Annotated in this window: 42 protein-coding genes and 1 pseudogene (2 of these 43 cut by a window edge); 32 read left to right on the top strand and 11 right to left on the bottom strand. The window is 70.9% G+C overall.

From position 1 onward, the window contains the following. The 7 genes from ACZ69M_RS28735 to ACZ69M_RS28765 all read left to right on the top strand — a co-directional run. Positions 1–1,123, top strand: partial view of a gamma-aminobutyraldehyde dehydrogenase gene (locus ACZ69M_RS28735; protein WP_470054234.1) — the 3' portion only. Its footprint begins 317 nt before the window's first position; the window shows 1,123 of its 1,440 coding nt (coding positions 318–1,440); its start codon lies off the left edge, out of view; it ends in the stop codon at positions 1,121–1,123. A 284-nt stretch (positions 1,124–1,407) separates the two neighbouring features. Continuing rightward, entirely contained in the window at positions 1,408–2,598 is a 1,191-nt protein-coding gene (locus ACZ69M_RS28740) for an ABC transporter substrate-binding protein (protein ID WP_470054236.1), read from the top strand. A 112-nt stretch (positions 2,599–2,710) separates the two neighbouring features. Next, positions 2,711–3,112: a sortase-dependent protein gene (locus ACZ69M_RS28745; protein WP_470054238.1), complete on the top strand. Its 402-nt coding sequence runs from the start codon at positions 2,711–2,713 to the stop codon at positions 3,110–3,112. Next, complete coding sequence (locus tag ACZ69M_RS28750; RefSeq protein WP_470054239.1) at positions 3,109–3,720, top strand: class F sortase; 612 nt, start codon at positions 3,109–3,111, stop codon at positions 3,718–3,720. The genes ACZ69M_RS28745 and ACZ69M_RS28750 overlap by 4 nt, the downstream gene beginning before the upstream one ends. Before the next feature lie 94 nt (positions 3,721–3,814). Further along, positions 3,815–4,306: an RNA polymerase sigma factor gene (locus ACZ69M_RS28755; RefSeq protein WP_054235333.1), complete on the top strand. Its 492-nt coding sequence runs from the start codon at positions 3,815–3,817 to the stop codon at positions 4,304–4,306. Further along, positions 4,290–4,814 carry a hypothetical protein gene (locus ACZ69M_RS28760; protein WP_470054241.1) on the top strand — a complete coding sequence of 175 codons (525 nt, stop codon included), beginning with the start codon at positions 4,290–4,292 and terminating at the stop codon, positions 4,812–4,814. The genes ACZ69M_RS28755 and ACZ69M_RS28760 overlap by 17 nt, the downstream gene beginning before the upstream one ends. A gap of 64 nt (positions 4,815–4,878) precedes the next feature. Beyond that, positions 4,879–5,460 carry a PadR family transcriptional regulator gene (locus ACZ69M_RS28765; protein ID WP_470054243.1) on the top strand — a complete coding sequence of 194 codons (582 nt, stop codon included), beginning with the start codon at positions 4,879–4,881 and terminating at the stop codon, positions 5,458–5,460. A gap of 48 nt (positions 5,461–5,508) precedes the next feature. Here the strand turns inward: ACZ69M_RS28765 and ACZ69M_RS28770 are convergent, their stop codons facing one another. Both ACZ69M_RS28770 and ACZ69M_RS28775 read right to left on the bottom strand, forming a co-directional pair. Continuing rightward, entirely contained in the window at positions 5,509–6,507 is a 999-nt protein-coding gene (locus tag ACZ69M_RS28770; RefSeq protein WP_470054245.1) for an Lrp/AsnC family transcriptional regulator, read from the bottom strand. A 156-nt stretch (positions 6,508–6,663) separates the two neighbouring features. Then, positions 6,664–8,283: an MFS transporter gene (locus ACZ69M_RS28775; protein ID WP_470054247.1), complete on the bottom strand. Its 1,620-nt coding sequence runs from the start codon at positions 8,281–8,283 to the stop codon at positions 6,664–6,666. A gap of 209 nt (positions 8,284–8,492) precedes the next feature. On the opposite strand from ACZ69M_RS28775, the gene ACZ69M_RS28780 reads away from it, so the two are divergent. Continuing rightward, on the top strand, positions 8,493–9,362 hold the full coding sequence (locus ACZ69M_RS28780; RefSeq protein WP_470054248.1) for a class I SAM-dependent methyltransferase: 870 nt from the start codon (positions 8,493–8,495) through the stop codon (positions 9,360–9,362). Here ACZ69M_RS28780 and ACZ69M_RS28785 read toward each other — a convergent pair. Next, positions 9,352–10,515, bottom strand: coding sequence for a serine hydrolase domain-containing protein (locus ACZ69M_RS28785; RefSeq protein WP_470054250.1), 1,164 nt, complete (start codon positions 10,513–10,515; stop codon positions 9,352–9,354). The two genes, ACZ69M_RS28780 and ACZ69M_RS28785, sit on opposite strands and share 11 nt — an antisense overlap. A 357-nt stretch (positions 10,516–10,872) precedes the next feature. On the opposite strand from ACZ69M_RS28785, the gene ACZ69M_RS28790 reads away from it, so the two are divergent. Further along, positions 10,873–12,588, top strand: a complete 1,716-nt coding sequence (locus ACZ69M_RS28790; protein WP_470054252.1) for an RNA polymerase sigma factor — start codon at positions 10,873–10,875, stop codon at positions 12,586–12,588. A gap of 21 nt (positions 12,589–12,609) precedes the next feature. On the opposite strand, the gene ACZ69M_RS28795 is transcribed toward ACZ69M_RS28790, so the two are convergent. Both ACZ69M_RS28795 and ACZ69M_RS28800 read right to left on the bottom strand, forming a co-directional pair. Continuing rightward, positions 12,610–13,293, bottom strand: coding sequence for a glycerophosphodiester phosphodiesterase (locus tag ACZ69M_RS28795; RefSeq protein WP_470054254.1), 684 nt, complete (start codon positions 13,291–13,293; stop codon positions 12,610–12,612). Between the two features lie 20 nt (positions 13,294–13,313). Beyond that, a pseudogene (locus tag ACZ69M_RS28800) lies at positions 13,314–14,443 on the bottom strand (adenosine deaminase). Positions 14,444–14,530: 87 nt separating this feature from the next. Between ACZ69M_RS28800 and ACZ69M_RS28805 the strand changes: the two are divergent. Further along, positions 14,531–15,418 (top strand): DUF4190 domain-containing protein, encoded by an 888-nt coding sequence (locus ACZ69M_RS28805; RefSeq protein WP_470054256.1) that lies wholly within the window; start codon positions 14,531–14,533, stop codon positions 15,416–15,418. 212 nt (positions 15,419–15,630) lie between these two features. Here ACZ69M_RS28805 and ACZ69M_RS28810 read toward each other — a convergent pair whose 3' ends face one another. Beyond that, a complete protein-coding gene (locus tag ACZ69M_RS28810; protein WP_470054257.1) occupies positions 15,631–16,221 on the bottom strand; it encodes an NADAR family protein in 591 nt (196 codons plus the stop codon). A 178-nt stretch (positions 16,222–16,399) separates the two neighbouring features. Between ACZ69M_RS28810 and ACZ69M_RS28815 the strand changes: the two genes are divergently transcribed. The 8 genes from ACZ69M_RS28815 (at position 16,400) to ACZ69M_RS28850 (ending at position 26,342) form a co-directional block, all read left to right on the top strand. After that, entirely contained in the window at positions 16,400–17,923 is a 1,524-nt protein-coding gene (locus ACZ69M_RS28815) for a gamma-aminobutyraldehyde dehydrogenase (RefSeq protein ID WP_470054259.1), read from the top strand. 100 nt (positions 17,924–18,023) lie between these two features. Further along, positions 18,024–19,271: a polyamine ABC transporter substrate-binding protein gene (locus tag ACZ69M_RS28820; RefSeq protein WP_470054261.1), complete on the top strand. Its 1,248-nt coding sequence runs from the start codon at positions 18,024–18,026 to the stop codon at positions 19,269–19,271. Positions 19,272–19,436: 165 nt separating this feature from the next. Further along, the gene (locus ACZ69M_RS28825; protein WP_470054263.1) at positions 19,437–20,606 is read left to right on the top strand and encodes an ABC transporter ATP-binding protein; all 1,170 of its coding nucleotides are present in this window, start codon (positions 19,437–19,439) and stop codon (positions 20,604–20,606) included. Beyond that, positions 20,606–21,529 (top strand): ABC transporter permease, encoded by a 924-nt coding sequence (locus ACZ69M_RS28830; RefSeq protein WP_470054265.1) that lies wholly within the window; start codon positions 20,606–20,608, stop codon positions 21,527–21,529. Before ACZ69M_RS28825 ends, ACZ69M_RS28830 begins: the two co-directional genes overlap by 1 nt. After that, a complete protein-coding gene (locus tag ACZ69M_RS28835; protein WP_470054267.1) occupies positions 21,530–22,330 on the top strand; it encodes an ABC transporter permease in 801 nt (266 codons plus the stop codon). It abuts the gene before it with no gap. Positions 22,331–22,378: 48 nt separating this feature from the next. Beyond that, positions 22,379–23,797 carry an NAD(P)/FAD-dependent oxidoreductase gene (locus ACZ69M_RS28840; protein WP_099943578.1) on the top strand — a complete coding sequence of 473 codons (1,419 nt, stop codon included), beginning with the start codon at positions 22,379–22,381 and terminating at the stop codon, positions 23,795–23,797. A gap of 173 nt (positions 23,798–23,970) precedes the next feature. Further along, a complete protein-coding gene (locus ACZ69M_RS28845) occupies positions 23,971–24,447 on the top strand; it encodes a bifunctional DNA primase/polymerase (protein WP_470054270.1) in 477 nt (158 codons plus the stop codon). Between the two features lie 86 nt (positions 24,448–24,533). Further along, complete coding sequence (locus tag ACZ69M_RS28850) at positions 24,534–26,342, top strand: chitinase (RefSeq protein ID WP_470054272.1); 1,809 nt, start codon at positions 24,534–24,536, stop codon at positions 26,340–26,342. On the opposite strand, the gene ACZ69M_RS28855 is transcribed toward ACZ69M_RS28850, so the two are convergent. Continuing rightward, positions 26,281–27,132 (bottom strand): phosphatase PAP2 family protein, encoded by an 852-nt coding sequence (locus ACZ69M_RS28855; protein WP_470054273.1) that lies wholly within the window; start codon positions 27,130–27,132, stop codon positions 26,281–26,283. The genes ACZ69M_RS28850 and ACZ69M_RS28855 overlap by 62 nt on opposite strands. Positions 27,133–27,332: 200 nt before the next feature. After that, positions 27,333–28,667 carry a 4-aminobutyrate--2-oxoglutarate transaminase gene (gabT, locus tag ACZ69M_RS28860; RefSeq protein ID WP_329363749.1) on the bottom strand — a complete coding sequence of 445 codons (1,335 nt, stop codon included), beginning with the start codon at positions 28,665–28,667 and terminating at the stop codon, positions 27,333–27,335. A gap of 343 nt (positions 28,668–29,010) precedes the next feature. On the opposite strand from gabT, the gene ACZ69M_RS28865 reads away from it, so the two are divergent. The 3 genes from ACZ69M_RS28865 to ACZ69M_RS28875 all read left to right on the top strand — a co-directional run bounded on the left by ACZ69M_RS28865 (position 29,011) and on the right by ACZ69M_RS28875 (position 35,298). Further along, positions 29,011–31,464, top strand: a complete 2,454-nt coding sequence (locus tag ACZ69M_RS28865) for an ATP/GTP-binding protein (RefSeq protein ID WP_470054275.1) — start codon at positions 29,011–29,013, stop codon at positions 31,462–31,464. Between the two features lie 129 nt (positions 31,465–31,593). Then, positions 31,594–33,255, top strand: coding sequence for a PucR family transcriptional regulator (locus ACZ69M_RS28870; RefSeq protein ID WP_095852321.1), 1,662 nt, complete (start codon positions 31,594–31,596; stop codon positions 33,253–33,255). A gap of 597 nt (positions 33,256–33,852) precedes the next feature. Then, entirely contained in the window at positions 33,853–35,298 is a 1,446-nt protein-coding gene (locus ACZ69M_RS28875) for an aldehyde dehydrogenase family protein (protein WP_470054277.1), read from the top strand. Between the two features lie 121 nt (positions 35,299–35,419). On the opposite strand, the gene ACZ69M_RS28880 is transcribed toward ACZ69M_RS28875, so the two are convergent. Beyond that, complete coding sequence (locus tag ACZ69M_RS28880; protein WP_470054279.1) at positions 35,420–38,275, bottom strand: glycoside hydrolase family 3 C-terminal domain-containing protein; 2,856 nt, start codon at positions 38,273–38,275, stop codon at positions 35,420–35,422. Positions 38,276–38,650: 375 nt separating this feature from the next. On the opposite strand from ACZ69M_RS28880, the gene ACZ69M_RS28885 reads away from it, so the two are divergent. From ACZ69M_RS28885 to ACZ69M_RS28915, 7 genes are all read left to right on the top strand, one after another. Beyond that, on the top strand, positions 38,651–40,348 hold the full coding sequence (locus ACZ69M_RS28885) for an extracellular solute-binding protein (RefSeq protein ID WP_470054281.1): 1,698 nt from the start codon (positions 38,651–38,653) through the stop codon (positions 40,346–40,348). 27 nt (positions 40,349–40,375) lie between these two features. Further along, positions 40,376–41,410 (top strand): ABC transporter permease, encoded by a 1,035-nt coding sequence (locus ACZ69M_RS28890; RefSeq protein WP_470054283.1) that lies wholly within the window; start codon positions 40,376–40,378, stop codon positions 41,408–41,410. Beyond that, positions 41,407–42,342 (top strand): carbohydrate ABC transporter permease, encoded by a 936-nt coding sequence (locus tag ACZ69M_RS28895; protein ID WP_470054285.1) that lies wholly within the window; start codon positions 41,407–41,409, stop codon positions 42,340–42,342. The genes ACZ69M_RS28890 and ACZ69M_RS28895 overlap by 4 nt, the downstream gene beginning before the upstream one ends. A 72-nt stretch (positions 42,343–42,414) precedes the next feature. Then, complete coding sequence (locus ACZ69M_RS28900) at positions 42,415–44,619, top strand: 1,4-beta-glucanase (RefSeq protein WP_470054286.1); 2,205 nt, start codon at positions 42,415–42,417, stop codon at positions 44,617–44,619. Next, positions 44,619–46,634: a beta-galactosidase gene (locus ACZ69M_RS28905; RefSeq protein ID WP_470054288.1), complete on the top strand. Its 2,016-nt coding sequence runs from the start codon at positions 44,619–44,621 to the stop codon at positions 46,632–46,634. Before ACZ69M_RS28900 ends, ACZ69M_RS28905 begins: the two co-directional genes overlap by 1 nt. Beyond that, positions 46,631–48,844 carry a glycosyl hydrolase family 95 catalytic domain-containing protein gene (locus ACZ69M_RS28910; protein WP_470054290.1) on the top strand — a complete coding sequence of 738 codons (2,214 nt, stop codon included), beginning with the start codon at positions 46,631–46,633 and terminating at the stop codon, positions 48,842–48,844. The genes ACZ69M_RS28905 and ACZ69M_RS28910 overlap by 4 nt, the downstream gene beginning before the upstream one ends. A gap of 34 nt (positions 48,845–48,878) precedes the next feature. After that, positions 48,879–49,592 carry a glycoside hydrolase family 12 protein gene (locus ACZ69M_RS28915; RefSeq protein WP_099920399.1) on the top strand — a complete coding sequence of 238 codons (714 nt, stop codon included), beginning with the start codon at positions 48,879–48,881 and terminating at the stop codon, positions 49,590–49,592. 56 nt (positions 49,593–49,648) lie between these two features. On the opposite strand, the gene ACZ69M_RS28920 is transcribed toward ACZ69M_RS28915, so the two are convergent. Beyond that, positions 49,649–51,700 (bottom strand): glycoside hydrolase family 31 protein, encoded by a 2,052-nt coding sequence (locus ACZ69M_RS28920; RefSeq protein ID WP_470054292.1) that lies wholly within the window; start codon positions 51,698–51,700, stop codon positions 49,649–49,651. A gap of 177 nt (positions 51,701–51,877) precedes the next feature. Beyond that, complete coding sequence (locus tag ACZ69M_RS28925) at positions 51,878–52,891, bottom strand: LacI family DNA-binding transcriptional regulator (RefSeq protein WP_060901179.1); 1,014 nt, start codon at positions 52,889–52,891, stop codon at positions 51,878–51,880. Between the two features lie 318 nt (positions 52,892–53,209). Between ACZ69M_RS28925 and ACZ69M_RS28930 the strand changes: the two genes are divergently transcribed. From ACZ69M_RS28930 to secA, 4 genes are all read left to right on the top strand, one after another. Further along, complete coding sequence (locus tag ACZ69M_RS28930) at positions 53,210–54,016, top strand: GH12 family glycosyl hydrolase domain-containing protein (protein WP_470054294.1); 807 nt, start codon at positions 53,210–53,212, stop codon at positions 54,014–54,016. Between the two features lie 159 nt (positions 54,017–54,175). Further along, complete coding sequence (locus tag ACZ69M_RS28935; RefSeq protein ID WP_470054296.1) at positions 54,176–56,107, top strand: acyl-CoA dehydrogenase family protein; 1,932 nt, start codon at positions 54,176–54,178, stop codon at positions 56,105–56,107. A 103-nt stretch (positions 56,108–56,210) separates the two neighbouring features. Next, positions 56,211–56,696, top strand: coding sequence for a hypothetical protein (locus tag ACZ69M_RS28940; protein WP_470054298.1), 486 nt, complete (start codon positions 56,211–56,213; stop codon positions 56,694–56,696). Between the two features lie 16 nt (positions 56,697–56,712). After that, positions 56,713–57,671 carry the start of a preprotein translocase subunit SecA gene (gene secA, locus ACZ69M_RS28945; protein WP_470054300.1) on the top strand. Its footprint extends 1,801 nt past the window's final position, so the window shows 959 of its 2,760 coding nt (coding positions 1–959); it begins with the start codon at positions 56,713–56,715; its stop codon lies beyond the right edge, outside the window.

The raw sequence follows: 57,671 nt of genomic DNA on the forward strand, positions 1-57,671 counted from the left end.
AATCCCGCCCATGGTCGACCAGATCCGCTTCTTCGCGGGCGCGGCTCGGATGCTCGAGGGCCGCTCGGCCGGCGAGTACATGGAGGGGATGACCTCCATCATCCGCCGCGAGCCGATCGGCGTCTGCGCGCAGGTCGCGCCGTGGAACTACCCGATGATGATGGCGGTGTGGAAGTTCGCCCCGGCGCTCGCGGCCGGCAACACGGTCGTCCTGAAGCCCTCGGACACCACCCCCGCCTCCACCGTCCTGATCGCCGACATCATCGGCGGCATCCTGCCCAAGGGTGTCTTCAACGTCATCTGCGGCGACCGGGAGACCGGCCGCGCGATGGTCGAGCACCCGACCCCGGCGATGGCCTCCATCACCGGCTCCGTCCGCGCGGGCATGTCCGTCGCGGAGTCGGCGTCCAAGGACCTCAAGCGGGTCCACCTGGAGCTGGGCGGCAAGGCCCCCGTCGTGGTCTTCGAGGACACCGACATCGCCAAGGCCGTCGAGGACATCTCGGTCGCGGGCTTCTTCAACGCGGGCCAGGACTGTACGGCCGCCACCCGCGTCCTCGTCCAGGAGTCCATCCACGACGAGTTCGTCGCCGCGCTCGCCAAGGCCGCCGCCGAGACGAAGACCGGTCAGCCGGACGACGAGGACGTGCTCTACGGCCCGCTGAACAACCCGAACCAGCTCAAGCAGGTCGCCGGGTTCATCGAGCGGCTGCCCGCGCACGCCAAGGTCGAGGCGGGCGGCCAGCAGGTCGGCGACAAGGGCTACTTCTACGCCGCGACCGTCGTCTCCGGTCTCAAGCAGGACGACGAGATCATCCAGAACGAGGTCTTCGGGCCGGTCATCACCGTCCAGTCCTTCACGGACGAGGCCCAGGCCATCGAGTGGGCCAACGGCGTCGACTACGCCCTCGCCTCCTCGGTCTGGACGAAGGACCACGGCCGCGCGATGCGTCTGTCGAAGTCCCTCGACTTCGGCTGCGTGTGGATCAACACCCACATCCCGCTGGTCGCCGAGATGCCGCACGGCGGTTTCAAGAAGTCCGGCTACGGCAAGGACCTGTCGGGGTACGGCTTCGACGACTACACGCGGATCAAGCACGTGATGACGTCGCTGGACGCGTAGTGCGTACGGTGTGAACCGCGCGGCCCCGGACGGGAGTTGATCCCGTCCGGGGCCGCGGTGTTTCCCCCTCGTGGTGGTCGGTTCCGGGCTCGATGCGCAGGGACGTGCCCGTGCCCGTTCCCTTGCCCGGCTCGGGCGGCGGCAAGTCGCGGCGTGCGGCGGCTTGATGGCGGCGCGAGGTGACCGCCGGGAAACGAGGCGATCGACAGGGTGTCGGGTGGGCGCGCGACCGCTCGACGCAGCGTCCATTGTTCGCGTCGAGTCGCAGCAGGCATGCTGCCGGGGTGCCAGAGATTCGGAAGACCTCGCCCCGCTCCCGCCGGTCCCTGCTGCGTGCCCTGGGCGGGGGTGCGGCGCTCGGGGCCCTCGCGGGCTGCGGGGTGCCCGCCGCGTACGTGTCACCCGGTGACCGCGCCGGAGCCGACCTCTCGGCCCGCGACAAGAAACTGACCTGGGCGAACTGGCCGCTCTACATAGACACCGACGACAAGGACCACACGAAGCGGCCCACGCTGGACGCGTTCCGCAAGCGCACCGGGATCTCCGTCGACTACATCGAGGAGATCAACGACAACGACGAGTTCTTCGGCAAGATCAGCCCGTCCCTGATGAACCATCAGCAGACCGGCCGCGACCTGATCGTCATCAGCGACTGGATGTGCGCGCGCTTCGTCCGGCTCGGCTGGGTGCAGGAGATGGACCGCGCCAGGCAGCCGAACGTCGCCAAGTACCTCGACCCGCTGCTGAGTCGGCCCGCGTTCGACCCGGGCCGCAAGTCCACCGTGCCGTGGCAGTCGGGTATCACCGGCATCGCGTACAACCACCGCAAGCTCGGCCGCGAGATCAACCACGTCGCGGACCTGTGGGCCCCCGACCTCAAGGGCAGGGTCACCCTGCTCTCCGGCCTCGACGAGGCGTTCGCGCTGCTCATGCAGGGCAACGGCGTCGACATCACCCGCTGGAAGGCCGACGACTTCCACACGATCTGCGACCAGGTCGAGAAGTACGTGCACAGCGGCCAGATCCGCCGCTTCACGGGCAACGACTACACCAAGGACCTGGTCAGCGGTGACGTACTGGCCTGTCAGGCGTACTCGGGCGACGTGATCCAGCTCCAGGCGGACAACCCGGACATCCGCTTCGTCGTCCCCGAGGAGGGCGCCGAGCTGTGGTCCGACTCGCTGATGATCCCCAACCTGGCCCGCCACAAGGCCAACGCCGAGAAGCTCGTCGACTACTACTACGAGCCCGAGGTCGCCGCCGAACTGGCGTCCTGGGTCAATTACGTCTGCCCGGTCCCGGCCGCCCAGCACGTCCTCGCCTCCTCCAAGGACGAGGACACCGCCGCCCTCGCCGAGAACCCGCTGATCTTCCCCGACGCCACCATGCGGAAGCGGCTGGCGATCGCGCGCGACATCACGTCCACGGAACGCACGGAGTTCGCCAAGCGCTGGAACGCGATCGCGGGACTCTGACGACTTTGCCAGCTCTTTACAACCCGGTCTCCCGCTGCCTCGTCTCTTCGCACGATCCGTAACTCAGCCCGCCGGGTCACCGGGCGGGCGGACCGACGAAAGAGAGCGATTCATGCGCCGAACTGTCCTCAGCACCATGGCACTCGCGTGTACCGCCGTGCTGGCGAGCACGGTGCCCGCCTTCGCCAGTGGGGCGAGCCCGGTCCCGACGGTCCGTCCGACCGCCACCGCCGCCCCGTCCCAGGCGCCGACCGCCACCCCGAGCGCCGCCACGAGCACGGTGCCTTCCACCCGCGCCGACTCCGGCGCCCCGTCCCCGGTTCCGAGCGTCGGCACGCCGTCCCGGGGCCAGGTCGCCGTAGTGCCGAAGGGAGCGGCCGACACCGGTGTGGCGCCGACGGCGTCGAAGTCCGGAGGCCAGGGCGGGCTGATCGGCGGGGGTGCCGCCGCGGCGTTCGTCATGGGTGGCGCGGCGGTCTTCGTCGTACGTCGCCGGCGGGCGACCGGGGAATGACCTCGCTCTCCAGGCGCGCGTTCGTCACCGCGGCGATGGCCTCGCTGCTCGTGAGCTGCGGCGGCCACGGGACCGACTCGACCGCACCCGAACACCCCGGGAGCACTCCGGTGCCCTCGCGGACCTCCGCGAAGGCCGCGCACGGCCTCGGGCGTTCGGTCCCGGTCGGCTTGCGGATCCCGGCCATCGGGGTCGACACCCCGGTCATGCAGCTGGGGCTGGCCACGGACGGCAGCGTCCAGGTGCCCCCGATCACGGCGCACGACCGGGCGGGCTGGTACCGGAACTCGCCGACGCCGGGTCAGACCGGTCCGTCGGTGATCCTCGGCCATGTCACGGTCGGCGCTTACGGGGACGGGGTCTTCCGCCGTCTCGCGCAGTTGCGGAAGGGCGACCGGATCGTGGCGCGCCTGGAGAACGGCAGGACGGCGGAGTTCACGGTCGACGCCGTACGCACGGTCGCCAAGGCCGACTTCCCGTCGGACGAGGTGTACGGGGACGTGGACCGTCCCGAGCTACGGCTCATCACGTGCGGAGGGGCCCGTACCGGTACGGGCTACCTCGACAACGTGATCGTCTTCGCCACGCTGAGCTCGGCGACGCCCTGACCCGCCGGGACCGGTCCCGGGCCGGTGGAACGTACGCCGCCGGCCCGGGCTCTTCCCCACGAGTGCCCGCACGACGTCACGACCATGGAGAGCTTTGAAACGGTCCCGCGAGAAGGCCGCGTCCGAGCTGTTCGCCGCCCTCTATCCGCGCCTCGCCGGCTGGTGCCGCCGTCTCGTCGACGACGACGAGACGGCCCACGAGATCGCCTCGGAGGCGTTCACCCGGCTCTGGGCCCGCTGGACCTCCGTGGCGGAGCCCCGGGGCTTCCTCTACGTCACCGCGGCCAACCTCGTCCGGGACCACTGGCGCAAGCTGGAGCGCGAACGCAGAGCCGTACACCGTGCCACCGCCGAGGCCGCCGTCCGTCCGCACACCGAACAGTCCGACCCGTCCGTACGCCTGCTCGTGCAGTCGCTGCCGGAACGACTGCGCGTCCCGATCCTCCTGCACTACTACGCTGACATGCCGATCCGGGAGGTGTCCGTGCTGACCGGACGCAAGGAAGGAACCATCAAGGCCGACCTCCACGCGGCCCGCGAACTGCTCCGCGCCCACCTGAGGAGAAGCCTTGATCACACACTCTGACGAGGGTCCGGACTTCGAACCCGACGACCCGCTCGCCGTCATCCTGCGGCCCGCCTCCGACTACCTCGGCCCACCCCCAGGCCACTACGAGGCGATCCGCCGCGGCGCGGCCCGCCGCCGGCTGCTGCGTGCCGCGGTCGGGGTCGGGTCGGTGTGCGCCGTCGCCGCCCTCGTCGCGCTGCCGATCAGCCTGTCGACGTCCCAGGCACCCGCGTCCCCGGCGGTCCCGCTCGCCCCGCCGCCCTCCGAGGGCCGTCCTTCGTCCGTGCCCCCCAGCCCGTCGGCGTCCCCCGTGCCCGTCAGCCCCAGTCGCACCCCGGGGAGCCGGACGGCCAGTCCCACCCCCGGGAGCCGGACGTCCGTCCCCACCCAGGCGGACCGGACGACCAGCCGCGTCACGACCCAACCGGCCGTCCCCACCCCGGCGCGGTCGTCGACGCCGTCGGCGACACCGAGCACGCCCGTCGCCCAGCCGTCGATCGCGCCGAGCGGCTCTCCCCGCGGCTGACCGGACGGCCTTCACTCCGTTGACTAATCAATGGGGTGTCGATACAGGGTGTTAATTTGGGGAAATGGCTCTGCGCAACGCGGTGATGGCCGCGCTTCTGGAGGGCGAGGCGTCCGGATACGACCTCGCGAAGGGGTTCGAGGCCTCGGTCGCCAACTTCTGGATGGCCACCCCTCAGCAGATCTACCGCGAGCTGGAGCGCATGGAGGGCGAAGGGCTCGTCTCCGCCCGCGTCGTGCAGCAGGAGCGCCGGCCCAACAAGCGGCTCTTCTCGCTCACCGAGGCCGGACTCGACGCGATGCGCGCCTACACGGCCGAAGTCCCCAGCAAGCCGACGGCGATCCGGGACGAGCTGATGGTCAAGGTGAGTTGCATCGACATCGGGGACGCCGAAGCCGTACGGGCCGGGGTCGTCGAGCGTGTGGAGCGGGCCGGCGCCAAACTGGCCCGTTACCGGCGCGCGCAGGAACGCATGCTGGCCGGCCGCGGCGAGGAGGAGTACCTCGCCACCGTCGAACGCGTGGGCCCCTACCTCACCCTGCTCGGCGGCATGGCCCTGGAGCAGGCGAACCTCCAGTGGGGCGAGACGGTCCTGAGGAGGCTCGACCAGCGGGCCGAGGCCCTCGGCGCCACGGCTCGCGGCTGACGGCCGGCGGCTGACGCTCCAGCTGCCCCGTGCCCGTCCTGGGCGGGGTCAGCGGCCCGGGTCGTAGGCGAGTTGCTTGACCAGGCGCAGCGTCAGGGCGGTCTCGACGGCCTGGACGCCGTCGAGGGCGCCGATCCTCTCGCTCAGATACGTGTACAGCTCCCCGCTGTTGCGGTAGACGCTCGAGGCGACGATGCCGGCCTGACCGGTGATCGCCGCGGCGAAACGCACCTCGGGATGCGCGGCCAGTGCCCGTCCGACGTCGGCGAGGGCCGCCGGGGCCACGGTGAGCCACAGCATGGCCTCCACCTCGTGGCCGAGGGGTTCCTGGTCGAACTGGATGTCGAAGTAGAGCACCCCGGTGGCCCGCATGCGCTCCACACGCCGCTTGACCACGGACTCCGACTGGCCGGTGGCCGCCTGGAGTTCGGTGAGCGTGGCGCGCCCGTCCCGGACGAGTACGGCCAGCAGCGCCTCGTCGGCCGCCTCCAGCGTGAGGGGGTCGGTGACGGGCTCGACCGCCGGTGGGCGCAGGGCCGCCTGCTGGTCGGGGGCGAGCCCGTCGGCCTTGTTGAGCCAGTCCAGCCGTCCGCCGTAGAACGAGTGCAGCACGCAGTGGGCGCTGACCGAGACGACACGGGGGGTGCGCTGCAACCGCTCGAAGAGCAGTTCGTCCCGGGCCTGCCGGCTGCGCGGCTTCATCGCGCACATCACCTCGGCGCCGCCGGACATCAGCGAGACGTACGAGGTGTCGGGGCGCCGGGCGAGCGCGCCCGCCAGCTGTTCGGCCACGTCCGGGGTGCAGCGCAGCCGGACGATCCAGTTGGTGCGGCCGAGCCGGCCCTCGTCGATTACGCCGAGCACCCGCAGCCGTGCCGTGGTGCGCAACCGCCGCAGGCGCCGGGCGACGGTCTGGTCGGAGACCCCGAGCACCTCCGCGATCCGGGAGAGCGGCGCTCGTCCGTCGATCTGGAGGCACTGGAGCAGTCGCAGGTCGAGTGCGTCGAGCGCGCGGGACGGCATCGGCTCCGCCTCCTCTCGCTCCATGTGGACTCCTGAGGTCAATGATCGAGCATGACGGTGAGGCCCGGGACCAGTGTGGTCCCGGGCCTCGTACGGGCGCCCGTTCCGTCCCCACGAAAGGGCGCCCCCAGGGCTTGTCCGGCGGATCATGCCGCAGACAGACGCGCCCTGGTGCCGGGGTCAGGCGCGCTGCCCCAGCCGGGGCTCCGCCGCCCCGGTCTCCCGCGGTGCCGCCGGGGCGGCGCCGGATCCGGCCACCGGCCCGGCGGCCGGCCGGCGCGGGCTGCGCAGCAGGACGGCACCGACCGCCGCGGCGACCAGGGTCAGTGCCGCGGCGATGATCAGGCACAGGTGGAGGCCGTCGAGGAAGGCCTCGGACAGGGCGCCCAGGGCACGGCCCCGGTCGGCGCCCAGGTTCATGCCCGCGACCGCGCCCAGACCGTTCGCGTCCACCACGGAGGTGACGCTCCGTACTGTCGACGCCGGAAGCCCGACGTCGGTGAGGTGGCCCGGCAGCGTGTGCACGGCCTTGGTGGTCAGCACGGCGCCGAGGACGGCCGGGCCGAGCGCGCCGCCGACCTGCCGGAACGCGCTGTTCCCGGCGGCCGCCATACCGGCCTGGCGCAGCGGTACGGAGGCGACGGCCGCGGCCGTCATCGGCGTGATGACGAAGCCCAGGCCGAGGCCCAGCAGGGCCAGCCGCCAGGCCAGCGAACCGAAGGACGTACCGGCGTCGATGGACGTCAGCGACAGCAGCGAGGCCGCGGTCACCAGCAGCCCGCCGGTGATCAGGACGCGGGGCGAGACCTTGTGCATCAGCCGTCCGGCCGGTGCCCCGACGAGGATGCACATCAGCGTGACCGTCAGCATCCGGGCCGCCGCCTCCAGGGTGCTGAGCTGTTGCACCATGCCGAAGTAGAGGCTGAGGGCGAAGAAGAAGCCGATCAGGCCCAGGAAGCTGATCATGGCGACGAGCGTCGTGGCGGTGAAGGCGGGGCTGCGGAAGAGCGTCAGGTCCAGCATCGGGCTGTCACTGCGCCGCTCCGCCAGGACGAACGCGACGGCCGCGACCGCCGCCGCCCCCAGGGCCACGATCACCTTCCCGTCGGTGAAGGAGCCGGCGCCGCCCTCGATGACGCCGTAGACCAGCGCGGTGATCGCCACCGCGGCGGTGATCTGGCCGGGCCAGTCCAGACGTCGTGAGCCGGGGGCGCGCGAGTCGGTCACCAGCCTGGCCGCGAAGGCCATCGCGAGGAGCGAGGCGGGGACGGGCAGCAGGTATATCCAGCGCCAGGAGAAGTGCTCCAGGATCAGTCCCGCGATCACCGGGCCGACGGCCAGCGCCGCCATCAGGGCCGTGGCCCACAGCCCGACGAACTTGCCGCGCTCGCGGTGGTCGGGCACGGCGTGGCTGATCAGCGCCAGCGTCGTGGGCAGCAGCGCGGCGGCGCCCAGACCGGCGAAGGCCTGGCCCACCCACAAGGCCTCGATGGACCGCGCGCACAGCGCGATCGCCGCTCCGACCGCGCTGAACGCGAGGCCCGCCTGGAAGACCTTCTTGCGGCCGTGGACCTCGCCGAAGACACCCGCGGTCAGGATCAGCGCGGCCATGGGCAGCACGAACGCGTCCGAGACCCACGACAGTTGGGCGGTCGACGCGTTCAGCGCCCGCTGGATGGCCGGCAGGCTCACCGAAACGGTGGTCACCGGTAGATACGCGACGAACACGCCCACGCAGGCCATGACGAGCGTGGCCGCCCGCCGTTCCCGCGGCTCGTGCGCCGTTGTCGTGACGTTCACGGAACTCCCTCTCCCCCCGCGGCGCACCGCACCGCGATCGCTTGATACGGCGCTCACCTTCGGGGCCGCCTGCGGGCCGGGGCCAGCCACGGCGGGGGAAACCTGGATATTCGACATTCCGGACCCGGTTTCCCGGGATTTCCGTGATGGCTGTCAGGAGGTGTGAGGCCGCCGGTCCGGCGACTCGCGCGGCGGATAGGTTCGCGGGTATGACGACGACATCGCAAGAAGCCTTCCTGCGGGCCTTCCACGCCGAGCGGCCCGCGGTGACGACGGACGCGTTCGCCGGTGGCCGCGCCGCGGACGGCCGTTCCAGCTACGAGATCCTGCGCGACCGGGTCGCCGGACACGGGCGGGTACTGGATCTCGGCTGCGGCGACGGCCTGTTGCTCGAACTGCTCGCCCGGACCGAGGGACGCCGGCTGGCCGGGGTGGACCTCTCCCCGCAGGCTCTGGCGCTGGCGCGACGCCGACCGCTGCCCGCCGGGACGACGCTGTCGGAGAGCCGGGCCCAGCATCTTCCCTTCGCCGACGACACCTTCGACGCCTGTGTCTCCCACATGGCGCTGATGCTGATGGGCGACGTGGAACAAGTGGCCGCGGAAGTGGCCCGGGTGCTGCGCCCCGGAGGCATGCTGGCGGGCGTGATCGGCGGCGGAGCCGTGGGCGGTGAGGCGTACGAGCTGTTCATCGGGCTGTTGCGGAACGCGGTCGAGACGGCCCCCGCCGGGCAGCGCATCCCCGCACTCGGGGACCGGAGGACCCGCAGCCGTGCGGGGCTCGACAGCGTCCTCGCACCGGCGGGATTCGCGCCGGTCGACTGGGAGACCGTCCCCATCGACCTGAGCGGACCGGTCGAGCAGGTGTGGGACGCCCTGGCGGGCGTCTATGACGTCGGCCCGCTCGACGCGGCCACCGTGGAGTCCCTGCGTGCGGCCTTCCTCGCCGGGGCGAGGAAGCTCACGGCGCCGAACGGGGTCGTGCCGTGCGGGATGAACGTGCATCTCGTGACGACGAACCTGACGGTGAATCCGGAGACGTGTCCGAGCGGTCCGGCGGCCGAAACCGCTACTGCTTGAGCGCCGCCATCGCGATGCGCAGGGCGACCGGGTTCATCTCCTCGCCCTTCGCGTCCGTGGCGTTGACCGAGTAGACGAGCGTGCGGGAGAGATCGCGGGTGGCCGCCATGACCGCCGTGTATCCGTACCGCGCACCCGACTTGAGCCAGTAGACCCGCCCGCCGTACTCGAAGCGCTCGAGCCCGGCGCTCATGGTGGCCCCGTCGATGCCCGACGGAACCGTGAACATCTCCTTCAGCTGCGGCTGCGGGACCAGCTCGCCGCGGAAGAGGTGGAGGGTCAGCCGCTCCAGGTCCGCGGTCGTGGAGATCATGTCGCCCGCCGCCCAGCGGTCCGCCTGGTTCCACTCGGTGACGTCGACGAACTGTGTCGTGCCGTCCGCCCGCTTCACCGCCTGGTAGCCGAGGTTGTGCGGGCCCCGGATACGCGGATCGGTACCGGGGAAGTACGTGTGCAGCATTCCGGCGGGCCGCAGCACGCGCCGGGTGGCCTCGGAGGCGTACGAGTGCCCCGTGACCTTCTCGATCAGCATGCCGAGGATCGTGTAGTTGATGTTCAGGTAGTGCTGCCGCTCGCCGGGGCGGAACTCCGGCCCCTTCGCCACCGCGGAGGCGACGACCTGCCGGGGTGTGAGGGTGTCGAAGCGGTGCGCGTACGCGTCCTCGAAGGAGTCGCCGAAGCCGTCACCCTCCTGGATCCCGCTGGTGTGGTTCAGCAACCGGCGCAAGGAGACGGGCTTGAAGGCGGGCGACAGGAGCCCGGGGAGATAGCGCTGTACGGGCGCGCCCAGATCGACCTTGCCCTCGGCCGCGAGCTGCAGCACGACCGCCGCCGTGACCACCTTCGTCGTCGAACCGGCCCGGAAGAGCGCGTCCGGGTCCGCCGCGCGGCCGCTCGTCAGATCGTGCACTCCGCCGCTCCCGAGCCAGCGGCCGTCGGTGCCCCCGACCCGTACGAGCGCCGCCGTCGCGTCGGCGTCCGGCAGTCCCGCGAGCGCGGCGCGCAGGGCGGCGGCGTCCGGCCCGGTCGTGACCGTGGCCGTCCGTGGCGCGGCGAAGGACGCGGCGACGGCGGGCACGGTCAGCGGGCCGGCCGCCAGGCCCAGCACGAGGGTGGCGACGACGGCGGTGACGGTTCGGGTACGGGCGGGCATCTGCGGCTCCTGGTGTGGACGGGACGGTGAGACCATCCTGTGGTGGCCCGCCCGCTCGCGGATCCTCCCCGAGGACGGCCCGGCCCCCGACACCGACCCGGATCAACTGCCCTTCCGCATAAGGGTGTTGTGGGGGAACGCCCTTAGGTGGCAGGCGGCGAAAGTTTCGAAGGCCGGGAAGGGCAAAAAAACTGTTATCGCGGAGGGCGGCCCTCCGTCTCCTGTGTGGCAGGACCCGCCGAACGGCTGTGATCCGCGACATAGCGCGCGGACAGGCTCGCCGGGGTGGGGGATCCTGCACTCCCGCCCGTGTGTGCCCAGTGGCACGGGCGTCACCGTGGCATCGGAGGGACGTACGTGGACGGGCGGCAATGGCGCTCCATCATCGGGGCCGCGCAGGCCGGCGACCGGCGTGCCCTCGACGAACTCGTCGCCGGCTGGCTCCCCCTCGTCTACAACATCGTCGGCCGCGCCCTGAACGGCCACGCGGACGTCGACGACGTCGTGCAGGAGACCATGCTGCGCGCCGTCGACAACCTCGGCTCGCTGCGCGACCCGGACAGCTTCCGGTCCTGGCTGGTCGCCATCACGATGCGGCAGATACGGGAGCGCTCGCGCCGCCGGACGGCCGAGCCGCTGGCCGACGGCGCCGCTGAGCAGGCCGCCGACTTCGCCGAACTGACCGTGCTGCGGCTCCAGTTGGAGGGGCAGCGGCGAGAGGTCGCGGAGGCGGTGCGCTGGCTCGACGACGAGGACCGCCAGTTGCTCTCGTTGTGGTGGCTGGAGGTCGCGGGCGAACTCACCCGGCGCGAGCTGGCGGCGGCGGTCGGGATCAGCAGACAGCACGCGGCGGTGCGGGTGCAGCGGATGAAGCAACGGCTGGAGATCGCACGGGACATCGTGCGGGCGCTCGACGGCCACCACCCCGGCGCGGGCAACTCCCCCTGCCCCGACCTGCGGTTGGTGACCGCCCGCTGGGACGGGCGGCCCGACTCGGTGTGGCGCAAGCGGCTGGCCCGGCACATCCGGGGCTGCGCGTACTGTTCTGGCGCCCGCGAGGCCGTCGTACCGGCCGAACGCCTCCTCGTCGGCATCGCCCTCGTTCCGCTGCCGGTCGGCTTCACGCTGTCACTCGCGCTCGGCGGCAAGACGGCGGTCGCCGCCACCTCCGTGGGCTGGTCCGCCAAGGTCCTCGGCCTGCTCACCAAGCCCGCCGTCGCCGTCACGGCCGGCGCCACCCTCGCCGCGGGCGGCCTGTACGTCGTCACCCGGGCGCCCGACGACCCGCCCCCTGCCCTCGCCGCGCCCACGGCGGCGAGCACCGCACGCCCACCGTCGGGACGTACGGGGGAGCCGTCCGCCTCCGCCACCACCTCACCTTCCCCCTCCGCCTCCCTGTCGCCCTCGCTCTCGCCCTCGCCCGCGAAGACCCGCGTCCAGCTGTACGGCACCGTCGTCGACGCCGTCGACAGCGCGCCCGTCGCGAGCGCGCTTCCGGCGGCGCTGCCCCGGCGCGCCGAGAAGGGCGTCACCGCCACCGGGGCGCCCGCCACCGGCCTCACCCACCGCGGGGAGACGGTCACCCTCAGCGGGCAGGGCTACTTCCGGGTCCGCTGGCAGGTCCTGCCGCAGCAGCGCACCGGGGCCCTGGTCATGCCGACCTGGACCGGGCTGAGCGGCAAGCTCTTCCACGTCGCCTCGGGCGGCGGCCACCGCATGGACGACGTGCAGTCGGGTTCGACGGACGGCACGACCTGGATGGGCGGCCCGTCCGTGGGCTACGCCGTCCTGCCCTCCGGCACCCAACAGATGTGGCAGAACGAGTACTTCTGGATCGACGGCACCGTCACCCTCCACCAGAACGAGGGACCCGCCGACTACAACCTCTTCGTCCAGACCTCCACCTGGGACAAGGTGACCGAGGACGTCCGCACCGGTCCCGCCCAGGGTGTGATCCGCTACGGCCTCGTCCGCGACAACGGCGCGGACACCGCCCCGGTGCCGCAGTACCTGACCCGCTCGACCCCCGCCGACCCGGCGACGGTGAGCCCGCGCTCGCAGGTCACCTCCTGACGGTGCCGCCCGCGTTTCCCCTCAGGCCTTGCGCAGCGCGCACAGCGCGTCGATGCGGTTCGTGGTGATCGAATCCACCCCCATGTCCAGCAGCCGGCGCATGGAACGGCGGGTGTCGGGAGTCCAGACGGAGAGCAGGTGGCCGCCGCGGTGGACGCGGGCCGTGAGGGCACGGTCGACCAGACTGAAGCGGTAGTTGAGCCAGCGCGGCCGTACGGCGTCGAGGACGGCCGGGCGCGGCGGTGCGAGGCTCGTCCAGGTCAGCGCGATCTCGGCGGTGGGGTCGGCGGCGCGCACCGCCAGCATGGCCGGGGCGCCCGCGCAGTAGTACACCCGGTCCTGGGCCCCGCACTCACGGATGACCTCGACGATCCGGCGTACGGCCGCGCCGTCGGGCTCTCCCGGCAGATCGACCATGATCCGGCTGTCCTTGGTCGCCTCGAGGGCCTCCGCGAGCGTCGGCACCCCGCCGCCCGTGAGACCGCGGACCTCGTCCGAGGAGAGCGACCTGAGCGGCCGCTCCAGCTCCCACAGCCGTTTCAGCGTGTCATCGTGCAGCAGCACGGGCACCTTGTCGCGGGTGAGCCGTACGTCGATCTCGACCGCGTCCGCGCCCAGTTGGAGCGCGGAACGCAGCGAGTCGATGGTGTTCTCGCGGACGCGATAGGGGTCGCCGCGGTGGGCCACGGCAGTCACGGTGCGCATGGGCCCATTGTGCTGGTCGCTCAGGGCGTGAGCCACGCCGAGGCGTAGGTGTCGATCTCCCCGGCGAGGCGCGTCTTGCCGGCCGGGTCGAGGAAGGACGCCTCCACCGCGTTCTTGGCGAGCGCGGCGAGGCCGAGTTCGTCGAGGTCGAGGAGACGGGCGGCGACCGCGTACTCGTTGTTGAGGTCGGTGCCGAACATCGGCGGGTCGTCGGAGTTGATCGTGACGAGGACCCCGGCCCGGGTGAACTCCTTTATGGGGTGCTCGTCGAGGGTGCGGACCGCCCGGGTGGCGATGTTGGAGGTCGGGCAGACCTCCAGCGCGATACGGTTCTCGGCGAGGTGGGCGAGCAGCTTCGGGTCCTGCGCGGAGCTGGTGCCGTGCCCGATGCGCTCGGCGCGCAGCTCGTTCAGCGCGTCCCAGACGGTCCCCGGCCCGGTCGTCTCACCCGCGTGCGGCACCGAGCGCAGTCCGGCCGCGATCGCCTGGTCGAAGTACGGCTTGAACTGCGGCCGCGGTACGCCGATTTCGGGCCCGCCGAGTCCGAAGGACACCAGACCCTCCGGCCGCAGCCGGTCGTCGGTCGCGAGCCGCAGGGTCTCCTCGGCCGCCTCGAGTCCCGCCTCGCCGGGAATGTCGAAGCACCAGCGCAGCACGACGCCGAACTCGGCCTCCGCCGCCTTGCGGGCGTCCTCGATGGCGTCCATGAAGGCGCGCTCGTCGATGCCGCGGCGGGTGGAGGACCACGGGGTGATGGTCAGCTCGGCGTAGCGGACCTGCTGCCGGGCCATGTCCCGGGCGACCTCGTACGTCAGCAGCCGTACGTCCTCGGGGGTGCGGATCAGGTCGACGACGGACAGATAGACCTGGATGAAGTGGGCGAAATCGGTGAACGTGAAGTAGTCCGCGAGGGCCTCGGCGTCCGTCGGCACCTGGGAGTCGGGGTGGCGGGCGGCGAGGGTGGAGACGATACGGGGGGAGGCGGATCCGACGTGGTGCACGTGCAGTTCGGCCTTGGGCAGTCCGGCGATGAAGGCGTGCAGGTCGCGGACGCCCTCGCGGGTGCTGAGCTGGTCGGTCAAGGATTCCTCCCCAAAACGGCGCCACCGGACCGTGGTCGGGCGACGCGGGTGATCGGCTGATCGGTGATGCGAGGATCATCGTAGGCCGCCCCTCACGGGGTGAAGCCCCGGGCCGTAGCATGACGGCAGGTACGACAGAGGAGGGGACCTCACGCATGTCCGACGACGCGCAGGCGCCACAGGTGCCGCAGAACGCCGCCGCGACCCCGTGGGCGTCCCCGGACCAGTCGGCTCCGCCGCCGACGCAGATCGACGTGCCGTCGGCCGTCGGTCCCGAGGACGCGATACCCGGCGGGAACCCCCAGCCGGGTTCCCCGCCCGGCGGCTTCCTGGACAAGGGCGCCGCCGCACCGCTGCCCGAGCCGAACCCCTGGGCCCCGCCCGCGGACGAGGCGCCCTCCCGCGCGCCCGGTGCCCCCACACCCCCCTCGGTGCACAACCAGCCGACGGTCGTCGGCCTCCCCGGAACGGGCACCCCCGGCCACCCCCAGCCCCACCCTCAGTCCCCGCCCCAGTCCTGGGACAACCCCTTCGCGTCTCCCGCCGCCGCGCCCTCGCCCCACCCCCGGCCCGCCCCCGGAGAGCCGGTTCCCCCGCCGCCCATCGCTCCCGAGGGCCCCGGGCAGGTCCCGTACGGCTACGGATACGGCTACCCGGCCTACCCCACGCCGGGACCCGGCTACCCGGGCGCCTCCGGCTACGGCTGGCCGATGATGCCCCCGGCGCCGAGCAACGGCATGGGCACCGCCGGGCTGGTGCTCGGCATCATCTCTGCCGTCGTGTTCTGTCTGTGGCCGATCGCGATCATCCTGGGGATCCTCGCGGTGATCTTCGGCGTGCTGGGGCGACGCAGGGCGCGCCGCGGCGAGGCGAACAACCCTGGTCAGGCGCTGGCCGGGATCATCTGCGGAGCGGTCGGCATCGCGCTCGGCATCGCGATGATCGTGGTCTTCTTCGTCCTCCCGGACGACAGCGGCGACAGCGACCCGTTCAGCGGAGACGACGGCTACTCCACTTCGCTCGTCGTGCCGCACCTCGGCTAGAGCGCCAACCGCTCCCGCGCCTGGGCTAGGGCCTGTCCGGCGGATCATGCCGCAGACGCGGGGCTTGGCACGCCCATCTGCGGCGTTGTCGTCGGTTGCCGACGCTCCGCGTCGTCGCCCTCCTCCGCCTTGCAGCTGGACGCACCAAGCCCCGCTCACCAGCGTCGATGAAGCACCGCCGGTTTCCTGCGACTTGATCCGCCGGACAGGCCCTAGTTGTCCCGCAGGAGTCGCTCCCGGGCCTCCATCAAGGCGAATCCCAGCAGGTTCGGCCCCCGCCACCGCTCGGGGTCCGCCGCCCGCTCGTCGTCCGCCGCGAGGCCTATGCCCCAGACCCGGTCCATGGGGCTGGCCTCGACCAGCACCCGCGTGCCCGTGCCCAGCAGGAACGCGCGCAGCTCGGGGTGGGCGGCGAACTTGTGCACGCTGCCCTCGACGACGATCCCGAAGCGCTCGCGCTCCCAGGTCGCGTCGTCGAAGCCGCGCACGAGCCGCCCCACCTTCTTGGCGAGCGCGGGGCTGGACGCCTCGATCGCGCGCCGCTGCGCCTCCGCGTCGCCGAAGAGCCGCGCCTTGCCCGCCATCATCCAGTGCTCGGCGGTCGCGTACGAGACACCGTCCACCACGAACGGTGACGGCCACCACTGGCTCAGGCAACTCGCACTCACCTGACCGTCCGGTCGCGGGCGGTGCCCCCAGAAGTGCAGGTACTTGACCCTTGCCTCCGAGCGGACCGCGCTGACCAGCGCTTCCCGAGAATCGATCTTCGCCATGCACGCCACTGTGGCACGCACCACTGACATTCCGTCCCGCCTTTTCCATGGGGACTCGACACCTGGTCGACAGATTCCGTCGCGTAACCAAAAGGCAACAACGGAATCACTTGTTGGAGTCCCTTAGCTCTGTCAGGATCGGCACTCAAATCGAGCTGGAGCTACGCCCACCCCCGCGGCAGCGGGGAGAACGGCGGAGGAGAGCGACATGCACAATCCGGGCCATCGCTTCCAGGCGCAGGACCATTTCGCGGACGGCGCGCAGTACATCGCGGGCCGGCTGACCAAGGGCACCTCGGGCCTTATGCACGCGGTCGTCGACCCCGCCACCGGCGACGAGGTCTACACGTACGAGCTGGCGAGCACCGTCGACGTGGACGCGGCCGTCGCCGCCGCCCTCGAGGCGTTCCCCGGCTGGGCGGGCGCCACCCCCGGCGAGCGCTCGGACGCCCTGCACCGCTTCGCCGCCGTACTCGCCGACCGCGCCGAGGAGTTCGCCCGGGCGGAGTCGCTCCAGTGCGGAAAGCCCCTCAAGCTGACCCGCGAGTTCGACGTGCCCGGCACCATCGACAACATCGCCTTCTTCGCGGGCGCTGCCCGGCATCTGCAAGGGCAGTCCGCGGGCGAGTACTCCGGCGACCACACCTCGTACGTACGTCGCGAGCCCATCGGTGTCGTCGGCTCCATCGCACCCTGGAACTACCCCCTCCAGATGGCCGCGTGGAAGATCCTCCCGGCGATCGCCGCGGGCAACACGATCGTGCTGAAGCCCGCCGAACTGACCCCGCTGACCTCGCTCCTCTTCGCCGAGGCCGCCACCGCGGCGGGCATCCCGGACGGCGTGATCAACATCGTGACCGGGGCCGGCCGGGACGCCGGCGAGCACCTCGTCGGCCACCCCGACGTGGCGATGACCTCCTTCACCGGGTCCACGGCGGTCGGCAAGCGCGTCGCCGAGATCGCCACCTCGACCGTCAAGCGACTCCATCTGGAACTGGGCGGCAAGGCCCCCTTCGTGGTCTTCGACGACGCGGACCTGGACGCCGCCGTGAACGGCGCGGTCGCGGGCTCGCTCATCAACAGCGGGCAGGACTGCACCGCCGCCACGCGCGCGTACGTACAACGACCCCTCTACGAAGAGTTCGTGTCCAGGACGGCCGCCCTGATGGCGAGCGTCCGCCTCGGCGACCCGTTCGCGTCCGGCACCGACCTCGGCCCGCTGATCTCGCACGCCCAGCGCGACCGCGTGGCCGGATTCGTCGACCGGGCCCGCGGCTACGCGCGCGTGGTGACCGGCGGAGAGATCCCCGAAGAGCTCAAGGACGGCGCCTTCTACCGGCCCACGCTCGTCGCCGACGCTCCCCAGGACAGCGAGATCGTGCAGTCCGAGATCTTCGGACCCGTCCTGGTGGTGCTCCCCTTCGACAGCGACGACGAGGGAATCCGGCTCGCCAACGACACTCCGTACGGTCTCGCCGCCTCCGCGTGGAGCCGGGACGTGTACCGGGCCAACCGTGCGACCCGCGAGATCAAGGCGGGCTGCGTGTGGGTCAACGACCACATTCCGATCATCAGCGAGATGCCGCACGGCGGCTACAAGGCGTCCGGCTTCGGCAAGGACATGTCGGTGTACTCCTTCGAGGAGTACACCCAGATCAAGCACGTCATGTTCGACAACACCGCGGTCGCCAGGAAGGACTGGCACCGCACGATCTTCGGGGACCGGCCCTAGTCGATCCGGAGTCGGCCGCGCGCCGGCTTCCGACTATCGCCGAGTGGCAGACCAGGCCGCGAGACCACGGCCGCGACCCTTCCGAAAGGGCATCACGAGCATGGAGCAGTACGAGCCCGACCGCCTTTCCGCGGCCCAAGTGGCCGCCATGCGGCGCAGTTTCAGGAACGGCAGGGCCGCGCTCAGCCGCCGCTCGCTGCTGCGCGCCTCCGCGGGCGGCGCGCTCGCCGTCGGCGGGCTCGGCGCCCTGAGCGCCTGTGGGATCCCGGCCGCGGGCAAGACCCAGGGCGGCGTGTCCGCCGAGGACCACTCGGCCAAGGAGAAGACGATCGACTTCTCCAACTGGACCGAGTACATGGACGTCGACGACAGCGGGAAGCACCACCCGACGCTCGACGCGTTCACCAAGCGCACCGGCATCTCGGTCAAGTACACCGAGGACATCAACGACAACGTCGAGTTCTTCGGCAAGATCAAGCCGCAGCTCGCCGCGGGCCAGGACACCGGGCGCGACATGATCGTGGTCACCGACTGGCTGGCCGCCCGGCTGATCCGCTTCGGCTGGGTGCAGAAGCTGAACGCCTCCAACCTGCCGCACGCGTACGCCAACCTGTCGGCCCAGTTCCGCAGCCCCGACTGGGACCCGGGACGCGCCTACTCCTACCCCTGGCAGGGCATCTCGACCGTCATCGCCTTCAACAAGAAGGCGTTGAACGGCATCGAGGTGAAGTCGGTCTCCGACCTGCTCGACAACCCCAAGCTCAAGGGGCGTGTCGGCTTCCTCTCGGAGATGCGCGACAGCATGGGCATGACGCTGCTCGACATGGGCAAGGACCCGGAGAAGTTCACCGACGACGACTTCGACGCGGCGATCGCCCGTCTCCAGAAGGCCGTCGACAAGGGCCAGATACGCCGCTTCACCGGCAACGACTACACGTCCGACCTCACCAAGGGCGACCTCGCGGCCTGTGTCGCCTGGGCGGGCGACATCGTCCAGCTCAAGGCGGACAGCCCGGACGTGGACTTCGTCATCCCGGACAGCGGCTATCTGACGTCCACGGACAACATGCTGATCCCCAACAAGGCCCGTCACAAGACGAACGCCGAACGGCTCATGGACTACTACTACGAGCCCGCTCCGGCCGCACAGCTCGCCGCGTACATCAACTACGTCTGTCCCGTCGACGGGGTCAAGGACGAGCTTGCGAAGATCGACAAGTCGGCGGCGGACAACCCGCTGATCATCCCCGACAAGGCCATGGCTGCGAAGTCCCACGCCTTCCGCTCCCTGACGCAGAAGGAAGAGACGGCCTACGAAGAGAAGTTCGCCAAGCTCACCGGGGCGTGACGCCTCCGGCGGCTGAGCGGTGGCGGTGGTCCGGCCGGACCGCCCGGGCGGTTGCCCGGGGTCCGAGGAGACCTGCGCCGGCTCCGCCGCGCGGCCCCCGACCGGCGCAGCGACCACGGTCCGCCCCGGACACCCCTACGACCCCGACATCCAGGGACCCACACCATGACGACAGACAACGGCGGCGACGTCCGCCTCTCCGGGATCAGCAAGACGTACGGCTCCTTCACGGCCGTCCAACCGCTCGACCTGACCGTCCCCGAAGGCTCCTTCTTCGCTCTTCTCGGGGCGTCGGGCTGCGGCAAGACCACCACCCTGCGGATGATCGCGGGCCTGGAGGAACCTTCCTCCGGCACCGTCTTCCTCGGCGACCAGGAAGTGACCCACCTGCCCCCGTACAAGCGGCCGGTGAACACCGTCTTCCAGTCCTACGCGCTCTTCCCGCACCTCGACATCTTCGAGAACGTCGCCTTCGGCCTGCGCCGACGCGGCATCAAGTCGGTGAAGAAGCAGGTCGAGGACATGCTGGAGCTCGTCCAGCTCGGCGAACAGGCCCGCAAGAAGCCGCACCAGCTCTCCGGCGGCCAGCAGCAGCGCGTCGCCGTGGCCCGCGCCCTGATCAACCACCCCAAGGTGCTGCTCCTCGACGAGCCGCTCGGCGCCCTCGACCTCAAGCTGCGCCGTCAGATGCAGCTGGAGCTCAAGCGCATCCAGACCGAGGTCGGCATCACCTTCGTGCACGTCACGCACGACCAGGAGGAGGCCATGACGATGGCCGACACGGTCGCCGTGATGAACGCGGGCCGCGTCGAGCAACTCGGCGCCCCCGCCGACCTCTACGAGAACCCGCAGACCACGTTCGTCGCCAACTTCCTCGGCACCTCGAACCTCATCGAGGCCGCCGTCGACGGCAAGGACGGCGACGACATCGTCCTGGCGGCGGGCGGCGGCAAGCTGATGCTGCCGCAGGCGCGATGTTCGGCGCCCACGACGACCGGCGGCAAGGTCCTGGTCGGTGTCCGCCCCGAGAAGATATCGCTCACGCACGTCGACGACGCGGGCGAGATACCGGTCGGCCGCAACCGGATCACCGGCAGGATCGCCGACTCCAGCTTCATCGGCGTCTCCACTCAGTACGTCATCGACAGCTCCGTCTGCCCCGAGTTCGAGGTCTACTCCCAGAACATCGACCGCGACGCCCGGCTCACCCCCGGCGCCGAGGTGGTCCTGCACTGGAGCCCGGCGCACACCTTCGGCCTCGACGCGGCTCAGTCCCTGCTTGCTGGGACAGTGGGCTCCGCGGGCGTCGAGACCGTCGAGGAGGAGGCCGCCTGATGGCCAGCGTCACCGAGGCGCCACTCCTCGCGCCGCAGCCCGACAAGAAGCCGCCCCACAAGCGCGGCCGTCTCGTCCCGTACTGGCTGCTCCTGCCCGGAATCCTCTGGCTGCTGATCTTCTTCGCGCTGCCGATGGTCTACCAGGCCTCCACGTCCGTGCAGACCGGCTCCCTGGAGCAGGGCTTCAAGGTCACCTGGCACTTCCAGACGTACTGGAACGCGCTGGCCGACTACTGGCCCCAGTTCCTGCGCTCGGTGCTGTACGCGGGCGCCGCGACGATCCTGTGCCTGGTGCTCGGCTACCCGCTGGCGTATCTGATCGCCTTCCGCGCGGGCCGCTGGCGCAATGTCGTGCTGATCCTGGTCATCGCGCCGTTCTTCACCAGCTTCCTGATCCGCACGCTCGCCTGGAAGACGATCCTCGCGGACGGCGGCCCGGTCGTCGGCACCCTCAACACCCTGCACGTCCTGGACGTCACCAACTGGCTCGGCTTCACCTCGGGCGACCGCGTCCTGGCCACACCACTGGCGGTGGTCTGCGGCCTCACGTACAACTTCCTGCCCTTCATGATCCTGCCGCTCTACACCTCGCTGGAGCGCATCGACGGACGCCTCCACGAGGCGGCGGGCGACCTGTACGCGAAGCCGTTCACGACCTTCCGCAAGGTCACCTTCCCGCTGTCGATGCCCGGCGTGGTCTCCGGCACGCTGCTGACCTTCATCCCGGCCAGCGGTGACTACGTGAACGCCGACCTGCTCGGCTCCACGGACACCCGGATGGTCGGCAACGTCATCCAGACGCAGTTCCTGCGGATCCTCGACTATCCGACGGCCGCCGCGCTCTCCTTCATCCTCATGGCCGCGATCCTCATCATGGTCACCCTCTACATCCGCAAGTCCGGGACGGAGGATCTGGTCTAAATGGCCTTCGTACGCTGGTTCAAGCGGAATCTCGTCGTCATCGGCGGACTGCTGACGCTGGGATATCTGCTGCTGCCCAATGTCATCGTCACGGTGTTCTCCTTCAACAAACCGAAGGGGCGCTTCAACTACGAGTGGCAGCAGTTCTCCCTGGACGCCTGGCGCGATCCGTGCGGGGTCGCCGACATGTGCGGCTCCCTCTCGATCAGCCTCCAGATCGCCGTCTGGGCGACCATCGGGGCCACGATCCTCGGCACGATGATCGCCTTCGCCCTCGTCCGCTACCGCTTCCGGGCGCGCGGCGCGGTGAACTCGCTGATCTTCCTGCCGATGGCGATGCCCGAGGTCGTCATGGCCGCCTCGCTGCTCACCCTGTTCCTCAACCTGGGTGCTCAGCTGGGTTTCTGGACGATCCTGATCGCCCACATCATGTTCTGTCTCAGCTTCGTCGTGACGGCCGTCAAGGCGCGTGTGATGTCGATGGATCCGCGCCTGGAACAGGCGGCTCAGGACCTCTACGCCGGCCCGGTGCAGACGTTCCTGCGCGTCACCCTGCCCATCGCGGCCCCCGGCATCGCGGCGGGCGCGCTGCTCGCCTTCGCGCTCTCCTTCGACGACTTCATCATCACCAACTTCAACGCGGGTTCGACCGTCACCTTCCCCATGTTCGTGTGGGGTTCGGCGCAGCGCGGAACACCCGTTCAGATCAATGTCATCGGTACGGCCATGTTCATCATCGCCGTACTGTTCGTCCTGGCCGGAATGGTCATCAGCAACCGCCGCAACAAGCAAAAGGCATAACCCACAGGGAAATTTCGGTGGGTAATTCAGCTGTAGGGAGTTGAAATCATGGCCCCAAGCGCCATGACCCGTTGGACCACGTCTCTTTCCGAAGCCCAGCCGGTTCCGTACTGGCTGGACGACCCCGGCAAGCCCCACCCCGAGCCCGCCCTCACCGGCGCCGAGACCTGCGATCTGCTCGTCGTCGGCGGTGGCTACAGCGGACTGTGGACCGCGCTGATCGCCAAGGAGCGCGACCCGCAGCGTGAGGTGGTGCTCCTGGAGGGCCGCGAGGTGGGCTGGGCCGCCTCGGGCCGCAACGGCGGCTTCTGCGCCGCGTCCCTGACCCACGGCCTGGCCAACGGACTCACCCGCTGGCCGGACGAGATCAGGAAGCTGGAGGAGCTGGGCGCCCGCAACCTCGACGAGATCGAGGCGGCCGTCGCCCGCTACTCCCTCGACTGCGACTTCGAGCGCTCCGGCGAGATCGACGTCGCCACCGAGCCGCACCAGGCGGCCGAACTCCGCGAGTGGCACGAGGAACTGCGGGAGCGGGGGCTGGCGGACGGCATCGAGTTCCTGGACGCCGACGCGGTCCGCGAACAGGTCGACTCGCCGACCTTCCTCGCGGGCCTGCACGACCGCCGCGGCGTCGCCATGCTCCACCCCGCCAAGCTCGCCTGGGGTCTCAAGCGCGCCTGCCTGCGGCTCGGGGTGCGGGTGTACGAACACACACCCGCGCTCGCCCTGAAGGCGTACGGCGCCGGCATGGCCGTACGCACCCCGTACGGTTCCGTCCGTGCCCGCAAGGTGGCGCTGGCCACCAACATCTTCCCGAACCTGGTCAAGCGGGTGCGCGCGTACACCGTCCCGGTCTACGACTACGCGCTGATGACCGAACCCCTGACCGCCGACCAGCTGGCGTCCGTCGGCTGGAAGAACCGGCAGGGCCTGGGGGACTCGGCGAACCAGTTCCACTACTTCCGGCTCTCCGCCGACAACCGCGTCCTGTGGGGCGGTTACGACGCGATCTACCCGTACGGCGGCCGGGTGCGCGCCGAGTACGACGACCGCCCGGAGACGTACGCGAAGCTCGCCGGGCACTTCTTCACCTGCTTCCCGCAGCTGGAGGGCGTCCGCTTCACCCACGCCTGGGGCGGCGCGATCGACACCTGTTCGCGCTTCTCGGCCTTCTTCGGCACGGCGCACCACGGAAAGGTCGCGTACGCGGCCGGCTACACGGGCCTGGGCGTGGGCGCGACCCGGTTCGGCGCGGACGTGATGCTCGACCTGCTGGCGGGGGAGCGCACCGAACGCACGGAACTGGAGATGGTCCGCAAGAAGCCCCTGCCGTTCCCGCCCGAACCCTTCGCCTGGACCGGCATCGCGCTCACCAAGTGGTCGCTGGCGCGGGCGGACGCGCACGGCGGGCGGCGCAACCTCTGGCTGAAGACGATGGACAAGCTGGGACTGGGCTTCGACAGCTGAGCCGTGCCGGCGGGGCGCGCGCCGCCGTGGCTGATCCACAGGCGTACGCCCAGCTCATCCGTTGTGATCCAGCTCACCACCAACAAGTGGCGGAACCCGCGTAATGCCCGGCCCGAACCTCCCTCCCCTCAGTGGCGCGACCAGCGTCGACACGAGGAGAGGGGGGTTCCACCATGACAGGGGCCAAGGCGGCGGTCGAGTGGCTGGCATCCGTGGCGCCGGATCCCGAGGCCTGCCGCCGGGAATGGGAGCGCAATCCGATGGGGGTCGCGCTGCTGCCGGCCGGCAGGCGCTGGGACGTACTGATCCTGCCGGGCGAGCTCGGCTATCCCACGCTCGACGTGCTGACCCGGGTGATCGACCAACTCGGCCCGGTGCTCGTCGACTTCGGCGACGCCCGGATGGGATTCCTCGTGCCGCCCGGCACCGCGGCGCGCTGGCTCGGCACGGGGGTGCGCACGGCGGGACGCGGTACGTGGATCGTGGTGCCGTACCCGGGACGGACCACCGGCGGGGTCCGCTGGCTGATCCCGCCGGACGGCACCGGCACGCTCACCGATCCCGCGCTGCTGGAACTGGCCATGCACGAGGCGGCGGCGGGCATCGCCGGAAACGAGGGTCGATACCGCCACGGGGACGGACCCCGTTAACGGCCAAAGGTCTTGACAACACGATTGGTCTGGACCAAGTTGGGCGCGCTCCACCCTCCTGAATTCCCCCATGCCCGGAGGCAGTTGTGGATCGCACCGAACGCACCAGACCGTCCACGCGGCACAGGCTGCTCGCCGTGTGCACGGCCACCGTTCTGGCCGTACCCGGCCTTGCCGCACTCTCGTCGGCCGCCCGCGCGGCCGACGCGGACCTGGTCAGAAACGGCGGATTCGAGGCGGGCCTCGACGGCTGGACCTGTACGGCGGGCGCCGTCGTCAGCACACCGGTACGCAGTGGCGGTTCGGCGTTGCGGGCGACCCCGGCCGGCAGCGACAACGCGCAGTGCTCCCAGACGGTGACCGTCAGACCCGACTCCCAGTACACCCTCGCCGGATACGTCCGGGGCAGCTACGTCTACCTCGGCGCGAGCGGCACCGGCACCACCGACGTCTCCACCTGGACCCAGTCCGCGCCCGACTGGCAGCAGCTCACCACCACCTTCCGCACCGGCCCGTCCACCACCAAGGTCACCCTCTACACCCACGGCTGGTACGGCACCGGCGCGTACTACGCCGACGACGTCTCCCTCGTGGGTCCCGGCGCCGATCCGGGACAGCCCCCGGCCGCGCCCACCGGCCTGGCCGCCGGCACGGTCACGTCCTCCACCGTCGCCCTGTCCTGGTCACCGGTCACCGGCGCGACGGGCTACGCCGTCTACCGCGACGGGGTGAAGGTCCAGACGGCCACCGGCACCTCGACCACCGTGAGCGGACTCGCGCCCTCGACGGCGTACGCCTTCCAGGTCGCGGCGGTGAACGACGCGGGGGAGTCGGCGAAGTCGGCGACGGTCACGGCGACGACGTCCACGGGTTCGGGAGGCTCCACCGGGCACGCCCTCGTGGGATACCTCCATGCGAGCTTCGCCAACGGCTCCGGTTACACCCGCATGGCCGACGTCCCCGACAGCTGGGACATCATCGACCTGGCCTTCGGTGAGCCGACCTCCACCACCTCCGGCGACATCCGCTTCACCCGCTGCCCCGTCACCGAGTGCCCCACGGTCGAGAGCGACGCCGACTTCAAGGCCGCGATCAAGGCCAAGCAGGCCGCGGGCAAGAAGGTGCTGATCTCGATCGGCGGCCAGAACGGCCAGGTGCAGCTGACGACGACGGCCGCCCGCGACACCTTCGTGTCCTCCGTATCGAAGATCATCGACACCTACGGCCTGGACGGCCTGGACATCGACTTCGAGGGCCACTCGCTCTCGCTCGACGCCGCCGACACGAACTTCAAGAGCCCGACCACGCCGGTGATCGTGAACCTGATCTCGGCCCTGAAGACCCTGAAGGCCAAGTACGGCTCCACGTTCGTCCTGACGATGGCCCCGGAGACCTTCTTCGTCCAGCTCGGCTACCAGTACTACGGCACGGGCAAGTGGGGCGGCCAGGACCCGCGGGCCGGCGCCTATCTCCCCGTCATCTACGCCCTGCGCGACGACCTGACCCTGCTGCACGTCCAGGACTACAACTCCGGCTCGATCATGGGCCTCGACAACCAGTACCACTCCATGGGCGGCGCGGACTTCCACGTCGCGATGACCGACATGCTGCTGACCGGCTTCCCGGTCGCGGGCGACGCGAACAACGTCTTCCCGCCCCTGCGCCCCGACCAGGTGGCGATCGGCATGCCGGCGTCGACGAACGCGGGCAACGGTTACGTGGCGCCGTCCGAGGTCACCAAGACCCTGGACTGCCTGACCAGGAAGACCAACTGCGGCTCGTACACGACCCACGGCACCTGGCCGGGACTGCGCGGCCTGATGACGTGGTCGATCAACTGGGACCGCTACGGGAGCTGGGAGTTCCAGCGGACTTTCGACGGCTATTTCGGCTGAGCAGGAGCCACAGACAGCGCAGCAGCACCGCGCAGAGGCACCAACTGGCCGCCACGTCCAGCGGCCAGTGGTAGCCGCGCCGGATCAGGCCGAAGGCGACACCGAGGTTGAGGGCGAGACAGCCGACGAGCAGGGCGCGGCGGGCCCCGGCGCCCCGCAGCCACGGAATCAGCACCAGGGCCGCACCGCCGTAAGCGATGACGGCGGTGGCGGTGTGGCCCGAGGGATAGAAGCCCGTGCCCGGGCCCATGACCGGTGGGCCCGGCCGGGCGACCAGTTCTTTCAAAGGCACGATCAATGCCGGTACGAAGGCCATCAAGGCCGCCGTCGCGAGGGACGGCAGCCACCAGCGCTCCCGCCCGGCCGCGCGGGCCCGCCACGCCACGTACCCGAGCACGACGGCCAGGACCGGCACCGCGACGGTGACATTGCCCAGGTCGGCCAGGAGTTCGGAGACGCGGTCGGGGTGGACGAGACGGTCGCTGAAGCGTGCGTCCGCGCGGGCGAGGGGGCCGTGGGCCGCGACCTGCCAGGTGATCAGCGCGAGGAGGAGGGCCGGAAGGCCGAGGAAGCCGAGAAGTTCGGGACGCCCGAGGAGGAAGGTCGGCCGCCCCGGAACAGGGGGGGTAGTTCCGGGGCGGCCGTCCAGATCGGGTCGTCGCGCGCCCCGGGGGGTTTGGGGCGAGCGACTGTCCGATCGGTGAGGAGATCCGGAGCCGGAAGCTCCGGGTGTGTGCGCGAGGGCACGACCAGGGCGAAGCTGGGGAGGCCTCGACCCGGTGTCACCCACAGTCCCCTGTGGGCGGGGTGTATCTCTCATCTGGGTAGAACCTACGGCAGGGGATCCGGCTCCGACAGACGCAATCGCGTCCCGTCATGCACCTCGCACACGTTCTTCACACGCTCTGACCCCGGTCGCCGCAGCCCCGGAACCAAGCGGAATCCGCTCGGGGCGGCCGTCCTGGGTCCGGGGCTGGGGCGGGTGGGGCGTCAGATACGGGCGAAGGCCTGCTCGATGATGTCGAGACCCTCGTTCAGCAGGTCCTCGCCGATGACCAGCGGCGGCAGGAAGCGGAGGACGTTGCCGTAAGTGCCACAGGTCAGGACCAGCAGGCCCTCCTGGTGGCAGGCCTTGGCGAGCGCGGCGGTCGCCTCGGGGTTCGGCTCCTTGGTGGCGCGGTCCTTGACCAGCTCGATGGCGATCATGCCGCCACGCCCGCGGACGTCGCCGATGACGTCGAACTTCTCGGCCATCGCGCCGAGACGGGCCTTCATGACGGCCTCGATGTTCTTCGCCTTGGCGTTGAGGTCGAGCTCCTTCATCGTCTCGATCGCACCGAGCGCGCCCGCGCAGGCCACCGGGTTGCCGCCGTAGGTGCCGCCCAGGCCGCCCGCGTGCGCGGCGTCCATGATCTCGGCGCGGCCGGTCACGGCGGCGAGCGGCAGACCGCCCGCGATGCCCTTGGCGGTGGTGATCAGGTCCGGGACGATGCCCTCGTCCTCGCACGCGAACCACTGGCCGGTGCGGCAGAAGCCGGACTGGATCTCGTCCGCGACGAAGACGATGCCGTTGTCCTTGGCGAACTTGCTGATGGCGGGAAGGAAACCCTTCGCGGGCTCGATGAAGCCGCCCTCGCCGAGCACCGGCTCGATGATGATCGCGGCGACGTTGTCGGCGCCGATCTGCTTGTTGATCATGTCGATCGCCTGGGCGGACGCCTCGGCGCCGGCGTTCTCCGGACCGGTCAGCCAGCGGTAGCCGTACGCCACCGGCACCCGGTAGACCTCGGGCGCGAACGGGCCGAAGCCGTGCTTGTACGGCATGTTCTTGGCGGTCAGCGCCATCGTGAGGTTCGTACGGCCGTGGTAGCCGTGGTCGAAGACGACGACGGCCTGGCGCTTGGTGTACGCGCGGGCGATCTTGACGGCGTTCTCGACGGCCTCGGCGCCCGAGTTGAACAGCGCCGACTTCTTGGCGTGGTCACCGGGGGTCAGCTCGGCCAGCGCCTCGGCGACGGCGACGTAGCCCTCGTACGGCGTGACCATGAAACAGGTGTGGGTGAAGTCCTGGAGCTGCGCGGAGGCGCGGCGCACGACGGCCTCGGCGCTCGCGCCGACGGAGGTCACGGCGATGCCGGAGCCGAAGTCGATCAGACGGTTGCCGTCGACGTCCTCGATGATGCCGCCGCCGGCGCGCGTGGTGAAGACGGGGAGCACCGAACCCACACCGGCCGCGACCGCGGCGGTGCGTCGGGCCTGCAGTTCCTGCGACTTCGGGCCGGGGATGGCGGTGACGACGCGGCGCTCCTGCGGAAGTGCGGTCATGAGGGGCTCCCTGATGATCTTGCGAACCGGACGGTCCCCGCGGCGGACGGGGTGTGCCGGGCGGGGTGTTTTCGGACTCTTGACTTCTTTCTTCGCAGGCTAGGGCCGGGAACGGAGGGTCGGCATGCTCCATGTGGGCGTTGTCGGAGGAATCCGTTGTCCGCGGTGGACATAGAGCGGCGAGGGACCCATGGTCCCGGTCCCTCTCCGGTTTGTCGCCGGTCCGTCGCCGCTCCGCCCGGGCAAGGCGCGGACCCGGCCGCGTAAACGGTGAACTCCCCCCGCAGGGGCACTAGATTGACTCGCGGACGAAGCACGGAGCGGCTGGTCAGGGGGCAGGGCGATGGACAGCGACGGGACGCAGGACGCGCGGAGCGGGCCTACCGGTGCCGTGCCGGGACCCGCCGTGCCGCCGCCACCCGGTAGGGCACCGGCGTTTCCGCCACCCGGAGTACCCCCGGTACCGAGGGGGACACCGCCACGACCCGCGGGTCTGCCCTCCGTGCCGGAGCAGTCCCCGGCCCCCCGGCCCACCGTCGCCGACTGGCTCGACAAGCCGCGACCCGCCGCCGGACCCGGGATCTGGCGGTACGGATACCGCGTGCGCCGCCCCTCGAAGCGGCGGGAGCGGCTCTCGCCGGTCACGATCGTCGGGCTCGCCGTCCCGCTCGTGGTGGCACTCGTCGTCTGGTCGCTGTGGCGCCACGGCAGCGTCCCCTACATGTGGGCCGTGCTGAAGGTGTTCACACCGGACGGCTGGTGGTGGAGCGGCACCACCTCGCCCAAGGTGTGGCAGGGGGCGGAGGCCATCGAGGTCTACAACGGGGTCTTCTTCGGCGTGCTGGTGTACACCATGGGCCGGCTGGGGAGCTGGCCCGAGGTCGTCGGCCACTACGTCACCGCCCGGCCCCAGCCCCTGCGCGCCGCCCTCGCCGCGCTCGGCGCACTGATCGCCCTGACGTTCGTCTTCCCGAACGCCTTCCCCGGGGTCGGCTGGGACGCCCTGCCGGTCGTCGCCCCGCTGTTCTCCCTCGTCGCCCTGGTCTCCGGCGGCTACGACGTGTTCCAGTCGCAGCTGATCACGGACGGGCTCTACACGCTGATCACCCTGCTCGTCGTGTGGCCGTTCGCCCGTATCGGCGCCTGGCGCCGATACGCCAGGGAGTGGCTCGCCGCCCGGTCCGCGCGCAACGAGACACAGGAGTCCGGCACCGCGAAGTTCGCGCCGGACCTGCCCGCCGCCCAGTGGCCCGAACTCCGTGACGCCGGACAGCACGAGGCGGCGGACCTGCTCACCGCCGAAGTGCTCGGCGGCCGGATGAACGACGTGGACTGCGCCCGGGTGCGGCGCGCGTGGACCACGGCGAAGTGGGACGCCACGCGCCTGGCCGCCTTCGCCGACACCGTGCTGCGACGGGGCGGGGCGGCCTGGACGCATCCCTCCGGGGCCCGGGACCTGCCCGCGCGCACCGCGGCGCACGACGTGCTCGTGGGACAGGTGCGCATCGGGCGGTGGACGACCGGGGACCGTACCCCGGAGGCCTACGACGGTGGGGGCGCGGCCCTCGATCCGGAGGCCCTGGGCACCTCCCTGCTCGCCGTCGGGCCGTCCGGCTCCGGGAAGACCCGGCACCTGGTCGGACCCGTCGTCGAATCGCTCGCCCTGCAGGCGCTCGCCGGGCGGTGCGCCGTCGTCGCGGTCGCCGCCGCCGGGACGCCGCTCGGCCCGGACTCGGCCTTCGACGTCGTCGTGAAGATCGGTGACCCCGCCTCCGTCCACGACCTCGATCTGTACGCGGACTCCGACGACCCCGACGAAGCGGCCTCCTTCCTCGCCGAAGGGCTGGCCGGGGACCTCGACGCGGTGGCCGGCCAGCGGGCCACCACGGCGCTCGCCCAACTCCTCGGCCCCTACCGGGCGGTGCACGGCACGTTCCCGCCCATGCCCGTCCTGCGGGAACTCCTGGAGGGTGTACCGGAGGCCCTGGCCGCCCTGCACGAAGCCCTCTTCGGGCCGCAGCACGCCGGGATGCGCCGCGAACTGGAAGCCCGTATGCGGCAGGTCGGCAGCCCGGCCGACGCGGGCCCGGCGCTCGCCGACCGGCTGGCGCTCCTGGACCGGCCTGCCTTCGCCGACTTCTTCGGCGCGGGCGGCACCAGCCGCGCCTTCTCGCTGCGCGCCGTGGCCCACCACCCGCTGCGGGTACGGATCGACCTGCCCGAACACGGACACGAGGAGGCCGCCCGGCTGCTCGCCCGGCTCGTACTGGCCCAGTTCACCGCCGTCGTACGCGGCGGCGAGCGCCCGCACTTCGTCTGCCTGGTCCTCGACGACGCCACCGGAACGCTGACCCCCGACTCCGTACGCCGCATCCAGCGCCTGCGCTCCCAGAACGCGGGGGTGGTACTCGCCCTGCGCACGATCGGCGACATCCCCGAGGCACTGCACGGGCCGCTGTACGGGGCCGTGGGCTGCAGGATGGCGTTCTCCGGCGTCACGACCTGGGACGGCAGCCGCTTCGCCCACGCCTGGGGCACGGAGTGGGTCGAGACCCGTGACGTGGCCAAGCACACCGTCTTCGCGGACCAGCCGATGACCCGGGCCATCCACGCCTTGCGCAAGCTGGTCACCGGAAAGGCCGTCACCACGGACGCGGTGACCATAAGGAAGGTCGAGCGGGAGCGGTGGTCGGCGTCCGAGCTGGCGCACGAGGTGCCCCCGGGACACGCGGTGCTGTCGCTCACCACGGTGGGCGGAGAACACGCGCCGCCGTTGCTGGTGGATCTACGGAGCTAGCGCGTCTGGACACAAGGTCACCGGCTGACCGTACGGTGAGGCAGAATCGACATAGGTCGTTCATACGTTGCGGCCAAAAGATCACACTGCCCGTGACCGTCGAAGATCCTGTGAAGACCTGAAGGTCCCATGCGCCCCACGCTCGCCTCGATCGTCCACCACTCCGCGCTCAAACTGACCGTGCGGGCGGGCGAGGACCGTCTGGACGTACCCGTCCGCTGGGCCCACGTCAGCGAGCTCGCCGACCCCGTGCCGTACATGGAGGGCGGGGAACTGCTGCTGATCACCGCGCTCCAGCTGGACGCGGAGGATCCGGACGTCATGCGGCGCTATGTGAAGCGGCTGGTGGGAGCCGGTGTCGTCGGGCTCGGCTTCGCCGTCGGGGTCAACTACGACGAGATCCCGAAGGCCCTGGTCGACGCGGCCGAGGAAGAGGGCCTGCCGCTCCTGGAGGTCCCCCGCCGCACCCCCTTCCTGGCCATCAGCAAGGCGGTGTCGGCCGCGATCGCCGCGGACCAGTACCGGGCCGTGACGGCGGGCTTCGCCGCGCAGCGCGAACTCACGAAGCAGGCCCTGAACGACGGCCCCGAGGGGCTGCTGTCCGCGCTCGCGGGACAGGTGGACGGCTGGGCGGCCCTGTACGACGCGTCCGGCGCCGTCGTCGCCACCGCACCCGAGTGGGCCGGGCGGCGGGCCGCACGCATCACCCCCGACGTGGAGCGGCTGCGTGAGCGCCCCGCGCCCGCCAGCTCCGTCGTCGGCGGCGAGGACCGCGTGGAACTCCACTCCCTCGGCACCGGCCGCCGACCCCGCGCCGCGCTCGCCGTCGGAACGGCCGCCGCCCTCGGCACCGCCGAGCGCTACGCCGTGCACTCCGCGATCGCACTGCTGACCCTCACCACCGAACGCTCACGGTCGCTGCACGCCGCCGAGCAGCGCATCGGGGCGGCGGTGCTGCGCATGCTGCTCGCCGGGCAGCCCGAGCACGCGCGCACCGTGGCCGGAGACCTCTACGGGGAACTGCTCGACGCGCCCTTCCGGCTGATCCTCGCCGAGTCGGCGTCCGCTTCGGCGGCGCGGGCGCACGCGGACGGGCACGCGCGCGTGGCCGCCGCGAAGCCGTCCAAGGCGCCCGTCGTGGTGCCGGACCCGACGAACGGCGACCCGCTCGGCGGGCTCGCCGAGATCGTCGAGTCCGCCGCCGCCCGCTCCGGTGAGTCCGTGCTCGTCGTGCCCGACGGGGAGCGGCTGGTCGTGCTCGCCGTGGACGGAGGCGCGGCGGTGACGGCGTGCGGGGAGTACGCGGCCGCGCTGGACGCCGCGCGGATCGCCACCCGGGAGCAGCCCGTGGGCGACGAGGACGAACTGGTCGTCGGACTGTCGGCCCCCGCCGGGCCGATCGCCGCGGCCGCCGCGTACAAGCAGGCCGAGCAGGCGCTGTCCGTGGCCCGGCGGCGGGGGCGGTCGCTGGTCGAGCACGAGGAGCTGGCGGCGGGGTCCGTGCTGCCGTTGCTCGCCGATGACGCGGTGCGGGCGTTCGCGGACGGGTTGCTCCGCCCGCTGAACGAGCACGACGCCACCGGGCGGGGGGATCTGGTCGCCTCGCTGCGGGCGTGGCTGTCCCGGCACGGTCAGTGGGACGCCGCCGCCGCCGACCTGGGTGTGCACCGGCACACCCTGCGTTATCGGATGCGACGCGTCGAGGAGATCCTCGGACGCTCCCTCGACGACCCCGACGTCCGGATGGAACTCTGGCTGGCGCTGAAGGCGACGGCGGCGGCGGGGGAGTAGGAACCCCGGGCGGGTACCTCGCCCGCGCCGCCGCCGACCCGGGGCCCCGGGTCGGTTCTTCGTCCGCGGCCCGGCGGGGGCTGATCGCGCAGTTCCCCGCGCCCCTTGGGGCGGGGCTGCGCCCCGAGTGTCTCGGCGGCTGAGATTTGTTCGGCTGCGGGTCGGTGGGGGTTGCTCGCGCAGTTCCCCGCGCCCCTTGGGGCGGGGCTGCGCCCCGAGTGTCTCGGCGGCTGAGATTTGTTCGGCTGCGGGTCGGTGGGGGCTGGTCGCGCAGTTCCCCGCGCCCCTTGGGGCGGGGCTGGGCCCCGAGTGTCTCGTCGGCCGGGGTTCGTTCGGCTGCGGGTCGGCGGGGGCTGATCGCGCAGTTCCCCGCGCCCCTTGGGGCGGGGCTGCGCCTCGCATCAGGCACCCGCCCCGGGTTCAGGGGCGCGGGGAACTGCGCGGGCTTTTTTTGGGGGGGGCACCTCGATCGCGCCAAAGCGGAGTGCCACGACCCGGTACTGCTACGTCCCGGACAAACGACCTCCCGCCGCCCCGGCCCTACCGTGGAGCACGAACGCCAAGGACACCTCAACCTCGGAAGGGCCGGGACTCGACATGACTTCCACCCACGCCTTCTGGCTCGCCGGCCGCCAGGCCACCGGTGAGACCACCTTCGATGTCACCTCGCCGTGGGACGGCCGGGTCGTCGGACAGGTCAGCGTCCCGACCGAGGCACAGGTCGAGGAGGCCGTCGCCGCCGCGTACGCCGTGCGCGACGAGTTCGCCGCCACCCCCGCCCACGTCCGCGCCGCCGCCCTCGACCACGTCAGCAAGCGCCTCGTCGAGCGCACCGAGGAGATCGCGCAGCTCATCTCCGCCGAGAACGGCAAGCCGATCAAGTGGGCCCGCGGCGAGGTCGGCCGCGCGGTGTCCGTCTTCCGGTTCGCCGCCGAGGAGGCCCGCCGCTTCAACGGCGGCGAGGCCCAGCGCCTCGACACCGACCTCGGTGGCCAGGGCCGCCTGGCCCTCACCCGCCGCTTCCCGAAGGGCGTCGTCCTCGGCATCGCGCCCTTCAACTTCCCCCTCAACCTGTGCGCCCACAAGATCGCCCCGGCCATCGCCGCCGGCGCGCCGATCATCCTGAAGCCGGCGCCCGCGACCCCGCTCTCCGGCCTGATCATCGGTGACCTGCTCGCCGAGACCGAGCTGCCGGCCGGCTCCTGGTCGATCCTTCCGGTCTCCAACGACCGGATGCCCGCCCTCGTCCAGGACGAGCGGCTCCCGGTCATCTCCTTCACTGGGTCCGAGAAGGTCGGCTACGCGATCATGGACTCGGTGCCGCGCAAGCACTGCACCCTGGAGCTCGGCGGCAACGGCGCGGCCGTCGTCCTCGCCGACTGGGCGAGCGACGAGGACCTGGACTGGGCCGCGACCCGCATCGCCACCTTCTCGAACTACCAGGGCGGCCAGTCCTGCATCTCCGTGCAGCGGGTGATCGCCGACGCGTCGGTCTACGACCGGCTGCTGCCGCGCATCGTCGCCGCCGTCGAGGCCCAGGTCAACGGCGACCCGTCCGACGACAAGACGGACGTCGGCCCGCTGGTCAGCGAGGACGCCGCCCAGCGCGTGGAGTCCTGGGTCGACGAGGCCGTCCGGTCCGGCGCCACCCTCCTCACCGGCGGCAAGCGCGACGGTGCCTCCTACGCGCCGACCGTGCTCGCCGACGTACCGGCCGAGGCGACGATCTCCTGCGAGGAGGTCTTCGGACCGGTCCTCACCGTGCGCAAGGTGGACGGGGAGGCGGAGGCCTTCGCCGCCGTCAACGACTCCAAGTACGGCCTCCAGGCGGGCGTGTTCACGCACGACCTGCAGGTCGCCTTCCGCGCCCACCGCGCGCTGGAGGTCGGTGGCGTGGTCGTCGGCGACGTGCCGTCCTACCGTGCCGACCAGATGCCGTACGGCGGTGTGAAGCAGTCCGGTGTCGGCCGCGAGGGCGTGAAGTTCGCGATGGACGACTACACCTACGAGCGGGTCCTCGTCCTGACGGGCCTCGCACTCTAAGGGGGCGGCGCGCTCCGCGCCCCCTCTGGCTAGCGAAAATCGTTTTCAGACAGTCTCCCGAAGGGGCCCGGCACCGATGCCTTCCGGTGCCGGGCCCCTGGTGGTCGGCCTGTCCGGACCCTCAACCGGAGAAGCCCACCCGCGCGAGCCGCAGTGGGCCGCGCAGCCTGAGACGCAGGTCGTGCACACCGTCGGCGGCGAACTCGGCGCCGACGGTGGTGTAGTCGTAGGGGCCCTGCGTCCCGCCGAAGGTGACCGTCGCGAGTGAGGGGCCCCCGTCCAGCGACACCTCGACGACTCCCTCGCCCGACGCCTCGACCTCGACCCGCGTGACACCGGCTGCGAAGTCGCAGCCGCGGTGGACGAGTTCACCCGTCGCGTCGGCCCTCGGCGTCACCGCGTCACCCGACACCTTCGTACGGTCGACGATCTCGGTGTCCCGCTGTTCGTCGAAGTCGACCGCGTCCAGGCCCCGTTCGCGCACCGGGCGGAGGGTGGCGGGCTCGCCGGTGAGGGTGATCGTGGTGCGCAGCCGGATGTCCTCGCTCGACGCGCCCGCGAGGAGTTCGTACGCGCCCGGCTCCAGACGGGGCCTGCCGACCGCCACGTCCCAGAACTCCAGCGCGGAGAGGGGGAGTACGAAGGTCAGGCGCTCCGAAGCGCCGGGAGAGAGGTGGCAGCGCCGGTGGGCCAGCAGTTCGCGGCGGGGGCGCGGCACCGACGGGTCCACGGCGCGCGCGTAGAGCTGCGCCACCTCGTCCGCCGGCGCCTCGCCCGTGTTGGTGACCGTGAAGGAGACCTTCAGCGCGGCCCGCGCCTCGGTGACCTCCAGATCCTGGTACGCGAACGTCGTGTACGCGAGGCCGTGGCCGAACGGGAACAGCGGGCTGCCCTCGAAGTACAGATACGTCTGGCGGCCGCCGATCACGTCGTAGTCGAGCAGGTCGGGCAGGTCCGCGTCGGAGGCGTACCAGGTCTGCGGGATGCGGCCCGCGGGGGACACGTCGCCGGCCAGGACGCGGGCCAGGGCGGTGCCCGCCGCCTGGCCGCCGTGCGCGGTCCACAGGACGGCGGGGAGGTCGGTGGGGTCCACCGCGTAGGGGTACGCCGAGACCAGGGCGAGGACGGTGGCCGGGTTCGCGGCGCGGGCGGCGCGCAGCAGGCGCTCCTGATGGGCGGGGAGCCGGAGGGTGGTGCGGTCCTGCGTCTCGCGGCCGTTGATGTGCGGGTCGTTGCCCGCCACCACCACGACGACGTCGGCCGCCTCCGCCACGCGGGCCACGGCGTCCTCGCCGCGCTCGGTGAACTCCAGCTCGAAAATCTCCGGCGCGTCGTCGGCAACCCTGACGCCGTCGGCGGCGACACAGAGATGCCCACCCGTCCCGACGTGCCGCAGGAGGTGGCCGCTCCCATGGGATCCGGAGCGGGAACCCGCCGGTTCGAGCCGGAACGTCTCCTGGACGACCCAGCCGCCCGGCTGGTCGGCGGACGCGCGGAGGTATCCGTCCTCCGCGACCGAGAGGTAGCGGCCGTCGGGGGCCCGCAGGGTCAGCAGCCCCTCGCCCCAGTCGATCAGCGCGAGGTCGCTGCCGGTGGCGTCGGTGGTGAGGGGCGGCAGGTCCGTGCGGCCCGCGAGCAGGGCCGGGTCCAGCGCACCCTCGGCGCCGCGCACCGCGTCGTCCGCGTCCCCGGCGAGGGGCACCGACAGATACGTACCGGAGGAGGTCCTCAGGCGTACGCGGTCCACGCCCTCGGCGAAGTCGACGCGCTCGGCGCCGAAGCGCTCGTACAGGCCCTCCAGCGGTGTGGAGCGGTGGATGAGAGTGCCGCTGTACCAGTCGAGTTTGCACTCGTCGGCGAGGAGGCCCACGACGGCGACGCGCACGCCCGGGCCGAGGGGCAGCAGGCCGTCGTTCTTGAGGAGGACGATCGCCTGCTCGGCCGCCTCCCGGGCGAGCGCGCGGTGGGCCGGGGTGTCGAAGTCCGAGGTGCCGCCATGGGGGTCCGTGTGCGGGTCGAACTCGCCGAGCCGGAAGCGGATCGCGAGCTGGCGGCGGACCGCCGTGTCGATGTCCGCCTCGCTCAACAGGCCCTTCTCCAAGGCCCCTCGGACCCGGTCCACGATCTTCGAACCGTCCGTGCCGTGGTCCGTGAAGCTGTCGACCCCGGCCAGGATCGCGGCGGCGGTCGCCTCCTCGTGGGTGTCGAAGTAGTGCTCGGAGTCGACCAGGTTGGAGGGGGCGCCCGCGTCGGAGCAGACCAGGAGGTCCTGGTCCGTCCAGGTGCGCAGGTGTTCCCCGAGGTACGGGGAGACGTGGTTGGGGCGGCCGTTGACCAGGTTGTACGCCGGCATCACACCCGCCACCGCACCCGCCTCGACGGTCGCGCGGAACGCCCGCAGGTCGTACTCGTGCAGCACGCGCGGGCGGACCGAGGAGGAGGTGGTGTCCCGGTTCGTCTCGTTGTTGTGGGCGAGCCAGTGCTTGAGGACGGGGGCCGTGCGCCAGTAGTCGGGGTGGTCGCCGCGCAGGCCCCGGGTGTACGCCGTGGCGATCGCGGAGGTGAGCTTCGGGTCCTCCGAGTAGCCCTCCTCGCCCCGGCCCCACAGCGGGTGGCGCAGCAGATTGACCGTGGGGGACCAGACGTTGAGGCCGACCCGGTCGTCGCGGGCGCGCATCGCGCGGACCTCGGCCGAGACCGCCTCGCCGACGCGGCGTACGAGTGCGTCGTTCCAGGTCGCGCCGAGGCCGACGGCCTGGGGGAAGACCGTCGCCGGGCCCATCCACGCCACACCGTGCAGTGCCTCCTGGCCGGTGCGGAACGCGGCCACCCCGAGCCGCTCCACGGCAGGCGCGAACTGGTGCAGGAACGCGATGCGCTCGTCGAGCGTGAGCCGTGCCAGCAGATCGTCGATGCGCTTCGCGAACGGCAGCTGCGGATCGCGAAAAGGCGGCGTAGGCGGCGTTTGTGCGGTCACGTGGTGATCCCTTTGCGGTGGAGCGACGGGGTGCTTTCGAAGCGCTTCGATGCTCGATCGCCCGAGGGGCGGGTGTCAAGACACCTCGACGCAACAACTCCGTTTCCTCATTGGCATTTCAGGCGCCCGGCGAGGCCGGTCCAGTCCTTCACACCTCCGAGGAATCTTGGAATCGGCTCTTGTGCACCCCCAGGTGTTCACTTAACCTCGCAGCAACATCGAAGCGCTTCGACTAGTGGAGCGGCTCCCTCGGGGCACGCAGACTTCCACGCAGTCCTCCGAGGACCGCTTCAGCTCAGCCAGTTCCACTCAAGACACCGCAGCCGACGGCTCCACCGCCGGGTGTCCTGCTGTGCGCCACGAAGGGTTGACGCAATGACGCCGAACACCGCCACCTCCGCCCCCTCCGCTCCCAGCCGGAGAAGCTTCCTCGCCTCCACGGCGGTCGCCGCCGCGGCGGTCGCGGGAGGAATGCCGCTGCTCGCCGCCTGCGGCGGCTCGGACAGCGGCTCGGGCGGGGGCACGTCGGCGGGCAAGAGCGCCAAGAAGCTGCTGCCGGCCTACGTCGCGACCAACGTGGTGACCCCTGACATCGCCGCCAAGAACGGCTCCGCGGTCGGCTTCACCAGCAAGCTCGACATCGCCGGCCTGAAGACCTCGGTCCCGAAGAAGCTCGGCAAGGGCGGCAAGGTCAGCATCATGTCCCCGTTCTGGGGATCCCCGCCGAAGTCGGACAACGCCTACTACAAGGCGATGAACGACCTGATCGGCGTCGACGTCGAGTGGCAGAACCAGGACGGCAACACCTACGACCAGAAGCTCGGCGCGGTCCTGGCCTCCAGCGACATCCCGGACGTCGTGGTCATCCCCGGCTGGAACATGGGCGGCAAGATACCCAGCGCCATCATCGGCAAGTTCGCGGACCTCGGCCCGTATCTCTCCGGGGACGCTATCAAGCAGTACCCGAATCTCGCGGCGATCCCGACGGACGCCTGGCAGCGCTCCCTCTTCGGCGGCAAGCTGCGCGGCCTGCCGCAGCCGTCCCCGTACGTCACCGGCATCGTGCCCCTGTACCGCAAGGACATCTTCGACAAGGAGGGGTACGAAATCCCCACCTCGGCCGACGAGTTCATGGCGCTGTGCAAGGAGATCACCAACGCCAAGGCCAAGCGGTGGGCCTGCCTCGACATGAAGTGGACCGCCTTCCAGTCCTTCGGTGTGCTCTCGGGCAGTGAGAAGCCGCTCGGCTGGAACCTCGTCGACGGCAAGCTGGTCTACCGCATCGAGACCCAGGAGTACCTCGAAGCGCTGGAGTGGACCCGCAAGCTCTTCGCCGCCGGATACGTCCACCCGGACGCGAAGCTGGGCAAGAGCGCGGCCACCGACGCGGGCCCCAAGTTCGCGGCCGGCGAGTTCCTCATCTACGCCCAGAACATCTCGCAGTGGTGGAGCCGCACCGCCGAGCAGGCCACCCAGAACCCGGACTACAAGATCTGGGGCATGGACATCTTCGGCCACGACGGCGGTGCCCCGACCCTCTGGGCCGAGCAGCCGGCCGGCATCTTCGCCTTCGTCAGCAAGAAGGCCTCCGAGTCCGTCATCCGTGACGTGCTGGCCGTCGCCAACGTCACCGCCGCGCCGTACGGCACCAAGGAGTACATGCTCACCAACTACGGCGTCGAGGGCACCCACTACACCGTCAAGAACGGCGTTCCCACCAAGACCGACCAGGGCAACAACGAGGTCATCAACGCCTACGTCATGGTCGCGAGCCCCACCGCGACCATCGCCCACCCCGACTTCCCCGAGGTCGCCAAGGCGCAGGTCGAGTGGCAGCAGCGGATGGGCGCCTTCACCAAGAAGTCCTCCTTCTACGGCATGCAGATCACCGAGCCGTCCCGCTACACCAACCTCTCCAACGACTTCGAGCAGCTGGAGGACGACATCGTCCGCGGCCGCAAGAAGATCAGCGACATGCAGCAGGCCGTCTCCGACTGGAGGAGCAAGGGCGGAGACAACCTGCGCGACTGGTACAAGAAGCTGCTCGACGAGAACGGCCCGGCGGCGAGCTGACCGGGCACCGAGGCAAGGAGAACGGCCGTGTCCCACAGCACGGTGCCTCGGAGCGGGACCGAGGCCGACACGACAGAGAAAACCCCGGTGGCGTCCGGCGGCGCCACCGGCTCCCGGGAGAAACGCCCCTCCGGGAAGGTGAGCCTGCGGCTCAGGTTCAGACGCGACCGCGTCCTGCTCCTGATGACGCTGCCGGCGGTCCTGCTGGTCCTGCTCTTCAACTATGTGCCGATCCTCGGCAACATCGTCGCCTTCCAGGACTACGACCCGTACATCAGCGACAACGGCATCGTCTCCATGCTGCACAGCCCCTGGGTGGGCATCGAGAACTTCCAACGGGTCTTCGGGGACTCGGCGTTCTGGGATGCCGTGCAGAACACCCTCGTGCTGTTCTTCCTCCAGCTCGTCCTGTACTTCCCGATCCCGATCGTCCTCGCGCTGCTCATCAACAGCGTGGTCAGGCCCAGGGTCCGGGCGGTCGCGCAGGCCGTCCTGTACCTGCCGCACTTCTTCTCCTGGGTGCTGGTCATCGCCGTCTTCCAGCAGCTCTTCGGCGGCGCCGGAATCCTCTCGCAGCTGCTGCGGCAGCACGGGTACGACGGTCTCGACATCATGACCGACCCCAACACCTTCAAATTCCTGATCACCGCGCAGAGCGTGTGGAAGGACGCCGGCTGGGGGATCATCGTCTTCCTCGCCGCGCTGTCCTCGGTCAGCCCGGACCTGTACGAGGCCGCCGCGATGGACGGCGCGGGCCGCTGGCGCCGCATGTGGCACATCACGCTGCCCGCGCTGCGCCCGGTGATCGCCCTGCTGCTGGTGCTCCGCGTCGGTGACGCCCTCACCGTCGGCTTCGAACAGATCCTGCTCCAGCGCGACGCCGTCGGACCAGGAGCGGCGGAGGTCCTCGACACCTTCGTCTGGTGGAACGGCGTCCGCAACCAGGACTTCGGCTACGCGGCGGCCGCCGGACTGATCAAGGGCGTGGTCAGCCTCGGCCTGGTCCTCGCCGCGAACAAGGTGGCCCATCTCATGGGCGAGCAGGGGGTGTACAAGAAGTGACCGCCGTCATCGACAAACCCGTGCGCGGCCGCGGCCGCCTGGCGGCGCCGCCCCGGCCGACGTGGGAGGAGGAGCCCAGCAAGGCCGGCCTCGCGGGCAAGGGACTCGTGCTGACCCTCGCCTGCCTGGGGATCTTCTTCCCGCTGTGGATCGTCATCGTCACCAGCCTCTCCTCGCGGAAGACCATCGACGAGGCCGGCGGCCTGGTGATGGTGCCCAAGGGCATCACCTTCGTCGCCTACAAGGAACTCCTCAGCGGCGGCCAGGTCACCCGCGCCTCGGTCATCAGCATCCTGATCACCCTCGTCGGCACGCTGTTCTCCATGGCGGTGTCCGTCCTGTGTGCCTACGGCCTCTCGCGCATCGGCTCGCTCGGCCACCGCTGGATCCTGCTGGCGCTGCTGGCGACCATGTTCTTCAGCGCCGGTCTCATCCCGACCTATCTGCTGGTGCAGTCGCTGGGCCTGACCGACAGCTATCTCGCGCTGATCCTCCCGAGCGCGATCAGCGTCTTCAACATCCTGGTGCTGCGCGGCTTCTTCATGGGCATCTCGCAGGAACTCATCGACAGCGCCCGCATCGACGGCGCCGGTGACGTCCGCATTCTGTGGCAGATCGTCATGCCGCTCTCCCGCGCGGTCCTCGCGGTGATCACCCTGTTCTACGCCGTCGGGTACTGGAGCGCCTGGTTCAACGCCTCGCTCTACCTCAACGACCAGAACATGATGCCGCTGCAGAACGTCATGATCCAGCTCGTACAGAAGCAGGAGGCCCCGGTGGGCCTCGGCCAGGCCATCAAGACCGGCCAACTGTCCGGCCTGGCGGTGCAGATGGCCGTCATGGTGATGGCGTTGCTGCCGGTGGCCGTGTTGTCGCCGTTCGTGCAGCGGCATTTCAAGAAGGGCATGTTGACGGGCGCGGTGAAGGGCTGAGCGGCGCCCGTTGAAGTTCCCGCGCCCCTCAGGCAACTCCCCTGACCGTCTCTCCGTGGAACGAGGTATGTCATGCATGCGTCCCGACTGAGCCGCCGGGCCGTTCTCGCCGGGACTGCGGCCACCGCCGCGCTCACCACCGTGGCGCCTCTCCAGGGCCGCGCGCACGCCGCCGAGGCCACCGCCGCCACCTCCTCCTACCGCTGGCGCAACGCCGTCATCGGCGGTACCGGATTCATCACCGGTGTGCTGTTCCACCCGGCCGTACGCGGGCTCGCCTACGCCCGGACCGACATCGGCGGCGCCTACCGCTGGGACGAGCGCGCCGCCCGCTGGACCCCGCTCACCGACCACCTCGGCTGGGACGACTGGAACCTGCTCGGTGTCGAGGCGCTCGCCGTCGACCCCGCGCACCCGGACCGGCTCTACCTCGCCCTCGGCACGTACGCCCAGTCGTGGGCGGGCAACGGTGCGATCCTCCGCTCCGAGGACCGTGGTACGACCTGGACCCGCAGCGACCTGGACGTGAAGCTCGGGGCCAACGAGGACGGGCGAGGGGCCGGGGAGCGGCTCCTCGTCGACCCGCGCGACAGCGACACCCTGTGGCTGGGGACCAGACACGACGGGCTGCTCAAGTCGTCCGACCGGGGCGCCACTTGGGCAGTCGTGAGCGGCTTCCCGGCCACCGCGAGCGCCTCCGGGCAGGGTGTCACCTTCCTCGTCGCCGTCGGCCGTGCCGTCTACGCCGGGTGGGGTGACGGCGACGGGACCGCGACCGCCGTCAACCTCTGTCGCACCATGGACGGCACCACCTGGGAGCCCGTCCCCGGGCAGCCCACCGGCACCTCGGCCAAGGTTCCGATCCGCGCCGCCTACGACCGCCACACCCGCGAGTTGTACGTGACGTACGCCGACGCCCCCGGGCCCAACGGCCAGTCGGCCGGCAGCGTGCACAAGCTCGCCACCGCCACCGACCGATGGAGGGACGTCACCCCCGTCCAGCCCGGCGGCAGCGACACCTTCGGCTACGGCGGGGTCGCCGTCGACGCCCGCCGAGCGGGCACCGTCGTAGTCTCCACCAACAACCGGTGGGCCGACGGCGACACCGTGTTCCGGTCCACCGACGGTGGCCGTACCTGGGCGTCCCTCAAGGACGTGGCGGTCTTCGACGTGTCCGAGACTCCTTTCCTCAACTGGGGAGAAGACCGGCCGAAGTTCGGCTGGTGGATCCAGGCGCTCGCCCTCGACCCGTACGACTCGAGGCACCTCGTCTACGGGACCGGCGCGACCCTCTACGGCACCCGCGACCTCAGACGCTGGGCGCCACGGATCCGTGGTCTGGAGGAGACGGCCGTGCGCCTGCTGATCTCACCCCCGGCCGGGGAGGCGCATCTGATCAGCGGACTCGGGGACATCGGCGTGATGTACCACGAGCGGCTCACGGCGTCTCCGTCGCGCGGCATGGCGACGAACCCCGTGTTCGGGTCGGCGACGGGACTCGCGCAGGCCGCGGCCAAGCCGTCGTACGTCGTCCGGACGGGCTGGGGCGACCACGGCAACGGCGCGTACTCCCACGACGGCGGGCGGACCTGGGCGCCCTTCACGGCCCAGCCCGACATCGCCAGGAACGCACCGGGGCCGATCGCCACCAGCGCCGACGGCGGTACGCTGCTGTGGTCCTTCGTGCACTGGGACGGCACGAAGTACGCGGCTCACCGCTCGGCGGACAACGGCGCGACCTGGTCCGAGGTCTCCTCCTTCCCGAAGGGCGCCACGCCGGTCGCCGACCCGGCCGACCCGACGCTCTTCTACGCGTACGACACCGACACAGGAACGCTGTACGCCAGCAGTGACAGTGGCCGTTCCTTCGCCGCCCGTGCCGGTGGACTGCCCTCAGGGGACGACCAGTTCCAGCTGGCCGCCGCACCCGGGCGCAGCGGTGACCTCTGGCTGAGCGTGAAGTGGAACGGGCTCTACCGGTCCACCGACGGTGGAGTCACCTTCGCCAAGGCCGCCAGCTGCTGGGCCTCGTACACGCTCGGCTTCGGCAAGGCGGCCGACGGCGCCGACTACCCGGCCGTCTACCAGGTCGGCTCCACGGAGACGATCACCGCCGTCTACCGCTCCGACGACGCGGCCGGGACCTGGGTGCGGATCAACGACGACGCCCACCAGTGGGGCTGGACCGGCGAGGTCATCACCGGAGACCCGCGCGTGTACGGCCGTGTGTACCTCGGTACGAACGGGCGTGGCATCCAGTACGGGGAGCCGGTCTGATGCCGACACACGAGAATCCGACGCCGACCCGCCGGCGACCGGGTCTCGGCGACGCCACCCGCGGCCGCATCCTCTTCGGCGGCGACTACAACCCCGAGCAGTGGCCGGAGGAGCTCTGGCAGGAGGACGTACGGCTCATGAAGGAGGCCGGCGTCAACTCCGTCACCGTCGGCGTCTTCTCCTGGGCCAGGCTCGAACCGACGCCCGGAGCCCGTGAGTTCGGCTGGCTCGACCGGCTCATGGACCTGCTGCACGAGAACGGCGTCGGGGTCGTCCTCGCCACCCCCACCTCCTCGCCCCCGCCCTGGATGGGCCGGCTCCACCCGGAGACCCTGCCCCGCGACGCGGACGGCCGTGTCGAGTGGTGGGGCGGCCGCCAGCACTTCGCCCACTCCAGCGCCGTCTACCGGCGCCACGCCGCCGCCATCACCGAGGACCTCGCCGCCCGCTACGGCGGACATCCCGCCCTCACGATGTGGCACATCAACAACGAGTACTGCACCTACGACTGGGGCGACGAGGCGGCCGCCGCCTTCCGGCGCTGGCTCCAGGGCAAGTACGGCACGCTCGACGCCCTCAACACCGCCTGGGGCACGGCCTTCTGGAGCCAGGGCTACGACGACTGGGAAGGCGTTCTCCCGCCGCGCCACGCCCACTACATGAACAACCCCACCCAGGTCCTCGACTTCAAGCGCTTCACCTCCGACGCCCTCCTGGAGTGCTATCTCGCCGAACGCGACATCGTCGTCCGGCACACCCCGCACATCCCCGTGACCACCAACTTCATGCCGTTCTGGCAGGGCCAGGACGCCTGGGCGTGGGCCGAGCGGGAGGACGTGGTCTCCGTCGACATCTATCCGGACCCGCGCGACCCGCTCGGCGCCCAGTACGGCGCGCTCATCCACGACATGACCCGCTCACAGGCCCGCGGCGGGCCCTGGATGGTCATGGAGCAGGCGGCGGGGCCCGTGAACTGGCGTGGTGTGAACCACCCGAAGCCCCACGGGCTCAACCGGCTCTGGTCCCTCCAGGCCGTCGCGCGCGGCGCGGACGCCGTCTGCTACTTCCAGTGGCGGCAGTCCCGGCAGGGCGCCGAGAAGTTCCACTCCGGAATGGTCAGCCACGCGGGGGAGCACGGCCGCACCTTCCAGGAGGTCAAGCGGATCGGGGCCGAACTCGCCCTGCTGGGCGACAAGGTGACGGGCACGCGGGTCGTCGGCGCCGACGTCGCCGTACTGCTGGACTGGAACGCCTGGTGGGCGAGTCAGCAGGACGGGCGGCTGTCCTGCGAGGTCGACCACCAGGGCGTCGTACGCGCCTGGCACCGCGCCCTGTGGGAGGCGGACATCACCGCCTCCTTCGCCCACCCCGAGCACGACCTGTCCGCGTACAGGCTGGTCGTCGTCCCGCAGCTGTACCTGCTGACGGACGGGGCGATCGACAACCTCGTCGGGTACGTGCGCGGCGGCGGCACCCTCGTCTCCGGCTTCCTGACCGGCGTGGCCGACCAGGACGACCGGGTGCGGCCCGGCGGCATGGACGAGCGGCTGCGCGCACTCTTCGGCATCCGCACCCTGCACGAGTGGTGGCCGCTGGACGCCGACGAGAAGGTCGGGGCCGAGGGCTTCCGCGGCACGTTGTGGTCCGAGGAGATCGAGGCCGCGGACGACACCTACACGGTCGTCCGGTACAAGGGCGGCGAGCTGGACGGTCTTCCGGCCGTACTGCGCAAGGGCCGCGCCTGGTACCTGTCCACCCTCCCCGAGCCCGAGGCGCTGTGGCCGCTGCTCGCCGGGATCGCCGAGGACGCGGGCGTACGGCCGCCACTCGACCACCTCCCGGCGGACGTGGAGGCGGTACGCCGGGGCGAACTGCTGTTCCTGCTCCACCACGGGCGGGACACGGTGACCGTGCCGGTGCCGGGACGCCACCGCGACCTGCTGACCGGCGAGGTCGTCGTCGATGCCGTGGAGCTGGGGCGGTACGGGGTCGTCGTACTGGAGGCAGCGCCATGAGCGAGCCCGCGGGCGGCCCCGTCCACGGCACCTGGGAGCCCGCCCCCGCCGCCCGCTGGGAGGACGCCTTCCTGAGCGGGAACGGCCGACACGGCGTCATGGTGTTCGGTGATCCGAACGACGACCGGGTCATCGTCAACCATCACTCCCTGGTCCGCCCGAACGGCAGTGAGCACGCCCGGCCGCCCGAGCTGGCCGAACGGCTGAAGAGCGTCCAGGACCGGTTGCTGGCGGGTGATGCCGACGCCGGGGAGGACTTCACCGACGGGCGAGGGCTGCTGTGGGTGCAGCCCTTCCACCCGGCCTTCCAGGTGCGGCTGCGCCGGGCGCCACGGGAGTCGCGCGCGTACCGGCGCGAGGTCGACTTCACCACCGGTGTCGTCCGCGTCGAGTGCGGGGGCAGGCGCGGCGAGGTCTTCGTGTCACGCGCGGACGACGTCATCGTCCAGTACGTGACGGAGGCCGACCTCACCGTCGACGTGACGCTCGATCACCGACTGCCGGGCGTCCCCGCCGACTTGGCGGTGGGCCACGGTTGCGTGCGCACGCCCGAGGGCGCTCTCCTCACCCTGCGGGCCCGCTATCCGGGCAGCGAGCGTGCGTACACCGGCGTGACGCTCGCCGTGGTCACCGGGGGCCGGACGCTCACCGCGCCGCCCGGGATCCGGGTCGAGGGCGCGCGTTCGGTGGTGCTGCTCACGCGGGTGCGGCGGCACGAGGGGGAGTGGGACACGCTCGCCGAGGCCCGTGAGCTGCGCGCCCTGCTGCCCGACGGCGACGAGGACGCGTACGACCGTCTCCTCGCCCGGCACACCGCCCTGCACCGACCCGCCTACCTGCGGGCGGGTCTGGAGCTGGGCGCAGACCCGGCCGAACGGGCGCTGCCGGGGTCGGAGTTGGTCCGCCGTCCGAAGAGCCCCGCCCTGCTCGAACGGCTCTTCGCGGCCGGTCGTTACCACCTGCTGTCCGCCGCCGGAATGCTGCCGCCACGGCTGACCGGGCTGTGGACCGGCGACTGGGACACCGCATGGTCGGGGGCCTTCACCACCGACGCCAACGTCAACCTCCAGACGGCGTCGGCCGCCGCGGCGGCGCTCCCGGAGGTGTCCGAGGCCCATGCCGCCCTGATCCACGGCCAGTTGCCGCACTGGCGCGACAACGCCCGGGCGATCTTCGGCGCCCGGGGTGTCGTCGCCCCCGCGCACACCGACGGCGAGTCCGGGCACATCTACCACCTCAGCCGCGAGTACCCGCTGCACGTGTGGACCGCGGGCGCCGACTGGCTGCTGAAACCCCTCGTGGACCACGACGAGACGCGCGGCGCGCGCGACCCGCGCCTGGCCGCCGCGCTCGCCGAAGTGGCGCGGTTCTACGAGGACTTCCTCACCCGGACCGACGAGAACGGCCACGTCGTGATCGTGCCGTCGTACTCGCCGGAGAACCGTCCCGCCACCGCGCGCTGGATCACCCTCAACGCCGCCATGGACCTCTCCGCGGCGCGTCACGCCCTGCGCACGGCCGCCGACCACCACCCCGGACCCGACGCCGAGCGCTGGCGCGCGCTCGTCGAGCGGCTGCCGCCGCACCGCGTCAACGCCGACGGGGCACTCGCCGAGTGGGCCTGGCCCGGCCTCGACGACACCTACAACCACCGGCACCTCAGTCACCTCTACGGCGTCTGGCCGCTCGACGAGATCAACCCGTACGACACCCCCGAGCTCGCCGCGGCGGCCCACCGCGCCCTCGTACTGCGCGGCGCGGAGAACGACTCCGCGCACGGCCACCTCCACCACGCCCTGGTGGCGGCCCGGCTGCGGGACGCGGCGCGGGTGGCGGGGGCCCTCGACAACGTCCTGGCCGGGGACTTCTTCCACGTCTCCCTGATGAGCGGCCACTACCCGAACCGGCACGTCTACAACGCGGACGCCGCCCACACGCTCCCCGCCGTGCTCATCGAGATGCTCGTCCACTCCACGCCCGGCCGACTGGTCCTCTTCCCCGCGCTCCCCACGGCGTACCCGAGCGGCCGGCTCCACGGCATCCGCACCCGGTTCGGCGCCGAGGTCGACCTGACCTGGAGCCCGGAGGAGCGCACGGCCGTCATCCGCCCCAGCCGCAGCACGCGGATCGATCTCAGGACTTCCGCCGGCGCGCGACCGCTCTCCCTGAGCGCCGGAGAAGACTGCGTCCTCACCCTGGGGCCGCAGTAGCACCCGCAGTTCCCCCACCCATGGAAGGGACACCATGGCAACACGGACACTCGGCAGGGCGGCCAAGGCCCTGCTGGCCCCCGCGCTCGCGCTCGGTGCCACCGTCGGCCTCGCCTCCGCCCCCGCCCAGGCGGCCGTCTGGAACTCCTGCGAGCAGTACGGGAACACCAGCCTCAACGGGTACACGCTCTACAACAACATCTGGGGCTCCGGCGCGGGCAGCCAGTGCATCTGGGCCAACTCCGGCACCAACTGGGGAGTGTGGGCCAACCACCCCAACACCGGCGGCATCAAGTCGTACCCGAACGCCAAGAAGGTGATCAACAAGTCGATCACCTCGCTCGGCTCGCTCACCAGCGGCTACAACGTCACGGTCCCGTCGTCCGGCGCGTACAACACGTCGTACGACATCTGGGACACCGGCTACAAGTACGAGGTCATGCTCTGGGTGAACAAGACCGGAGCCGTCGGTCCGCTGGGCACCTCGCAGGGCACCCTCACCCTCGGCGGCCACACCTGGACCGTCTACAAGGGCAACAACGGATCCAACGACGTCTTCTCCTTCGTGCGCACCTCGAACTCCAGCTCCGGCACCGTCGACGTCCTGCCGATTCTCAAGTGGATCAAGGACACCAAGGGCTGGTTCGGCAACGTGACCATCGGCGACCTCCAGTTCGGCTTCGAGATCACATCCTCGTCCGGTGGCCTGGACTTCGTGACCAACAGCCTCTCGGTCAGCAGTAGTTGACCAATGCCCCAGGGCGTGTGGGGGAGGCCGGCCCGGCCTCCCCCACACGCGCGCGGCTACTCCGCCACCGGCAGCCGCGCCCCGTCCCGCAGGAACAGCGGGATGCGGTCCAGCGGGGCGTCGACGGTGACGGCCGTGCCGCCCTCGTACGTCTCACCGGTCCACGCGTCGGTCCACCAGGCGCCCGCCGGAAGGTACGCCGTACGCACGGTCGCGCCCGCCGTGAGCACCGGCGCGACCAGGAGGTCGGAGCCGAAGAGGTAGGAGTCGTCGACCGACCAGGCGGCGTGGTCCTCGGGGAACTCGAGGAACAGCGGGCGCATCACCGGCAGCCCCTCCTCGTGGGCCTCCCGCATGACGTCCAGCACATAGGGCTTCAGCCGCTCGCGCAGCCGCAGGTACTTCTCCAGGATCGCGCCGGCCTCCTCGCCGTACGACCAGACCTCGTTGGGGCCGCCCGTCATGTCGGGGCCCAGCGGCATACCGGGGTCGCGGAAGCCGTGCAGGCGCATCAGCGGGGAGAGCGCGCCGAACTGGAACCAGCGGACCATCACCTCGCGGTACGCCGGGTCGTCGGGGTCGCCGCCGTGGAAGCCACCGATGTCGGTGTTCCACCAGGGGATGCCGGAGAGCGCGGTGTTGAGGCCCGCGGCGATCTGGCGGCGCAGGGTCGCGAAGTCGGTGCCGATGTCGCCGGACCACAGGGCGGCGCCGTAGCGCTGACTGCCGGCCCACGCCGAGCGGTTGAGGGTGACGACCTCGGTCTCGCCCGCCGCGAGCATGCCCTCGTAGAAGGTGCGGGCGTTCTCGCGGGGATAGAGGTTGCCGACCTCCAGACCGGGACCCGCGTGGTAGCGCAGGTTCTCCTGGAAGCCCGGCTTCAGCTCCGGCTCGCAGGCGTCCAGCCAGAAGGCGGAAATGCCGTACGGGTCCAGATAGTTGTCCTTCACGCGCGACCACAGGAAGTCACGGGCCTCGGGGTTCGTCGCGTCGTAGAACGCGACCTGGACGGTGGAGGCGACCTCCTTGTCGGGCCAGTCGGCGTGAGCCATCGGGCCGTACTGGGTGCCGATGAAGTAGCCGCGCTGCTCCATGAGCGGGTGGTTCTCGGACAGCGGGGAGACCGAGGGCCACACGGACACGACCAGCTTGACGCCGAGTCCGGCGAGCTCGTGCTGCATCGCCGCCGGGTCCGGCCACTCGGCCGGGTCGAACTTCCAGTCGCCCAGGTGGGTCCAGTGGAAGAAGTCGCAGACGATGGCGGACAGTGACAGGCCCCGGCGCTTGTACTCCCGTGCCACGTCGAGGAGTTCGTCCTGCGTGCGGTAGCGCAGCTTGCACTGCCAGAAGCCGGCCGCCCACTCGGGCAGCATCGGCGTACGGCCGGTGGCGGCGCTGTAGCGGCGCTGGGCGTCGGCCGGGGTGCCCGCGGTGATCCAGTAGTCGAGCTGGCGGGCCGAGTCGGCGACCCAGCGAGTGCCGTTGCCCGCGAGCTCGACCCGGCCGATCGCGGGGGAGTTCCACAGGAAGGTGTAGCCGCGGCTGGAGGTGAGCACCGGGACGGTGACCTCGGCGTTGCGCTGGATCAGGTCCAGGACCGCGCCCTTCTGGTCGAACAGCCCGTGCTGATGCTGGCCGAGGCCGTACAGCTTCTCGCCCTCGTACGCGGCGAAGCGCTGCTCCAGGCGGTGATGGCCGTTGCCCGTCGGGGTGTACAGGCGCGGGCCGGGCCACCAGAAGTGGGCGCGCTCCTCGGCGAGGAGTTCCGTGCCGTCGGCCGTGCGGAGGAAGCGGACCTGGCCCTCGGCGCCGACCTCGACGGTCAGTGCGCCGACCGTCAGCCGGCCCTCGCCGTCCTGGATCTTGACGGTGCTCTCGGTCGCCGGCGGCTCGTCGAGGAGCGCGCCGGGGAGGCCTTCGAGGACCGGGCCGCCCAGGCGCGCGCGGACCCGGACCGCGTCCGGGCCCCAGGGCTCGATACGGACGGTCTCCTGACGGCCGCTCCACTCCAGTGCGCCGTCCCGCTCACGGAACGTACCGACGGTCGGGGAGGACTGCGCGAGGCTGACTGCGCCTGACTGGGTCTGGTTTTCGGCAGGCTGATTCACGGGGGCGCTCCTGAAGGAATGCAGACATGAGGAATGCAGACATGCAGACATGGGGGTGCCCGGCGAGGAGGGCACAACGCTGGGGCTGGGGCAGTGCGGTGTGATGCGGTGCGGTGCGGTGCGGTGCGGTGCGGTGCGGTGAAGGGTGGGACGGGGAGCGGGGTGGCCGGTCCCCGGTCAGGCGGCGGTCGGCGCCGGGCCCGTGCTCGCCCGTACCGTCAACTCGGGTGCGATGAGCACGACTTCGTCCTTGCCGTGCCCTTCCAGCTTGGCGATCAGATGCTCCACGGCGAGTCGGCCCATCTCCTGCGCCGGGATGGCGACCGAGGTCAGCCGCACCGAGGCCTGTGTCGCGACCTGGTCCGGGCAGATCGCGATCACCGACACGTCCTCGGGGACGGCCCGGCCCTGCTGGCGCAACAACGCGAGCAGCGGCTCGACCGCGGACTCGTTCTGCACGACGAAGCCCGTGGTGCCGGGGCGCTCGTCGAGGATGCGGGCGAGGGTCAGGGCCATCGCGTCGTACCCGCCCTCGCAGGGGCGGTGCAGCACGCGCAGGCCCAACTCCCTCGAACGGGACCGGAGTCCGTCGAGGGTGCGCTCGGCGAAGCCGGTGTGCCGCTCGTAGACCGCGGGGGCCTCGCCGATGACAGCGATGTCACGGTGGCCCAGCAGCGCGAGGTGCTCGGCGCACAGCGCGCCCGTCGCGCCGAAGTCGAGATCGACGCAGGTCAGGCCGGAGGTGTCGGCGGGCAGGCCGATCAGTACGGAGGGCTGGTCCGTCTGGCGCAGCAGCGGGAGCCGTTCGTCGTCGAGCTCCACGTCCATCAGGATCATCGCGTCGGCGAGCCCGCTGCCGGTGACGCGGCGCACGGCGTCGGGACCCTCCTCGCCGGTGAGCAGAAGCACGTCGTAGCCGTGCGTGCGGGCGTGGGTCGCCACCGCGATGGCGATCTCCATCATCACGGGTACGTACATGTCGGTACGGAGCGGAACCATCAGCGCGATGATGTTGGACCGGCTGCTCGCCAGGGCCCGGGCGCCCGCGTTCGGGTGGTATCCGAGCTCCTGGATGCTCCGCTCGACCCGCTGCCGGGTACCCGCGGAGATGGACCGCTTGCCGCTGAGGACATAGCTCACCGTGCTCGCCGAGACTCCGGCGTGCTGGGCGACCTCGGCGAGGGTGACCATCCAGCTCTCCAAGCATTGTGTGAAGCGCTTCGACAGTGCGCAGTGCGGATAAGGGCGTGTGAGGGTGGCTCGACAGTAGCTCGACGGGTGGTGGGTGTCCATAGGTTGTCGAAGCGCTTCGACAGGATTCTTGCGGTGCGGGCCGGGAGCCGTTGTCGTGCCGCGCGACGGCATGTTCGCGGTGCCGTGCTCGGGCGTGTTTCCAGTGTCGTGCGCCGGTGCGTTTCCCGCGCCGGACTTCGCCATGCGGCGGCAACCTTTCGCGGGCCGGTGGTCACTGAGAAGGCGTACGCAGACCGTTTCCCGGAAGGACCCCCGATGCAACACCGCCGACCGCGCCTGTCCAAGAAGGCGAAGACGATGCTCGCGGCAACGGTGGCGCTCGCGGCCGCCGCGGGCGTCACCGTGGCCCAGGCGGGCGAGACCGGCAAGAAGTGCGGCGCCTTCGACACCGTCACGATGGGCAAGTACTACGTCAACAACAACCTCTGGGGGCAGGACGACGGCACAGGCACCCAGTGCGTCTGGGACACCTCGCGCTCCGGCGACACCATCGGCTGGGGCACGAACTACACCTGGACCAGCAAGGCCGGCAAGGAGAACAGCGTCAAGTCGTACGCCAGTACCGTGCTCGGCTGGCACTGGGGCTGGAAGACCGACAGGGCGGCCACCGAACTGCCCGTCCGGGTCGGGGACCGCAAGCCGGTCAGAACCAGCTGGGAGTTCTCGGTCAGTTCCGGCCCCGGCACCATGAACGTCGCGTACGACCTGTGGCTGCACGCCAAGAACAACGCGGACTGGCAGGACCGGCCCACCGACGAAATCATGGTCTGGCTCAACCGGCAGGGCGGTGCGGGCCCCCTCGGCACCAAGTACGGCAGTGTGAGCCTCGACGGCGCCATGTGGGACATCTACCAGGGCGACATCGGCTGGAAGGTGTACTCCTTCGTCCGCCGCACCAACACCACCAAGGCCTCTCTCGACCTCGACGATTTCACCCAGGCCCTGGTCCGCCGCAAGCTGCTCGGCAACGACAAGTACCTCTCCGGCATCGAGTCGGGCAGCGAGGTCTTCCGCGGTTCGGGGCGGCTGGACACCAAGGCGTACTCGGTCGACATCGGCTGACATCGGCTTGCGTACAGGGGGCACACGTGCAGGAGGCGCACGTTCAGGCGAACGCGCGCCAGGACTGGTGGGGTCGCCCGAATTCGGGTAAATACGATCGAGTAGCACCCGTCGGTAACGAAGATCCCCAAGTTCCCTATGCGCGGCGAGGTGAGCCTCATGTCCGCAACACCCCACCAGCCCACCGTCTCTGAACGTGAGGCACGACAGGTCGCGGAGGCGGCCCGCGAACAGGACTGGCGCAAGCCCAGCTTCGCCAAGGAACTGTTCCTCGGCCGTTTCCGCCTCGACCTGATCCACCCGCACCCCATGCCCGCCGAGGACGACGTACAGCGCGGCGAGGAGTTCCTCGCCAAGCTGCGCGACTTCTGTGAGACGAAGATCGACGCGGCCCGTATCGAGCGCGAGGCGCAGATCCCCGACGAGGTCATCGACGGGCTCAAGGACCTCGGCGCCCTCGGCATGAAGATCGACACCAAGTACGGAGGCCTCGGCCTCACCCAGGTGTACTACAACAAGGCGCTCGCCCTCGTCGGCTCCGCGAACCCGGCGATCGGCGCCCTGCTGTCCGCGCACCAGTCGATCGGCGTACCGCAGCCGCTGAAGCTCTTCGGCACCCAGGAGCAGAAGGACGTCTTCCTGCCGCGCTGCGCCCGCACCGACATCTCGGCCTTCCTCCTCACCGAGCCGGACGTGGGCTCCGACCCGGCGCGGCTCGCCACGGCCGCCGTCCCGGACGGCGACGACTACGTCCTCGACGGGGTGAAGCTCTGGACGACCAACGGCGTCGTCGCCGATCTGCTCGTCGTCATGGCGCGCGTCCCGAAGTCCGAGGGCCACAAGGGCGGCATCACGGCGTTCGTGGTGGAGGCCGGTTCCGAGGGCATCACCGTCGAGAACCGCAACGCCTTCATGGGCCTGCGCGGCCTGGAGAACGGAGTCACCCGCTTCCACCAGGTCCGCGTCCCGGCCGCGAACCGGATCGGCCCGGAGGGCGCGGGCCTGAAGATCGCCCTCACCACCCTCAACACCGGCCGCCTGTCGCTGCCCGCCATGTGCGTCGGCGCGGGCAAGTGGTGTCTGAAGATCGCCCGCGAGTGGTCGGCGGCCCGCGAGCAGTGGGGCAAGCCGGTCGCCCTCCACGAGGCCGTCGGCTCCAAGATCTCCTTCATCGCGGCCACCACCTTCGCCCTCGAAGCTGTCGTCGACCTGTCCTCCCAGATGGCCGACGAGAACCGCAACGACATCCGCATCGAGGCCGCCCTCGCGAAGCTGTACGGGTCCGAGATGGGCTGCCTGATGGCCGACGAACTGGTCCAGATCCGCGGTGGCCGCGGCTTCGAGACCGCCGAGTCGCTGGCGGCGCGCGGCGAGCGGGCGGTGCCCGCCGAGCAGATCCTGCGCGACCTGCGCATCAACCGCATCTTCGAGGGCTCGACGGAGATCATGCACCTGCTGATCGCCCGTGAGGCCGTGGACGCCCACCTCTCCGTGGCCGGTGACCTCATCGACCCCGACAAGTCCCTCTCGGACAAGGCGAAGGCCGGCGCGAACGCGGGTGTCTTCTACGCCAAGTGGCTGCCGAAACTGGTCGCGGGCCCAGGTCAGCTCCCGCGCTCGTACGGCGATTTCAACCGGCACGTGGATCTCTCCCCGCATCTGCGCTACGTCGAGCGCAACGCCCGCAAACTCGCCCGCTCCACCTTCTACGCCATGTCCCGCTGGCAGGGCCGGATGGAGACCAAGCAGGGCTTCCTGGGCCGGATCGTCGACATCGGCGCCGAGCTCTTCGCGATGAGCGCGGCCTGTGTGCGCGCCGAACACCTGCGCCTCACCGGGCAGCACGGCCGCGAGGCCTACCAGCTCGCCGACGCCTTCTGCCGCCAGTCCCGCATCCGCGTCGACGAACTCTTCGGCCGCCTGTGGAGCAACACCGACGACCTCGACCGCAAGGTCGTCAAAGGCGTCCTTGCGGGCACGTACGAATGGCTGGAGCAGGGCGTGATCGACCCCTCAGGTGAGGGCCCCTGGATCGCCGACGCGACGCCAGGACCGAGCCGGAAGGAAAACGTCCACCGCCCCATTCGCTGACCTTTTCCCCAGGAATTCACTGCCGTCCCGGTTCGCCATTCCGCCGCTTGCCGCACCGAATATGTGCGTCGACAATGAGGAGAATGGCGAACGGGGACGGCAGATGCGCCAAGGAATCGGGGAAGAACACGGTCACGGCCTTTCCGCGCAGCTGACGCGCGCCCGCGCCGAGGCCCGGCTTCAGCTCGACGAACCGGCTCTCGCAGCGGCCCTGCGGACCGTCCGCAAAGAAGTGCGGCCGCTGGCGCAGAAACTGCGCGACGTCGCGCCCGAGACCTTCGAGGCGCACCGCGACGCCCTCGCGGTACTCCTCAACGACTGCGCGCTCGCCCTGGTCGACACGGAGCCGCGCCCGCCGGTGCCCTCCTTCGACGCCGTACGGATCCGGCGCATCGACCTCCGTGACGTCGACGGTCTGCTGGACGCCGGACGGCCGGGGGAACGGCCCGTGATCCAGCAACTCTTCAAGAGCGCGCTCGACGTGGTCGACGATCCCGTCCTGCGCGAGGTGATCAAAGCGAATCAGCAGGGCGTCCACATTCTGCAACGAGCCAATCACTGGATTCGGCTGCTCGCGGACGCCGTTTAGTTCTGGGGGAATTCCTATGCCGGGCAAAGGTCTGGACGTCATCACCGGCAGGATCATGCGGGCCGGCGAGGGACGGGTGCTGCGCAGGCTCCAGCGCGTCGTCGATCAGGTCAACTCCCTGGACGAGGAGTTCAGGGCCTTGTCCGACGAGGAACTCCAGTCCCTCACCCCGGAGTTCAAACAGCGCCACGCCGACGGCGAGAGCCTCGACGACCTGCTGCCGGAGGCCTTCGCCACGATGCGCGAGGCGGCCCGGCGGACTCTGGGCATGCGTCACTTCGACGTCCAGGTGATGGGCGGCGCGGCGCTGCACCTCGGCAACATCGCGGAGATGCAGACGGGGGAGGGCAAGACCCTCGTCGCCACCCTCCCCGTCTATCTGAACGCCCTGGCGGGCAAGGGAGTCCACCTCGTCACGGTCAACGACTATCTCGCCGAGCGCGACGCCGAGTGGATGGGCCGCGCCTACCGCTTCCTGGGCCTGACCGTCGGTGTCATCAAGTCCGAGTCGACACCCGCCGTACGCCGCGCCCAGTACGCCTGCGACATCACCTACGGCACCAACACCGAGTTCGGCTTCGACTACCTGCGCGACAACATGGCCTGGTCGAGGGACGAACTCGTGCAGCGCGGCCACCACTTCGCGATCGTCGACGAGGCCGACTCCATCCTCATCGACGAGGCCCGCACCCCTCTGATCATCTCCGGTCCCGCCGACCAGCCCACCCAGTGGTACGAGGCGTTCGCGGGGCTCGTACGACGGATGAAGGGCGTCCGCGTCCAGGAGGAGCTCTTCACCCGGCCGGCCGAGAAGGAGGAACTGGCGGCGCTGCGGGCCACGTACGACTACGAGTACGACCCCAAGAAACGCACCGTCGCGATCCTGGACCGGGGCGTCGAGTACCTCCAGGACCAGCTCGGCATCGAGAGCCTGTACGAGTCCGACCACACCTCCCTCATCGGGCACCTCAACAA

Source organism: Streptomyces sp. NPDC107454 (assembly GCF_055582885.1).

Excerpts from the sequence above, each read along its gene's own strand:
- ACZ69M_RS28745 (WP_470054238.1), top strand. The coding sequence starts at position 2,711 with ATGCGCCGAACTGTCCTCAGCACCATGGCACTCGCGTGTACCGCCGTG.
- ACZ69M_RS28750 (WP_470054239.1), top strand. The coding sequence starts at position 3,109 with ATGACCTCGCTCTCCAGGCGCGCGTTCGTCACCGCGGCGATGGCCTCG.
- ACZ69M_RS28765 (WP_470054243.1), top strand. The coding sequence starts at position 4,879 with ATGGCTCTGCGCAACGCGGTGATGGCCGCGCTTCTGGAGGGCGAGGCG.
- ACZ69M_RS28770 (WP_470054245.1), bottom strand. The coding sequence starts at position 6,507 with ATGGAGCGAGAGGAGGCGGAGCCGATGCCGTCCCGCGCGCTCGACGCA.
- ACZ69M_RS28780 (WP_470054248.1), top strand. The coding sequence starts at position 8,493 with ATGACGACGACATCGCAAGAAGCCTTCCTGCGGGCCTTCCACGCCGAG.
- ACZ69M_RS28785 (WP_470054250.1), bottom strand. The coding sequence starts at position 10,515 with ATGCCCGCCCGTACCCGAACCGTCACCGCCGTCGTCGCCACCCTCGTG.
- ACZ69M_RS28795 (WP_470054254.1), bottom strand. The coding sequence starts at position 13,293 with ATGCGCACCGTGACTGCCGTGGCCCACCGCGGCGACCCCTATCGCGTC.
- ACZ69M_RS28805 (WP_470054256.1), top strand. The coding sequence starts at position 14,531 with ATGTCCGACGACGCGCAGGCGCCACAGGTGCCGCAGAACGCCGCCGCG.
- ACZ69M_RS28810 (WP_470054257.1), bottom strand. The coding sequence starts at position 16,221 with ATGTCAGTGGTGCGTGCCACAGTGGCGTGCATGGCGAAGATCGATTCT.
- ACZ69M_RS28815 (WP_470054259.1), top strand. The coding sequence starts at position 16,400 with ATGCACAATCCGGGCCATCGCTTCCAGGCGCAGGACCATTTCGCGGAC.
- ACZ69M_RS28820 (WP_470054261.1), top strand. The coding sequence starts at position 18,024 with ATGGAGCAGTACGAGCCCGACCGCCTTTCCGCGGCCCAAGTGGCCGCC.
- ACZ69M_RS28825 (WP_470054263.1), top strand. The coding sequence starts at position 19,437 with ATGACGACAGACAACGGCGGCGACGTCCGCCTCTCCGGGATCAGCAAG.
- ACZ69M_RS28830 (WP_470054265.1), top strand. The coding sequence starts at position 20,606 with ATGGCCAGCGTCACCGAGGCGCCACTCCTCGCGCCGCAGCCCGACAAG.
- ACZ69M_RS28835 (WP_470054267.1), top strand. The coding sequence starts at position 21,530 with ATGGCCTTCGTACGCTGGTTCAAGCGGAATCTCGTCGTCATCGGCGGA.
- ACZ69M_RS28840 (WP_099943578.1), top strand. The coding sequence starts at position 22,379 with ATGGCCCCAAGCGCCATGACCCGTTGGACCACGTCTCTTTCCGAAGCC.
- ACZ69M_RS28845 (WP_470054270.1), top strand. The coding sequence starts at position 23,971 with ATGACAGGGGCCAAGGCGGCGGTCGAGTGGCTGGCATCCGTGGCGCCG.
- gabT (WP_329363749.1), bottom strand. The coding sequence starts at position 28,667 with ATGACCGCACTTCCGCAGGAGCGCCGCGTCGTCACCGCCATCCCCGGC.
- ACZ69M_RS28865 (WP_470054275.1), top strand. The coding sequence starts at position 29,011 with ATGGACAGCGACGGGACGCAGGACGCGCGGAGCGGGCCTACCGGTGCC.
- ACZ69M_RS28870 (WP_095852321.1), top strand. The coding sequence starts at position 31,594 with ATGCGCCCCACGCTCGCCTCGATCGTCCACCACTCCGCGCTCAAACTG.
- ACZ69M_RS28875 (WP_470054277.1), top strand. The coding sequence starts at position 33,853 with ATGACTTCCACCCACGCCTTCTGGCTCGCCGGCCGCCAGGCCACCGGT.
- ACZ69M_RS28885 (WP_470054281.1), top strand. The coding sequence starts at position 38,651 with ATGACGCCGAACACCGCCACCTCCGCCCCCTCCGCTCCCAGCCGGAGA.
- ACZ69M_RS28900 (WP_470054286.1), top strand. The coding sequence starts at position 42,415 with ATGCATGCGTCCCGACTGAGCCGCCGGGCCGTTCTCGCCGGGACTGCG.
- ACZ69M_RS28905 (WP_470054288.1), top strand. The coding sequence starts at position 44,619 with ATGCCGACACACGAGAATCCGACGCCGACCCGCCGGCGACCGGGTCTC.
- ACZ69M_RS28910 (WP_470054290.1), top strand. The coding sequence starts at position 46,631 with ATGAGCGAGCCCGCGGGCGGCCCCGTCCACGGCACCTGGGAGCCCGCC.
- ACZ69M_RS28915 (WP_099920399.1), top strand. The coding sequence starts at position 48,879 with ATGGCAACACGGACACTCGGCAGGGCGGCCAAGGCCCTGCTGGCCCCC.
- ACZ69M_RS28925 (WP_060901179.1), bottom strand. The coding sequence starts at position 52,891 with ATGGTCACCCTCGCCGAGGTCGCCCAGCACGCCGGAGTCTCGGCGAGC.
- ACZ69M_RS28930 (WP_470054294.1), top strand. The coding sequence starts at position 53,210 with ATGCAACACCGCCGACCGCGCCTGTCCAAGAAGGCGAAGACGATGCTC.
- ACZ69M_RS28935 (WP_470054296.1), top strand. The coding sequence starts at position 54,176 with ATGTCCGCAACACCCCACCAGCCCACCGTCTCTGAACGTGAGGCACGA.
- ACZ69M_RS28940 (WP_470054298.1), top strand. The coding sequence starts at position 56,211 with ATGCGCCAAGGAATCGGGGAAGAACACGGTCACGGCCTTTCCGCGCAG.